57 protein-coding genes and 1 pseudogene (1 of these 58 cut by a window edge) are annotated in these 57671 nt (G+C 37.7%); 16 read left to right on the top strand and 42 right to left on the bottom strand.

What is annotated here, in order from left to right:
* Window positions 1-76: 76 nt before the first annotated feature.
* From C4S29_RS09700 to C4S29_RS09690, 3 genes are all read left to right on the top strand, one after another.
* Window positions 77-808 carry a T9SS type A sorting domain-containing protein gene (locus C4S29_RS09700; protein ID WP_103913883.1) on the top strand — a complete coding sequence of 244 codons (732 nt, stop codon included), beginning with the start codon at window positions 77-79 and terminating at the stop codon, window positions 806-808.
* Between the two features lie 165 nt (window positions 809-973).
* Entirely contained in the window at window positions 974-1486 is a 513-nt protein-coding gene (locus C4S29_RS09695; RefSeq protein ID WP_103913882.1) for a YceI family protein, read from the top strand.
* Window positions 1487-1565: 79 nt separating this feature from the next.
* Entirely contained in the window at window positions 1566-2138 is a 573-nt protein-coding gene (locus tag C4S29_RS09690; protein WP_103913881.1) for an acyl carrier protein phosphodiesterase, read from the top strand.
* Between the two features lie 383 nt (window positions 2139-2521).
* On the opposite strand, the gene C4S29_RS09685 is transcribed toward C4S29_RS09690, so the two are convergent.
* The 4 genes from C4S29_RS09685 to C4S29_RS09670 form a co-directional block, all read right to left on the bottom strand.
* Window positions 2522-3373, bottom strand: coding sequence for an alpha/beta hydrolase family protein (locus C4S29_RS09685; RefSeq protein ID WP_103913880.1), 852 nt, complete (start codon window positions 3371-3373; stop codon window positions 2522-2524).
* A gap of 148 nt (window positions 3374-3521) precedes the next feature.
* Window positions 3522-4415, bottom strand: a complete 894-nt coding sequence (locus C4S29_RS09680) for a PfkB family carbohydrate kinase (protein ID WP_103913945.1) — start codon at window positions 4413-4415, stop codon at window positions 3522-3524.
* A 45-nt stretch (window positions 4416-4460) separates the two neighbouring features.
* Window positions 4461-5096, bottom strand: a complete 636-nt coding sequence (locus tag C4S29_RS09675; protein ID WP_103913879.1) for a DUF4241 domain-containing protein — start codon at window positions 5094-5096, stop codon at window positions 4461-4463.
* 215 nt (window positions 5097-5311) lie between these two features.
* The gene (locus tag C4S29_RS09670; protein ID WP_103913878.1) at window positions 5312-7930 is read right to left on the bottom strand and encodes a valine--tRNA ligase; all 2619 of its coding nucleotides are present in this window, start codon (window positions 7928-7930) and stop codon (window positions 5312-5314) included.
* A 116-nt stretch (window positions 7931-8046) separates the two neighbouring features.
* Between C4S29_RS09670 and C4S29_RS09665 the strand changes: the two genes are divergently transcribed.
* From C4S29_RS09665 to C4S29_RS09635, 7 genes are all read left to right on the top strand, one after another.
* Window positions 8047-8511 carry a DUF1573 domain-containing protein gene (locus C4S29_RS09665; protein WP_103913877.1) on the top strand — a complete coding sequence of 155 codons (465 nt, stop codon included), beginning with the start codon at window positions 8047-8049 and terminating at the stop codon, window positions 8509-8511.
* Between the two features lie 328 nt (window positions 8512-8839).
* Window positions 8840-9685 carry an RteC domain-containing protein gene (locus C4S29_RS09660; protein WP_034871388.1) on the top strand — a complete coding sequence of 282 codons (846 nt, stop codon included), beginning with the start codon at window positions 8840-8842 and terminating at the stop codon, window positions 9683-9685.
* 251 nt (window positions 9686-9936) lie between these two features.
* Window positions 9937-10290 carry a helix-turn-helix domain-containing protein gene (locus C4S29_RS09655; RefSeq protein WP_034871389.1) on the top strand — a complete coding sequence of 118 codons (354 nt, stop codon included), beginning with the start codon at window positions 9937-9939 and terminating at the stop codon, window positions 10288-10290.
* Window positions 10291-10314: 24 nt separating this feature from the next.
* Window positions 10315-10623, top strand: coding sequence for a helix-turn-helix domain-containing protein (locus C4S29_RS09650; protein ID WP_034871390.1), 309 nt, complete (start codon window positions 10315-10317; stop codon window positions 10621-10623).
* An 84-nt stretch (window positions 10624-10707) separates the two neighbouring features.
* Window positions 10708-12174 (top strand): DUF3945 domain-containing protein, encoded by a 1467-nt coding sequence (locus tag C4S29_RS09645; protein ID WP_041516060.1) that lies wholly within the window; start codon window positions 10708-10710, stop codon window positions 12172-12174.
* A 3-nt stretch (window positions 12175-12177) separates the two neighbouring features.
* Window positions 12178-14262: a type IA DNA topoisomerase gene (locus C4S29_RS09640; RefSeq protein ID WP_103913876.1), complete on the top strand. Its 2085-nt coding sequence runs from the start codon at window positions 12178-12180 to the stop codon at window positions 14260-14262.
* Window positions 14262-15140: an ORF6N domain-containing protein gene (locus C4S29_RS09635; protein ID WP_103913875.1), complete on the top strand. Its 879-nt coding sequence runs from the start codon at window positions 14262-14264 to the stop codon at window positions 15138-15140. The genes C4S29_RS09640 and C4S29_RS09635 overlap by 1 nt, the downstream gene beginning before the upstream one ends.
* A 72-nt stretch (window positions 15141-15212) precedes the next feature.
* On the opposite strand, the gene arsB is transcribed toward C4S29_RS09635, so the two are convergent.
* The 5 genes from arsB to C4S29_RS09610 all read right to left on the bottom strand — a co-directional run bounded on the left by arsB (window position 15213) and on the right by C4S29_RS09610 (window position 18350).
* Window positions 15213-16241: an ACR3 family arsenite efflux transporter gene (gene arsB, locus C4S29_RS09630; protein WP_103913874.1), complete on the bottom strand. Its 1029-nt coding sequence runs from the start codon at window positions 16239-16241 to the stop codon at window positions 15213-15215.
* 7 nt (window positions 16242-16248) lie between these two features.
* Complete coding sequence (gene gcvH, locus C4S29_RS09625; RefSeq protein WP_078798968.1) at window positions 16249-16626, bottom strand: glycine cleavage system protein GcvH; 378 nt, start codon at window positions 16624-16626, stop codon at window positions 16249-16251.
* A gap of 17 nt (window positions 16627-16643) precedes the next feature.
* Window positions 16644-17417, bottom strand: a complete 774-nt coding sequence (locus C4S29_RS09620; protein WP_103913873.1) for a metallophosphoesterase family protein — start codon at window positions 17415-17417, stop codon at window positions 16644-16646.
* A 56-nt stretch (window positions 17418-17473) separates the two neighbouring features.
* Complete coding sequence (locus tag C4S29_RS09615; protein ID WP_103913872.1) at window positions 17474-17947, bottom strand: DUF6428 family protein; 474 nt, start codon at window positions 17945-17947, stop codon at window positions 17474-17476.
* Window positions 17948-18017: 70 nt separating this feature from the next.
* Complete coding sequence (locus tag C4S29_RS09610; RefSeq protein ID WP_103913871.1) at window positions 18018-18350, bottom strand: ArsR/SmtB family transcription factor; 333 nt, start codon at window positions 18348-18350, stop codon at window positions 18018-18020.
* Window positions 18351-18569: 219 nt separating this feature from the next.
* Between C4S29_RS09610 and C4S29_RS09605 the strand changes: the two genes are divergently transcribed.
* Both C4S29_RS09605 and C4S29_RS09600 read left to right on the top strand, forming a co-directional pair.
* The gene (locus C4S29_RS09605; protein ID WP_103913870.1) at window positions 18570-19007 is read left to right on the top strand and encodes a DUF1896 domain-containing protein; all 438 of its coding nucleotides are present in this window, start codon (window positions 18570-18572) and stop codon (window positions 19005-19007) included.
* A complete protein-coding gene (locus tag C4S29_RS09600) occupies window positions 18994-24423 on the top strand; it encodes an N-6 DNA methylase (RefSeq protein ID WP_103913869.1) in 5430 nt (1809 codons plus the stop codon). The genes C4S29_RS09605 and C4S29_RS09600 overlap by 14 nt, the downstream gene beginning before the upstream one ends.
* 8 nt (window positions 24424-24431) lie before the next feature.
* On the opposite strand, the gene C4S29_RS09595 is transcribed toward C4S29_RS09600, so the two are convergent.
* The 32 genes and pseudogenes from C4S29_RS09595 to mobA all read right to left on the bottom strand — a co-directional run bounded on the left by C4S29_RS09595 (window position 24432) and on the right by mobA (window position 53728).
* On the bottom strand, window positions 24432-25262 hold the full coding sequence (locus C4S29_RS09595) for an RteC domain-containing protein (RefSeq protein ID WP_041516054.1): 831 nt from the start codon (window positions 25260-25262) through the stop codon (window positions 24432-24434).
* Window positions 25263-25351: 89 nt separating this feature from the next.
* On the bottom strand, window positions 25352-26740 hold the full coding sequence (locus C4S29_RS09590) for a bifunctional metallophosphatase/5'-nucleotidase (protein ID WP_041516053.1): 1389 nt from the start codon (window positions 26738-26740) through the stop codon (window positions 25352-25354).
* A gap of 33 nt (window positions 26741-26773) precedes the next feature.
* Window positions 26774-27229, bottom strand: coding sequence for a DsrE family protein (locus C4S29_RS09585; protein WP_041516145.1), 456 nt, complete (start codon window positions 27227-27229; stop codon window positions 26774-26776).
* A 10-nt stretch (window positions 27230-27239) separates the two neighbouring features.
* The gene (locus C4S29_RS09580) at window positions 27240-27866 is read right to left on the bottom strand and encodes a TlpA family protein disulfide reductase (protein WP_041516052.1); all 627 of its coding nucleotides are present in this window, start codon (window positions 27864-27866) and stop codon (window positions 27240-27242) included.
* A gap of 18 nt (window positions 27867-27884) precedes the next feature.
* On the bottom strand, window positions 27885-28463 hold the full coding sequence (locus C4S29_RS09575; RefSeq protein WP_041516051.1) for a TlpA family protein disulfide reductase: 579 nt from the start codon (window positions 28461-28463) through the stop codon (window positions 27885-27887).
* A 24-nt stretch (window positions 28464-28487) separates the two neighbouring features.
* Window positions 28488-30167 (bottom strand): protein-disulfide reductase DsbD family protein, encoded by a 1680-nt coding sequence (locus C4S29_RS09570; RefSeq protein ID WP_041516050.1) that lies wholly within the window; start codon window positions 30165-30167, stop codon window positions 28488-28490.
* A gap of 10 nt (window positions 30168-30177) precedes the next feature.
* Entirely contained in the window at window positions 30178-30624 is a 447-nt protein-coding gene (locus C4S29_RS09565) for a protein-disulfide reductase DsbD N-terminal domain-containing protein (RefSeq protein ID WP_041516049.1), read from the bottom strand.
* Window positions 30625-30635: 11 nt separating this feature from the next.
* Window positions 30636-31202, bottom strand: a complete 567-nt coding sequence (locus tag C4S29_RS09560; RefSeq protein ID WP_041516048.1) for a TlpA family protein disulfide reductase — start codon at window positions 31200-31202, stop codon at window positions 30636-30638.
* Between the two features lie 4 nt (window positions 31203-31206).
* Window positions 31207-32316: an efflux RND transporter periplasmic adaptor subunit gene (locus C4S29_RS09555; RefSeq protein ID WP_103913868.1), complete on the bottom strand. Its 1110-nt coding sequence runs from the start codon at window positions 32314-32316 to the stop codon at window positions 31207-31209.
* A gap of 20 nt (window positions 32317-32336) precedes the next feature.
* Window positions 32337-35513, bottom strand: a complete 3177-nt coding sequence (locus C4S29_RS09550) for an efflux RND transporter permease subunit (protein WP_103913867.1) — start codon at window positions 35511-35513, stop codon at window positions 32337-32339.
* A gap of 10 nt (window positions 35514-35523) precedes the next feature.
* Window positions 35524-36906, bottom strand: coding sequence for a TolC family protein (locus C4S29_RS09545; RefSeq protein WP_041516046.1), 1383 nt, complete (start codon window positions 36904-36906; stop codon window positions 35524-35526).
* 112 nt (window positions 36907-37018) lie between these two features.
* The gene (locus C4S29_RS09540) at window positions 37019-37438 is read right to left on the bottom strand and encodes a hypothetical protein (RefSeq protein ID WP_041516045.1); all 420 of its coding nucleotides are present in this window, start codon (window positions 37436-37438) and stop codon (window positions 37019-37021) included.
* A 108-nt stretch (window positions 37439-37546) separates the two neighbouring features.
* Window positions 37547-39022, bottom strand: coding sequence for an MBL fold metallo-hydrolase (locus tag C4S29_RS09535; protein ID WP_041516143.1), 1476 nt, complete (start codon window positions 39020-39022; stop codon window positions 37547-37549).
* A gap of 70 nt (window positions 39023-39092) precedes the next feature.
* Window positions 39093-39839 (bottom strand): DUF2490 domain-containing protein, encoded by a 747-nt coding sequence (locus tag C4S29_RS09530; RefSeq protein ID WP_103913866.1) that lies wholly within the window; start codon window positions 39837-39839, stop codon window positions 39093-39095.
* Window positions 39840-39848: 9 nt separating this feature from the next.
* Complete coding sequence (locus C4S29_RS09525) at window positions 39849-40346, bottom strand: DUF6691 family protein (protein WP_103913865.1); 498 nt, start codon at window positions 40344-40346, stop codon at window positions 39849-39851.
* Between the two features lie 12 nt (window positions 40347-40358).
* A pseudogene (locus tag C4S29_RS09520) lies at window positions 40359-40921 on the bottom strand (YeeE/YedE family protein).
* A gap of 180 nt (window positions 40922-41101) precedes the next feature.
* Window positions 41102-41746, bottom strand: a complete 645-nt coding sequence (locus C4S29_RS09515; RefSeq protein WP_394338666.1) for a class I SAM-dependent methyltransferase — start codon at window positions 41744-41746, stop codon at window positions 41102-41104.
* Between the two features lie 13 nt (window positions 41747-41759).
* Window positions 41760-41963: a hypothetical protein gene (locus C4S29_RS09510; protein WP_233740530.1), complete on the bottom strand. Its 204-nt coding sequence runs from the start codon at window positions 41961-41963 to the stop codon at window positions 41760-41762.
* 32 nt (window positions 41964-41995) lie between these two features.
* Entirely contained in the window at window positions 41996-42253 is a 258-nt protein-coding gene (locus C4S29_RS09505; RefSeq protein WP_084607907.1) for a heavy-metal-associated domain-containing protein, read from the bottom strand.
* A complete protein-coding gene (locus C4S29_RS09500) occupies window positions 42250-42447 on the bottom strand; it encodes a YgaP family membrane protein (protein WP_449404603.1) in 198 nt (65 codons plus the stop codon). The genes C4S29_RS09505 and C4S29_RS09500 overlap by 4 nt, the downstream gene beginning before the upstream one ends.
* 16 nt (window positions 42448-42463) lie before the next feature.
* On the bottom strand, window positions 42464-43093 hold the full coding sequence (locus C4S29_RS09495) for a methyltransferase (RefSeq protein WP_041516040.1): 630 nt from the start codon (window positions 43091-43093) through the stop codon (window positions 42464-42466).
* On the bottom strand, window positions 43086-43400 hold the full coding sequence (locus C4S29_RS09490; protein WP_041516039.1) for a rhodanese-like domain-containing protein: 315 nt from the start codon (window positions 43398-43400) through the stop codon (window positions 43086-43088). Before C4S29_RS09490 ends, C4S29_RS09495 begins: the two co-directional genes overlap by 8 nt.
* An 11-nt stretch (window positions 43401-43411) precedes the next feature.
* Entirely contained in the window at window positions 43412-44098 is a 687-nt protein-coding gene (locus C4S29_RS09485; RefSeq protein ID WP_233740529.1) for a rhodanese-like domain-containing protein, read from the bottom strand.
* Window positions 44073-44597 (bottom strand): PLP-dependent transferase, encoded by a 525-nt coding sequence (locus C4S29_RS09480; protein ID WP_103913864.1) that lies wholly within the window; start codon window positions 44595-44597, stop codon window positions 44073-44075. The genes C4S29_RS09485 and C4S29_RS09480 overlap by 26 nt, the downstream gene beginning before the upstream one ends.
* A 23-nt stretch (window positions 44598-44620) precedes the next feature.
* Window positions 44621-46156 (bottom strand): MBL fold metallo-hydrolase, encoded by a 1536-nt coding sequence (locus C4S29_RS09475; protein WP_103913863.1) that lies wholly within the window; start codon window positions 46154-46156, stop codon window positions 44621-44623.
* Window positions 46157-46187: 31 nt separating this feature from the next.
* Window positions 46188-47432: an MFS transporter gene (locus tag C4S29_RS09470; RefSeq protein WP_103913862.1), complete on the bottom strand. Its 1245-nt coding sequence runs from the start codon at window positions 47430-47432 to the stop codon at window positions 46188-46190.
* Between the two features lie 13 nt (window positions 47433-47445).
* Window positions 47446-47733 (bottom strand): DsrE/DsrF/TusD sulfur relay family protein, encoded by a 288-nt coding sequence (locus C4S29_RS09465; protein WP_262496763.1) that lies wholly within the window; start codon window positions 47731-47733, stop codon window positions 47446-47448.
* A gap of 104 nt (window positions 47734-47837) precedes the next feature.
* Window positions 47838-48941 carry an MBL fold metallo-hydrolase gene (locus C4S29_RS09460; protein WP_103913861.1) on the bottom strand — a complete coding sequence of 368 codons (1104 nt, stop codon included), beginning with the start codon at window positions 48939-48941 and terminating at the stop codon, window positions 47838-47840.
* A 180-nt stretch (window positions 48942-49121) separates the two neighbouring features.
* A complete protein-coding gene (locus C4S29_RS09455; RefSeq protein ID WP_103913860.1) occupies window positions 49122-49796 on the bottom strand; it encodes an ArsR/SmtB family transcription factor in 675 nt (224 codons plus the stop codon).
* A 102-nt stretch (window positions 49797-49898) separates the two neighbouring features.
* The gene (mobC, locus tag C4S29_RS09450) at window positions 49899-51896 is read right to left on the bottom strand and encodes a conjugal transfer protein MobC (protein WP_103913943.1); all 1998 of its coding nucleotides are present in this window, start codon (window positions 51894-51896) and stop codon (window positions 49899-49901) included.
* 105 nt (window positions 51897-52001) lie between these two features.
* A complete protein-coding gene (gene mobB, locus C4S29_RS09445; RefSeq protein WP_103913859.1) occupies window positions 52002-53288 on the bottom strand; it encodes a conjugal transfer protein MobB in 1287 nt (428 codons plus the stop codon).
* Between the two features lie 8 nt (window positions 53289-53296).
* Entirely contained in the window at window positions 53297-53728 is a 432-nt protein-coding gene (gene mobA, locus C4S29_RS09440) for a conjugal transfer protein MobA (RefSeq protein WP_103913858.1), read from the bottom strand.
* A 698-nt stretch (window positions 53729-54426) separates the two neighbouring features.
* On the opposite strand from mobA, the gene C4S29_RS09435 reads away from it, so the two are divergent.
* From C4S29_RS09435 to C4S29_RS09420, 4 genes are all read left to right on the top strand, one after another.
* Window positions 54427-55194, top strand: coding sequence for a ParA family protein (locus tag C4S29_RS09435; protein WP_034736763.1), 768 nt, complete (start codon window positions 54427-54429; stop codon window positions 55192-55194).
* Between the two features lie 11 nt (window positions 55195-55205).
* Complete coding sequence (locus C4S29_RS09430; RefSeq protein ID WP_041516031.1) at window positions 55206-55610, top strand: DUF3408 domain-containing protein; 405 nt, start codon at window positions 55206-55208, stop codon at window positions 55608-55610.
* 131 nt (window positions 55611-55741) lie between these two features.
* A complete protein-coding gene (locus C4S29_RS09425; RefSeq protein WP_449404600.1) occupies window positions 55742-56248 on the top strand; it encodes a conjugal transfer protein TraD in 507 nt (168 codons plus the stop codon).
* Between the two features lie 30 nt (window positions 56249-56278).
* Window positions 56279-57112 carry a hypothetical protein gene (locus tag C4S29_RS09420; RefSeq protein ID WP_041516030.1) on the top strand — a complete coding sequence of 278 codons (834 nt, stop codon included), beginning with the start codon at window positions 56279-56281 and terminating at the stop codon, window positions 57110-57112.
* A 270-nt stretch (window positions 57113-57382) separates the two neighbouring features.
* Here C4S29_RS09420 and merA read toward each other — a convergent pair whose 3' ends face one another.
* Window positions 57383-57671 carry the end of a mercury(II) reductase gene (merA, locus tag C4S29_RS09415; RefSeq protein ID WP_103913857.1) on the bottom strand. Its footprint extends 1364 nt past the window's final position, so 289 of the gene's 1653 nt are visible here — the last part of the coding sequence; its start codon lies beyond the right edge, outside the window — the gene reads right to left on this strand; the stop codon is at window positions 57383-57385.

Raw genomic sequence — 57671 nt, 5'->3', positions numbered from 1 at the left:
CATATATTTTTATAAAAAATAAATTATTATATCTAAAATAAATTTTTAAATTTGAAAAACATTTAAACGAAAAAAAATGAAAAAATTATTATCAGTTTTACTTTCAGTTTATGGCTTGATGCTTTTCTCACAAATTGAAGTAACGCCCTATCCAAGAACCATCAATGATGTTGTAACAATCACTTACGGCCCAGATCCAGTAACAGGCTGGTCAGAATTAGACCCGCAAAGTGAAAACCCACTTTATCTTTATCTAGGAATAGATACCAATAACAGCACCACCGTTTGGGAATACCACGACCAATGGAATAATTGCGACCCAAGTAATTTAATTAAAATGTATTATAACGCATCAACCAATAAATACGAAGCAAGCATAAATTTTAAAACCCATAATTTTGATGGTGCAGGAGGCATTCTACCAGACGGAACCGAAGTTTCTAATGGGTATTTTATTATTAGAAAAGGGCAAACCTATGAATGTGCGCCCGATCCGGGTAGTGCTTCAACTTGGCAAACTGCTGATCAAAATTTCGCATTTACACCCGCAAAAGTTATTTTAGCAAGTAAAGAAGTAAATCTTGCTCCGAAAATAGCAGAAATTATTGATGGAAATTTATACCTCAAAAAATCTGGTGTTTATGACATTAAGGTATATGATGTTTCTGGAAAATTGTTAAATTCTAAAAGCAAGAAAAAATTAAGTGCAAACGAAAAAATGAGTTTAAATATTTCCCAAAAAGGTACTTATTTCTGTGTTGTAGAAGATGCAAACGGTAACAAACAATCTGTAAAATTCATTAAATAAAACCATTTTATAGAGTTTTTAAAAGAGAAAATATATTTTATTTTCTCTTTTTTTTGTTTAACGAAATTTTTAGCCGAAGAATCTATTTCTTAACTTACATCAAGATTTCTTAAACTGATATTCCCATAAATTTGCACCATAATTAATCATAAAATAGATAATATTATGGCTACAACATGGAAATTAGACCCAGCGCACAGTGAACTTACTTTTAAAGTAAAACACATGATGATTTCAAATTTAAAGGGTAACTTTCAAACATTTGATGCAGAAATCCAAGCAGAAGACGAATCTTTTAAAAATGCGAAAACCACCGCTACAATCCAAACAGATTCAATTTTCACAAACAATACAGACAGAGACAAGCACTTGAAAAGCGCTGATTTTTTTAACACAGAAGCAAACCCGACGATTACTTTTGAAAGTGATGCTTTGAATGACGAAATCACGGGTAATTTAACCATGAACGGTGTTACAAAACCCGTAAAATTGGTCGTAGATTTTGGCGGAATCAATATAGATCCGTGGGGAAATACCAAAGCCGGTTTTTCGGTGGAGGGAAAAATTAATAGAAAAGATTTTGGCTTAAACTGGAATTCTGCCTTGGAAACTGGCGGTGTTTTGGTAAGCGATGAGGTGAAAATTTCTGGCGAATTTCAGTTTGTGAAACAAGCTTAAAAATACCTTTTAAAAAAAAAAATTCTATGATTTTCCTTTAAATCATAGAATTTTTTTATTTTTAGTTACATTTACTCCCATGAATTATTTGGCGCATTCTTACCTCTCATTTTCAGACCAGCAAATTGTAGGGCAATTTTTAGAAGATTATGTGAAAAATAATGCGCGGGGAAATTTACCAAAACAAATCCAGCAAGGCATAATTTTACATCGCGAAATAGATACTTTCACAGATTCTCACCCCATAATTTCAGAAGCCAAACAGATTTATCAACCGTTAGTTCGGCTTTATTCAGGTGCTTTTATAGATGTAAGTTTTGATTATTTTTTGGCCAATCATTTAGCAGAAAAGGAGTTGAAAAGCCATACAGATAAAGTATATTTAGCTTTGCGGAAACACCAATTTTTTTTTCCTGAAAGTTTTGAAAGCCGTTTAAATGGTATGCAAAAAGATAATTGGCTCTACAATTATAGATTTGAATGGGGTATAAAATACAGTTTCCAAAATGTTTTAAACAAAGCAAAATATTTAGAAAAAGATATTCCAATTTTCGAAGTTTTTCTCAAAAACAAAGCATTTTTACAAGAAAAATTTAATCTTTTTTTTCCTGATTTATTAGCGCATATCACCAAGACCAACTCTCAATTTTAAATTGATTAAATAAACCTGTTGTGCATTTAGTCAAGCTGCATAATTAACCGTAAATCAAGTTAAACGCAAAGGCACAAGAACTTAGTTATTATGAAAATAGTTCAAAGGCGTAAGAAAATCAAAGATTTTCATCTTTTAACGAAGTTAAAACTTTGCGTCTTATAAACGTAAAACTTTGAAAATGATTTATTTGTGCCTTTGCGTTTAATATTTTTCTATATGCACAACATGTTAAATAAGTTAATTTTTATAAAAGGAATCTTTGCAATTCCGTGAAATCCACGCGATAAATTCTAAAGAATATTAAATTTCAAAAGCATTAAAATCTGCCAAATCAGCAAAATCTGTGAGCGTAAGTTTTTCAGAAATGTCAAAAAAAATGCTCAATCCGCGCGAGAAAATTCGTCAGAAATCACCGTCCACAACGGTTCATTATAAGAACGAAAAAAATTAATATGCCCAACCTCAACTTTCGGCGAATCTGAAGTTTTTAAGATTTTATAAGTAGGTTTCAGATTTGGAAAGGTTTCATTAAGTAAACTTTTCACTCCTTTTTCAGTAAGCCAAGCATCATCTTCGGCGCGCAAAACCAAAACTTTTTGGTGTAAATCACTCGAAAAATTAAAACCCATTTTTTCTAAAAGTGCATTGGTCGATTTTTTATTTAAAATAAGTGTACGCCAATCTTTCGCTACATTTTTTGGTAAACTTTCACCCAAACCAAATCTATGAGCTGGAAAATATCCGAAAAGTTTTGTTGAAAGTGGTTGTATAATGCCAAAGCCGAGATAGCCTAAAATTTTGATTTTTAATTTTAAATGGCCCACAAAGGCTTTTTGTGTACTGATAAAAACAAAACTTTTAAACAATTTAGAATCTTCATTCATACCCAAAATCAACGCGCCAACAGAGTGTCCGATTAAATATTTTTCAAAATCTGGATAGTTGTTTTTTATAAAATCCGTCAAGGTGGTAAAATCTTCCTTGCCCCAAGTTCGCATAGAACTATTGTGGTTTTTCAGATTTTTTGGTTTAGAAAGGCCGATTCCAGAATAATCGTAAGTGAAAACCGTAAAACCTTTTTTTGAAAAAAACTGAGCAATTTTAAAATAGATTTGTTGTTTTACGCCTGTTGCAGAATTAATTAAAATGAGTTTTCCGTTTGAAATTTTGGGTTCAAAAAGAGTTGCGACAATCGGTTGGCTCAAATTGTTTTTTAATTTTAATTCTTTCATTTAAAGTATAACATTTATGAAAAAATTTGAATATTCCATTAAAATTAAATCGATTTCGGAAGTAAATAAAAATTTACAATTTTCTATATTTATTTTTGTGCTCTTCGTGATAAAAAGTAAAAATCTTTTTGTGCTTTGTAGTTAAAGACTAAACCAAAACATTTTTTAAGAATGGCAATCCACTTTGTGAGCCTCTATTTTCTGCGACTTTAAGAGAAACATCATTTCCAAATTTCACACAATCTTTAATCTGATTTTTATGGCAATATGCAATGGCAAATCCACTTGTGAAAGCATCACCCATTCCCATTTTGTGGGCTGTTTGCGCTGGATCATTTCTATAATAACTCATTTCTGACCCATTAAAATAGATGGTAGAATTGGTATCGTCTCGCACAAATAATTTGTTGGGCAGGCTTTTCATAATTTGCTCTCTACTTTCTGGGCCGAAAATAGCGCCTAAATCGCAGGTTTTTGCAATAATAAATTCCGATTGATCAATTATATTTTGTGGAAGTTTTTGTCCTGGCGCGGCGTAAATGGCAATTTTTACTTTTAATTTTTCGCATTTTTTATACAAATATTCAATAGTTTCCAAGGGAATTTCTAATTGCGTAAGAACCAAATCTGCTTCCGAAATTACTTTTTCAGCGGCATCAATATCTTTTGGAGATAGCAAATTATTTGCTGCTGGAACTACAGTGATTGCGTTTTTTCCTTCAGAAGCGATGACAAATGCTGTGCCTGTGGAACTTGCAGGTTTTTCAACTAGAAATCCATAATTAATATTTTCTTCACGAAAATTTCGGCAAATTTGTTGTCCGTGGGGATCTGCGCCAATTGCACCAATAAAATAAACGCTTGCGCCCAATCTAGAAGTTGCAACGGCTTGGTTGGCGCCCTTTCCACCGAAAAAACTTTGCGATCGGTCTGCTAGAATTGTTTGGTTTGCTTGTGGCATTCGGGAAGTATTAAGAACCAAATCGATTGAACAACTGCCTACTACCACAATTTTTGGCGAATAATCTGCGTTAAATTTCATGTTTTGAATATTCATATTAAAAAATAAAAATTCTTTTTGCTAAAATTAAGCCATTTCTATAAATTCTGAAATAATTTTTACGGGTTTATTTTGCAAGTCGAATGCGATATAAGTTCCATAAAATCCTTCACCATAGCCCGTTTCAAAAGCAATCATATTTTCTGCTTCATCTTCATCAGGTTTTATAATAGAGAATTGGTTGGTAGCACCGCTTAAATCGATAAAAAATGGATGAAAAAATTCTTCATAAATGCCCATAAAATCTGCACCTTTTCTGTGGTAAAGTCGGGTTTCTAAATGGTTTAAACTCTCCTGCGTTTTTACGTCCATAAAACAGCCCATTCCGCTTTTTACGGGATATCCAAAGATTTCGCCGTCTGCTAATTCTTTAATGTTTTGATTTTCACAAAGCGCTAATTCCCAGTTTTTTATCGCTTTATCTGAAAAGGTAATTTCAACGTAAGCCACGCAGTTACTTTCTTTTTCTTTATGAATTAAAATTGGAAAATCGCCTTTTGGAAACTGGGTTAGAAATGGTGCTTTATCATTGGTGATTAGCGGATCGCACGCAATTATTTCTCCAGAACTAATGTGCAATTCTCCTGCTTCATAAGTATCTATTAAGATATTATCTGCTAAATTTTTACTGAATAATTTTGCTAAATTTTCTAAATGCTTCATTTTTTCTGTTATATTTTCAATAATTACGGCTTTGTCCTTTTTGGATATGAAGCAAAAATAATCTCTGTGCCTCCGAGTTTAAAAATTGTATTTAATATTACAAATACCCGATTTTATTTTAAAGTTAAAGTCATTTTGAGGAAGTAAAAAAACTAAAGTGATCTAATTAAATACCAATATTTACTTCTTCTCATGTGACTTATTTGTTAAAAACCCTAAAGCGTTTTCAGTTTTTCCTCTAATAATTTGATTTTATCCAACGTGTCTTTCTTCTTATTTTGTTCGTTTTCTAAAACTTGTTTTGGCGCACCTGCAACAAATTTTTCGTTGGATAATTTCTTTTCCACTGAAATTAAAAAACCTTGTAAATATTTTAGTTCTTCTTCAGTTTTCTTTTTTTCTTCTTCTAAATCAAGGTTTTCACTTAAAGGAATTGAGATTTCTGTACTTCCAACTAAAAAGGTAAAAGATGGTTTTTCTGTTTTTTGCTTAAAATAAACAGCATCAAAATTTCCTAATTTTTTAATAATATCTTCATTTTTGAAAGCATCTGCATTGGTAAAAATTTCTACTGTTTCGCGAGGCGAAATGCCTTTAGATTGGCGGTAATTTCTAATCCCCGAAATTATTTCTTTCGTGAAATCAAAGTTTTTCACCAATTCTTCGTTAAAATTTTCTGCTTTTTTCTGCTGTGAAATAACTAAGGCTTCATCAATATTTCTATTTCCCATTTGCTGCCAAAGTTCTTCAGACAAAAATGGCATAAATGGATGCACCAATTTCATTAACTCTTCGAAGAAATAGATGGTTTTTTGATAAACTTCCCTAGAAATTGGATCGCCGTAATTGGGTTTGATAATTTCTAAATACCAAGAGCAAAAATCGTCCCAAATTAACTTATGAATTAAATGCAAAGCATCAGAAATCCTGAATTTTTCAAATTGATCTGCAACTTCAATAAGCGTTTTATTAATTTGATTTTCAAACCAATCAATCGCCTGTGAATCTGCTGAATTTGGTTTAATTTCTTCAGATTTTTCCCAATTTTGAACCAATCGGAAAGCATTCCAAATTTTGGTGGCAAAATTTCGTCCTTGAAGCATTAAATCTTCATCAAAAAGCAAATCATTTCCCGCCGCTGAACTCAATAAAATTCCTACACGAACGCCATCTGCGCCATAATTTTCAATCAGTTTTATGGGATCAGGTGAATTTCCCAATGATTTTGACATTTTTCTACGCTGCTTATCGCGCACAATTCCAGTGAAATAAACATTTTTAAATGGAATTTCTTGTTTAAATTCTAAACCTGCCATGATCATTCTTGCCACCCAAAAAAAGATAATATCAGGCGCGGTTACTAAATCTGTTGTGGGATAATAATAATTTATTTCTTCGTTTTCGGGATTATTTAAACCATCAAAAACTGAAATTGGCCAAAGCCACGAAGAAAACCAAGTATCAAGCGCGTCTTGTTCCTGTTTTAGGTTGTCGGTTGTCAGTTGTCGGTTGTCGGTTTTTTCTTTTGCTAAAATTAAGGCTTCGTCAATATTTTCCGCCACTACGAAATCGTTTTCGCCCTCACCGAAATAATACGCAGGAATTTGCTGTCCCCACCAAAGTTGCCGCGAAATATTCCAATCGCGAATGTTCTCTAGCCAATGTTTGTAGGTGTTTTTGAATTTTTCTGGGAAGAATTTTATCTCGTCGTTCATCACAACATCCAACGCAGGTTTTGCAATGTCGTCCATTTTCAGAAACCATTGCACCGACAATTTTGGTTCGATGATTTCGCCTGTTCTTTCGGAAGTTCCCACTTTATTTACGTAATCTTCGGCTTTTAAAAGAAGATCATTTTCCTCCAGTTCTTTTGCGATTTTTTTTCTGACAATAAATCTGTTTTCTCCCGCATATTTTGGTGCGAATGAATTCAAATTTCCATCATCATCCAAAGAATCTATGATTTCTAAATTGTGTTTTTTACCGATTTCATAATCGTTAATATCGTGCGCTGGTGTAATTTTTAAAGCGCCAGTTCCAAATTCAATATCCACATAATCATCTTCTATCACAGGAACCACACGATTTACTAAGGGAACGATGACGTTTTTTCCTTTTAAATGAAAATATTTTTCATCATTTGGATTCACGCAAACAGCGGTATCGCCAAAAATGGTTTCTGGTCGGGTAGTGGCGACGGTTAAAAACTCGTCAGAATTTTCAACTCTGTATTTTAAATAATATAATTTGCCGTTTTGTTCTTTAAAAATTACTTCTTCATCAGAAATATTGGTTTTGGCTTTCGGATCCCAATTTACCATTCTGTATCCGCGATAAATTAAACCTTTATTAAATAAATCAACAAAAGATTTTACGACTTGTTTAGAAAGATTTTCTTCTAATGTGAATTTTGTGCGCTCCCAATCGCAAGAGCAACCGAGTTTTTTTAATTGTTCTAAAATTGTTCCGCCATATTCGTCGGTCCATTTCCAGGCGTGTTTTAGAAATTCTTCCCGTGTTAAATTATCTTTTTTTATGCCTTCAGATTCTAATTTTGCCACTACTTTTGCTTCAGTAGCAATAGAAGCATGATCCGTCCCCGGAACCCAACAGGCATTATAACCTTGCATTCTGGCGCGTCTAACCAAAACATCTTGAATGGTATTATTCAGCATGTGCCCCATGTGAAGAATTCCGGTAACGTTTGGTGGAGGAATAACGATGGTATAAGGTGGTCTTTCGTCTGGCGTGGAGTGAAAATAATTATTTTCTAGCCAGTATTTGTACCATTTGTTTTCGGTTTCGGTCGGATTGTATTTCTCTGAAATTTGCATAGTTCTTAATTCTAAAACGTAATGTTTGCAAAAATAAGATAATCAAAAAACATTTCTTGTATTTATTAATTATTATTTAACTTTGCCTATTATTAATTAAAAATAATTTTAGAAAAATGAAAAATATTTTAGCAGGTTTGTTCTTAACAGCAACATTTGCAGTTACTTCTGCACAGACGATTTCTTTTAATGAAACGACTCACGATTATGGAACTATTGCAAAAGGTTCTGATGGGCATACCTTTTTTACAGTTACAAATACAGGCGACAAGCCTTTAATTATTTCTAAAGTACAACCTTCTTGTGGTTGCACAACGCCAGAATGGAGCCAAGATCCAATTATGCCAGGAAAATCGGCGAAAATAAAAGTAGGATATAACACACAATTGGTAAATCCTTTTGAAAAATTAATTGAAGTTTACTCAAACGATCCAAAAAATGGTAGAAGTGTGCTTTATATAAAAGGTATTGTTACTGGTGATGCGGCTCCTGCACCACAAGTTGCTGCACAAACAGCGCAAATGGCACCTGCTAAAAATGAAGTTTCGACTATGAGACCTCAAAAACCAGCAAAAAATTAATTTTTTTTATTTAAAAAGATTAATATAGCCAAAATTGGCTAATAAAGAGCAGTTTACAAAAGTTGAAAACCTTATCGGTAACGATTTAGTAATGGTGCACACTGCGCTTACTTTCATTGAATTACCTTGTAAATCATCTTTGCAAATTTAATAAATAAAAGGGTAAAGTCTATAAGGCTTTACCCTTTTTGCACACAATATTCAAAAAAATCTTTCCCAATATGGGGGAACCTGTGGTGTTGGTTTCAATATTATTTCCAAATTTTGGCATACCAAGAACTAGATGAGTTCTGAATAAAATTCTGTAAACTTTAAAAACATCTATGCTATGGAAATTATATTGAGTAAAATATTATCAGAAATTCGGCATAAGGAGGACAAAATTTCTTCTCAAATGATAAGGTCATCTGATGAAGCATATCAAATGACTTTGTTTCTAAATGAAATGTTGTGTGCTATTAAAACTGAAGTATTGCAAGTTGGATTTTTAAATGAAGATCAAGAGGTTGATTTCTTTAAGAATGTTAAACCGCAAATCCTTGGAAAACTTATTTATTACAATAAAGTATTTCGGATAGAAACTACCTGTCCCGTGAGTAATGGTAAAATACATCAAAGTTATTATGAAAATGTTTTAAAAAATCTCAAGTTAGAATATAAAGAAAGTATTTGCAATGAAGATTTCTACAGATATTACCGTGCTGGCAGAACCGACCGTGATCACACTTATTTCAGGCTCGGAAAGATTAACTATCACGATGGATTAAAGAGTGGCGTATTTGAAATTGACCTTAGCTTCTCCACATATTACGACAACAAAATAGCACATATTATTGCCAATGAACTACTTTATACTTACACTCTTACTAAAATAAATCCTGAAGAAAATCCCGATACAATATTACAAAATTTAGATACAAACAAGGATATTTCGTGGACCAATTCTCAAAATGCACTTATCGAACTGATATATGCTCTGTATGCTTCAAATTCCATTGCATACGGAAAAATAGGCATCCGAAAATTAGCTTTGATTTTTCAAGTGCTATTCCGAACTCCCTTAAATGATATTCATCATTCTTTCCACCGAATGAAAACAAGAGCAGGTTCAAGAACTGCATTTTTAGACCAACTCAAAATATCCCTCGAAGAATATATGGATAAAGACCTTTAGCTATATCAAAAATAACCGTTTGAAAGCAGTACCAAAACGTACTGCTTTTTTCTTTGCCCATATCTGCCAATTGGCAAATGCTCTCAAAACTTCATTACAAAATATCCAAAATCCCATAAAAACCTTGTTAAACAAGGGTTTTCCCTAATTGTAAAAATTTTAAAAAAACAGACAAACCAATTGGCAAGGCTTGGCAGACAAACACTGCCACCTTTCACAATTTTGCATAGTGAACTTTAAAAAGCTATGCAATGAAAATAATAACCATCGAAGAAGACGTGTGGATACAGCTAAATAGCCGTATCAATGCCATTGCCGACTATTTGAAAAGACAGGAAGATAAAAGCTATGATGACCTGTGGCTCAATAACCACGAGGTATGCCAATACCTGCATATCAGCGAAAAAACCTTATGGCGTATGAGAACCAAAGGCGAGATTAGTTATTCAAAAATCTACGGTCAATATTTCTACACCATGGGATCCATAAAAGATATGCTTAATGCCAACGCCATACAGAGTAGTGAGGAATTTGTACAGGAGCTTATGGCAAAAGGTAAAAGCTATATAGAAAAAGGCAGAAAGCTAAAGACAGATAAAAAATAGGTATGAACCCTTAAAAATATCATTATGAATATTGACAGAATGGAATTTTTGGCGTGGATGGAACGCTTAATGGGACGTCTTGATATGCTGGGCGATAATATAGATGATTTACAGAAGAAACGTAATAGCATAGATGGCGAGGAACTGCTCGATAACCAGGATTTACTTCAGATGCTGAAAATCAGCAACCGTTCCCTGCAACGGTATCGCTCCATCGGCAAACTGCCCTATTATACTATTAGTGGAAAGCTTTATTACAAATTGTCTGATGTTCATCAATTCATCAGAGATAGCTTTAACCCACCCACAATTAAGATGAACGTCAATAAGTGACAAACACTGCCTTTGAGTGCCAAGTAATGCAATTCAGTGAAGGCTTCCTTTACATTCGGCATTGAATTTTAAAATTTTCAGACTATGAGTGAAGAAACAACAAATAAGCAGGAAATGCCCGAACAGTTATCGGACATATTGCTGGTGCTGGATAAAGAAAAAATGAAAATCCAAGCCGTAAAGAGTATAGACGAAAACGGGAAAATGGAAACTGTTGATCCCACGAAGAAAAACCAAAACCAGTTTATGCGTGTGGACAAAAGTGGTGATTTCTTTTCGAACTTCTTCTCCAATTTTTTCAGCCAGCTAAAGAACCCTACCAATTTTTCATTCTTTAAAGTGCCTGCACCTGTCGCTGTTGAAAAAGCACAGGAAATGCAAAAGCAGGTTGACAAGCCAACTCCTGAAGGCGAAAAAATAATGAAAGATCACGAAGTAAAAATAGAACAGCAATCGGATAAAAAACAAGTAAATCAAAATAATATGGCAACAACAGAAACAACACAGCAAGCAAGCGAATACCGCTACAAACCGGAGCAGATTGATTGGGATACTATGACCAATCTCGGATTAAGCAAGGAATACCTTGAAAAGAGAAACCTACTTGAACCTTTATTGAAAGGTTACAAAACGAATGAACTCTTACCGATTGGTGTCAACCTCGGTGGTACAATTCTTCGTACAGATGCCCGCTTGTCTTTACAGCAAGCCGAAGACGGAAAAGTTGTGGTAGGAATACACGGCATCAAAAAAGAACCCAATTTGCATTTTGAATTTTTCGGGCACAAGTTTACGGATGAAGACAAAAAGAACCTGCTCGAAACTGGTAATATGGGGCGTGTGGTAGATTTGAAAAATTCCAAAACTGGCGAACTGATGCCTTCCATTATCAGTATAGACAGACTAACGAATGATGTAATTGCATTGAGGACGGATTTTATAAAAGTTCCAGATGAAATTAAAGGCGTGAAATTGGACGATGCCCAGAAACAAACCTTAATGGAGGGTAAACCGCTAAAGTTAGAGGGTATGATTTCTACCAAAGGAACAGAATTTTCGGCAACAGTACAATTCAATGCAGACAAGCGATATGTGGAGTTTCTGTTTGACCGCAACAATTCTAACAGGCAAACCCAAAGCAATGGACAAACTCAAAACAATCAGCAAAACCAATCTCAGGAAGCTCCAAAAACATTCAGAGGTAAAGAATTGACCGATGATCAACATAAGGATTTTAAAGCCGGTCAAACCATCTACATTGATGGATTGAAAGATAAAAAAGGGCAACCATATCAAGGTTATATCACTTTCAATAAAGAAAATGGAAAAACCAATTTTGAATTTCCAAATCAATACAAGGAAAGAGTAAAACCAACCGAAGCCCATAAAACGCAAACTGCTGTCAATTCGGAGGGCAAGACCAATGAAGCGACCAAAAATATCAAAGAGCCTTTGAAGTCTGGTCAACAAACACCGAAAAACAAACAACAGCAGGAACAACAGGAAAAGCCCAAAGCTCCAGCAAAAACCAGAGGCAAAAAAATATCTTAAAGTATGAAAACAATCATTGCAGAAAAACCAAGCGTAGCAAGGGAAATAGCCGGACTTTTGGGAGCATCTGATAAAAAGGAGGGCTACCTTACAGGCAACGGCTATTTTGTTACCTGGGCATTCGGACATTTAATAGGGTTGGGAATGCCCGAAGATTATGGAATTTCGGGATTTGATAAAACAGCGTTACCAATTTTACCCAATTCTTTTTTATTAACTGTTCGCAAAGTAAAAAAAGATAAAGGCTATACAGCCGATACAGGAGCGTTAAAGCAACTAAAAATTATTGAACAGCTTTTCAATAAAAGCGAGAGCATTATTGTGGCTACCGATGCAGGCCGTGAAGGCGAATTGATATTTCGTTACATCTACGAATACCTGAAATGCAACAAACCGTTTGAACGGCTTTGGATAAGTTCGTTGACCGAAAAAGCCATCAAGCAAGGATTTGAAAACCTAAAACAAGGAAAAGAATTTGACGGATTATACCAAGCAGCACAAGGCAGAAGCCGAGCTGATTGGTTGGTAGGCATTAATGCAACACAAGCATTGAGCATTGCCGCAGGAAATGGTATCTATTCCCTCGGAAGAGTGCAAACGCCTACCTTGGCTTTGATATGCAAACGTTATTTGGAAAACAAGAATTTCAAGGTTAAGAATTATTGGCAGATACAGCTATCGCATAATAAAGAGTTGATAGATTTTAAAAGTATTTCCAAAACAAAATGGGAAGACCAAAAACTTGCCGTTGATACGCTGAAAGCCATTCAACGAAACGAAACTACAACAATTACATCAGTAGAAACCAAAAGCGTTACGGAACAACTGCCTTTGCTATTCGATCTTACCGGATTGCAGAAAGAAGCCAATAAAAAACTGAATTTGTCTGCTGACGAAACCCTAAATATTGCTCAAAGCCTCTATGAAAAGAAGTTTATCACTTATCCACGTACCGGAAGCAAATATATTCCTGAGGATATGTGGGCAGAAATCCCCAATCTTGTAAGGGCTTTACAGGACAGAGAAAGCTGCAAACAAGCGATTACAAAAATGAAATGGGGTCGCTTCAATAAACGTATTGTGAACGATTTGCGTGTTACCGATCACCACGGTTTGTTGATTACAGATAAAATTCCTTCAGCACTGAATGCAAAGGAAAATTCCGTTTATGATATGATTGCCTTTCGATTGCTCGAAGCCCTTTCACAAGCCTGCATCAAGGAGATAACCGATGTTGCTTTACAGTCATTGCATTATGATTTTACCGCAAAAGGCTGTAAGATAATTGAACCTGGTTGGCGTTCCATCAAAGGGAATTTCTCCGATGATGATATTGAGCCTGTACAGGATTTACCTGAACTAAATAAGGGCGATGAACTCAAAATAAAAGAAGCTTCCGTTCTCGAAAAGAAAACCAAACCACCTGTACTTTATACCGAAGCAGGACTTTTATCAGCTATGGAAAGTGCTGGAAGAGAAATAGAAAATGAAGAAGAACGGAAAGCGTTGCAAAACATCGGTATCGGCACTCCCGCTACAAGGGCCTCCATCATCGAAACCCTGTTTACTCGAAATTATATCCAACGAGATAAGAAATCTTTAATACCAACTGAGAAAGGATTACAGGTTTACGAATTAGTCAAAAATCGCAAAATTGCAGACGTGGCAATGACAGCCGAATGGGAACTCACATTGCAGAAAATCGAAAACAACGAAGCAGATGCAAGGGTGTTTCAAAAGGAAATGGAAAATTACGCCTCATCTATTACCAATGAGCTGTTGCAGACTTCCATTGCCCAAAACAACTTGCCAAAACTCATTTGCCCGAAATGCAAAAGCCAGCAACTCATTATCCGTGATAAAATCGTGAAGTGTACTGATGAGGCTTGTAATTGGGTTCAGTTCCGTAATGTGTGTGGCGTACAAATCGGCATAGCCGATATTGAAAGCCTTATCAATAAAAAGAAAACTTCACTCATCAAAGGAATGAAAAGCAAGGCAGGTAAGAAATTCGATGCTTATATCGTGTTGAATGAGGATTGCAAAACCTCTTTTGAGTTTACCAAAAATAAAAGCTACAAAAAGTAATGGAAAATAAGCCTATTAGCATAATGGAAATCAAAAACCTGATTTATTCCATACGTGGAAAGCAAGTGATGTTGGATAGCGACCTCGCTTCCTTATACCAAGTGGAAACAAAGAACCTCAACAAAGCCGTAAAAAGAAATATTGAAAGGTTTCCTGCTTCTTTCTGCTTTCAACTGACCGAAGAGGACGTTGAAAACTTGAGGTTCCAAATTGGAACCTCAAGTTTGAGCTACGGCGGAAGACGTTATCTGCCCTATGTTTTTACCGAACAAGGGGTCGCAATGGCTTCTGCCATACTCCGTTCAGATATAGCGGTTAAAGTCAGTGTTGAAATTATGGAAGCCTTTGTAGAAATGCGGAGAATGCTTACCAGCAATGCCTCTCTTTTTCATCGTTTAGATAACATTGAACTGAAACAATTAGAAGCCGACCAAAAATTTGAAGAGATTTTTAAGGCTTTGGAAAGCGATAAGCTCCACAGTGAAAAAGGAATTTTCTACAATGGGCAGGTTTTTGATGCCTATGTCTTTGTATCAGACATTGTTCGTAATGCCAAAAACTCCATTATCCTGCTGGATAATTATGTAGATGATACGGTACTAACCTTATTGGGCAAACGTGACGATGCTGTAACTGCAACTATCTATACCAAAAATATCAGCAACCAGCTAAGGCTGGATGTACAACGGTACAATAGCCAATACCCTCCGATTGAGATTGAGATTTTTTCCGATGCTCACGACCGCTTTTTAATTATTGACGATACGGAACTCTACCATATCGGAGCATCACTCAAAGACCTGGGCAAGAAATGGTTTGCCTTTTCGAGAATGGATATTGAAGTCGGCAGAATGCTCAAAATCTTAAACCAACAATAAACCCTCTAATTCAGAGGGTTTTCTTTAGTTTTTTGATGCTTCAAAATGCTCTTGTACGTTCTTAAATTAACTTTAGTAATATTTTTTCTTTAGCCATAAACTTGCCCTTACCAATAATATGAGTACTGGAACTTCCACCAGTGGGCCGATAACGCCCACAAATGCCTGTGGCGAATGAATACCAAAAATTGCTATTGCTACGGCTATTGCCAATTCAAAATTGTTTCCTGTGGCTGTGAATGCGATGGATGCGTTTTTGTCGTAAGGAACTTTAAGGGATTTATTGATAAAGAAGCTCACAAAAAACATCAGTACAAAATAGATGATTAGCGGTATGGCTACTTTTATTACATCCATTGGCAACTCTAATATTTTATCGCCTTTCAGACTGAACATTAATACTATCGTAAACAGTAAAGCATATAATGTAATGGGCGATATTCGGGGTACAAATTTCCGGTTATACCATTCTATACCTTTTGATTTTACAAGGAAGTAACGGCTTAAAAAACCTGCCAAGAATGGAATGCCTAAATATATCAATACGCTTTCGGTAACATCTTTCATTGATACGCTTACATTGAAATTGGCTAACCCTAATTTTTCAGGTAATACATTGATGAATAACCAAACCAAGAAGCTATAAGAAAGTATCTGAAAGATGCTGTTTAATGCAACTAACATAGCTGTATATTCTCTGTTAGCTTTAGCTAAATCACTCCACACGATAACCATTGCAATACACCTTGCTAAACCGATAAGAATTAAGCCTGTCATATAATCGGGTTCGTTTCGTAAAAACAAAACTGCTAAACCGAACATCAGTACCGTGCCGATAATCCAATTCAGCAATAAGGATATACCGATTACTTTTTTATCCTTAAATGCCATAGGTAACAATGAATAATCAACCTTTGCCAATGGCGGGTACATCATCAATATTAAACCTATTGCCAACGGAATGTTTGTAGTGCCTACGGATAGGGCATTTGTAATTTTTGAAATACCGGGAAAGATATATCCCAAACCTATACCTACTGCCATTGCAAGGAATATCCATAAGGTAAGGTATCTGTCTAAGAATTTTAATTTTGGTTGCATTGCGTGGCTAATTTGTAAGTTCTTTATATTGGTTTGATGTCAATAATTTTTCTAATTCTGCAATATCTTTTATTTCAATTTTTATCAGCCAACCATTTCCAAAAGGTTCTGAATTGATTAGTGTTGGTTCTTTTAATAAGCGTTGGTTCGTTTCAATGATTTTACCCGATACAGGCATAAATAAATCACTGACCGTTTTAACCGCTTCAACAGAGCCGAATACTTCATCCTGCTGAAAACTATATCCAACATTGGGTAAATCTGCATATACGATTTCGCCCAATTCGCTTTGTGCAAATTCTGTAATGCCTATTGTACCTGTGTTGTCGTGTACGCTTATCCACGTATGTTCTTTTGAATACTTTCTATCGGTTGGAAATTCCATTTTTATAAATTTTTAGATTAGTAGCCTCTCCTTAAATTTTCTGCGTATTCGTTTGGTAAAATGCTTTCCTCTACTGCTTTTGCTGCTCTTTCAATATCATAATCAAAGCGTATAAATTCCACACTGATACTGTCTTTATCCAATACAGAACTTTGCTCGTTGATAGTAAGTATTACATAACCGCCTCTTACATCGCTGTCTTTCGGCTTTCCTACCGAACCTATATTGATGGCGTGTCTGAAATGGTTTTGTCCGTCAATTCCCGAATTTAAAATACGGTGGTATGGCTTATGCGTATGCCCGAAACACATAATGTCTGCGTCTGCCTGTTCCATAATTCTAAGCATACTTTTTTCTTCCCTGTCTTCAAATAAGTATTCGTTTATCTTTCTTGGGCTACCGTGTACCAATAGTAAATTGAGCTTGTCCTCGTTCAACTGAAATTCTACTTTGATATGTGCCGGAAGTGTACGCAAATAGGCTCTTTCTTCATCTTTCATAATAGAGTTGGTAAAGGAAATAGATACGCTGCCATTGCCTTTTTCACTATCGGTTTTATAAGCACATCCGCAATCATTGCTCATACGCCCGATGCCAAAATCATAATTCCCTGCAATGGTTGGTATTTTCCTTTTACGGATTTCGTTCACTACTTCATTAGCCCAAATATTATAGCCTACCAAATCGCCTAAGCAATAAATACTGTCGGGATTTCTTTTTTCCATATCCTCAAAGAATGCTTCTAATGCAGGTAGATTGGCGTGAATGTCACTGAATAATGCAATGTTCATTTTTATTGATTTTTATTGATTTTTATTGTTTAAATTTTGTCTTATTAATTTTAGTATTAACAACAACCTCCTCCTGGTGTACAAGCGTGAGAATTGTTTACAGATAATTCAGCCAAATTTTTCTTTTGTTTTTCTGAAGGAATACCGCAGGCATCTTGAGCCAAACAAGCTGTTGTTTTACTTTTCAGTACGAATGTTTTTCCGTTGAAATCCAAATCATATTTACCGATAGTATCACTTTGATATTCTACTTCTATTTCGGCATCTTCCATACCTAATTTTTCTTCGGATAGTTTGATGATGTTTAATAGTTTGGTTGGCTTCAATCTATGTTCGTAATCGTCAGCATTCCATAATTGGAAATTGACAACTTTTTCATTTCTAATCGTTCCACCACAATCAATGAAGTGTTTTGTAACAACACCTATTTCTGTAACGTGGAAGTGTTCCGGTACAAATGTTCCGTTCTCTAATTGAAATTCAACATTCTCTAATGCTGGTAAGATTTCTTTGATTTTTGATAGTTTCATATTAACTGAATTTTAAGTAGTACAATAAATGTTATATTGCAATATAACGATGTTAAATATTAAAAAAATGCTATGAGCAGCACTTGGTTACTTTTACCTCCTGATTGAAAAACGCATTAAATTCCTCTTGAATTTCATTCCATACTTTTTCATCAATACAATAGCAAACAGATTTTCCCTCAATGGTTCCCTGAACGATACCGATGTTTTTTAATTCCTTTAGATGTTGTGAAATGGTTGCCTGTGCCAACCCTAATTCCTCAACCAAATCGTTACAGATGCAGACATCTTGATTGATGATATATTGAAGTATAGCAATCCTTGCAGGATGTGCCAAAACTTTAAATCGAGAAGCCAGCTTATTCTGTTGGTCTGTAAATATTTCTGATTTGGTAAGTCCCATTAGTTTACATTTTTACATCGCAATATTACGATAATAAATTTAAACACAAAAGTAGTTTATGAAAAAATATTCAAATCTTAATTCTTTTCAAGTTTCTATTTCAATTTACTAAGTGGTAAAACCCTACCTCTCAAAGCCAAACCCTGCCACTTCTGCAAAGGGGCTTATCTACTGCTATAATTTTAGGCTTCAAGCAAAATTCTAAACAAAAATTATAGTATGGATACACAGCAAAAAGACTTATCGTATTTCAGGTTACGACTGCAAGAATTATTAAACACCAGCTTCCCCGAAAAGGCAAACGACCAAAAATTTATTGAGCAACGTTCTTCGTGGGCTGCCAATGCCTACGAGGGTGCTTTTAGTTCGGGAAACGCCATTGAGCAATGCAACGAAATAGCCAATTACATTCTTTTTGAGGGCTTGCACTTCTCCAAATTCGATACGGTTTTTCAAGTCGTATGCAATGAGTTCGATACCCTAATGGCAGACGAGGAACTGCGACCGTTCGCCCTTAAAATGTTTCCCATTTGTGAGCCTGTTTTCTCCGGCTATGAACTAACCGATGACTTCGCATACGGTTATGAGTTTGACCTGCTCTATACCGAAATAACCGGAACCATCGCAATATGGATAGAGGAAAATGGGCTTCAGTAAAAAGCAACATCTCCAACAGAACATTGATGCCCTGCGAATTGCTTTTAAACTGGAAAAGGAGAAACGGCAAGCCACTGTAGGCGAAAGACTGTCAATGATGCGTTATAGCGGATTTGGCGGTCTTAAATTCGTGTTGAACCCCATAGCAAACGAAATAGACATCAACAATTGGAGAAAGACAGAACACGACCTTTTCCCGATTACGCAGGAACTCCACCAACTGCTCAAAGAAAATTCAGAAGACGAAAAGCAATACCACAGGTATGTGGACAGTATGAAGAGCTCTGTACTGACGGCTTTTTATACACCGCCACAGGTCATAGATACTATTTCCACAACCTTGCGTGATAGCGGTCTGAACATTGATAAATTTCTCGACCCCTCCGCAGGTATCGGCTCATTCGTACAATCCTTTTCGGAAAATCAAAAAGCCAGTGTTACCGCCTATGAAAAGGATTTGCTCACAGGCAAGATTTTAAAGCAGCTTTATCCCGAAAGCAATATCCGTGTAAGTGGCTTTGAGGAAATTCCCGAAAAGGAACAAAACAGCTATGATGTAATCGCCAGCAACATACCGTTTGGAGATACTTCCGTTTTCGACCTTTCCTATTCCCGCAACAAAGACAGCGCAAAAGTACAGGCAGCCCGAAGCATACACAATTACTTCTTTCTGAAAGGTGCAGATATGCTCCGTGATGGTGGCATATTGGCTTATGTTACTTCGCAGGGCATCCCCAATAGCCCCAAGAACGAACCCATACGCAGGGCGTTAATGCAGGATAATAATCTCATTTCAGTTATTCGCCTGCCCAACAACTTGTTTACAGATTATGCAGGTACAGAAGTTGGCAGTGATTTGATTATCCTGCAAAAGAATACGGCAAAACAAAGCCTGACCGAAGCCGAGGAACTGTTTTGCCAAAGCAGGCAAACAGAATACAATACTCCGGGCAATTCGCTCTTTCAGGACAGCACAAGAATTGTGCATACCGACCGTAAATTAGATACCGACCCTTACGGACAACCTGCACTCATCTATACTCATAAAGACGGCGTTAATGGAATTGCCAAAGACCTCAAACAAATGCTTTCCGAAGATTTTGGAAAGTACCTGAATTTGAGTTTATATAAAGGCGAACGAAACGATGAGCCTGTAATACAAATTCCGATTGAACCAACGGTTATACCTCCGGTTATCGAACCTGTAACCATTCAACCGGAAATACAATCTTTATCTGTTCCTATAATCAATCGGGAAAGTCCGCAGGAATTAAAGCAACTAAGCATCTTCGACTTGTTTGAAAATGTGGACGAGCCTGTAATGGTTGCTGCTCCACCCAAAAGAACGACACAAGTTAAAAGGCAAAGCACCAACAAAAGAAGAGGTGCAATAGGTCGCCTACCTGACCTGTTCAGCAGTGCGATGCAGCAACCTTATACGCCCCCTGTTACTAATAGAGCCACCAATGGAAATACATCTACCAATGGTAAAAAACAGGAAGCTATCGGCGACCTGTTTTCACAAATAAACGGGAATGGCCAAGATGCTCAACCAGCCGTTCCCGACACCATTCCCGAACCTGCTCCTTATGGTGGCAAACTGCATCCGTTCCATCGTAACGATTGCCTTGTTGTAGATAATGGTTGGGTCGGTCATCTCCAAGATGTAGATACATCAGACGGTACGGCAGTTTTCCACCCTTTAGCTTTACCGACCTTACAGAAAGCAAGAGCCGAAGCGTACATTGCTGTACGTGATGTTTACCAAGAGCTTTACAATAAAGAGGCAAAGTTTCAGACCGAACACAAGGAAGAACGGGAAACCCTTAACCGCCTTTACGATGCCTTTGTCAAAAGGTACGGAAATCTCAACAGTGCAGATAATATCAAGCTCATCAAAACGGATAGCTCCGGCAAGGAAATCCCTTATTTGGAGCGTGTCGTTGGTGGCGTAACCCATAAGGCGGATATATTCAGCCGTCCTGTAAGTTTCTCCACCTTAACCATAGCAACGGACAATCCCGAAGAAGCGTTAGCAGCTTCGCTGAACAAATACGGAAGCGTGCATTTGGACTATATGTCCGAAATCAGCTGTATGACCGATGATGCTTTGAAAGAAGCCTTACACGGTCGCATTTACTACAATCCTTTGCAAAAGGAATATGAAATATCCGAACGCTGGATTGCGGGCAATGTAGTAGAGAAAGCCCAAGAGGTACAGAACTACATTGAAAACAATCCCAATGATACCGAAGCCAAAACAAGCCTTACCGTTTTGGAAGAAGCCCGACCAAGACGAATTGAGTTTGAGGAACTCGATTTTAATTTGGGCGAACGCTGGATACCCACAGGCATTTACGCCCGTTTTGCTTCACACCTGTTCGATGCAGATGTACTCGTTCATTATTCCGAAAGCTCCGATGACTTTTCCGTAAAGTGCCATCAGAGGAATATGCACATTTGGGAGAAATACGCCGTCAAAGCCGAAAGCCGGACGTTTGACGGGATTGCCCTGCTCAAACACGCCCTTGTCAATACCACGCCTGATATTACCAAAAAAGTGATGGTTGGCGACCAAGAGGTCAAGGTACGGGATATGGAAGCCATACAAATGGCGAACACCAAGATTGACGAAATCCGTACCGCCTTTACTGAATGGCTCCACGCCCAAAATGATGAGTTTAAAAACAGGCTGACCGACCAATACAACGATACTTTTAACTGCTTTGTCCGACCAAACTATGACGGAACGCATCAGGACTTTCCGGGATTAGACCGTAAGGCATTGGGCATTGAAGACCTGTATTCAAGCCAAAAGGACACGGTTTGGATGATAAAGCTGAACAACGGTGCTATCTGCGACCACGAAGTAGGTGCAGGAAAAACGTTGGTTATGTGTACGGCAGCACAGGAAATGAAGCGTTTGGGACTGGCACACAAACCGATGATTATCGGGCTGAAAAGCAATGTTCACGAAATTGCCGAAGCGTACCGCACTGCTTACCCACACGCTAAAATCCTGTTTCCGGGTAAAGAGGATTTTACACCTCAAAAACGCCTACGGATTTTCGGGGATATTAAAAATAACGATTGGGATTGTGTAATCCTCACTCACGACCAATTCGGAATGATACCCCAAAGCCCCGAAATTCAAAAAGAAATACTCCAAATAGAATTAGACAGCGTAGAGCGTAACCTTGATGCCCTGCAATCGCAAGGCAAGGAAGTTACCAGAGGGATGCTTGCCGGAGTAATCAAGCGGAAAGAAAATCTCGAAGTAAAACTCAAAACCCTGCAACACGATATTGAGAACCGCAAAGATGACGTGGTGGACTTTAAGATGATGGGCATTGACCATTTGTTCGTAGATGAAAGTCATCAATTCAAAAACCTAATGTTCAATACACGGCATACAAGGGTTGCCGGATTGGGCAATGTGGATGGCAGCCAAAAGGCATTGAACCTGCTCTTTGCTATCCGTACCATTCAGGAACGCACCAATGCAGATATGGGAGCAACCTTTCTTTCAGGGACTACCATCAGCAACTCACTGACGGAACTGTACCTGCTGTTCAAATACCTGCGACCACGAGCAATGGAAAAACAGGGTATCCATTCCTTTGATGCGTGGGCAGCCATCTATGCAAGGAAAACGACCGATTATGAATTTTCGGTTGCTAACAACATTGTCGCAAAAGAACGTTTCCGCTACTTTATCAAAGTGCCGGAGCTGGCGCAATTCTACTCGGAAATCACAGATTACCGGACGGCAAAAGATATAGGCATTGACCGCCCTAACAAGAATGAGGTATTATATAACATACCACCTACACCCGATCAGGAAGTGTTTATTCAAAAACTAATGGAATTTGCCAAATCGGGAAATGCTTCTTTATTAGGAAGAGCTCCTTTATCTCCATCTGAAGAAAAGGCAAAAATGCTCATCGCTACTGATTATGCCCGTAAGATGTCTTTGGATATGCGGATGGTAAGCGGTGCGTATGATGACCACCCCGACAATAAGGCTTCGCATTGTGCGGACAACATTGCTAAATATTACAACCAATATAATGCACAAAAAGGAACGCAGTTTGTTTTCTCCGATTTGGGAACCTACAAGCCAGGCGAATGGAATGTGTATTCCGAAATCAAACGCAAGCTTGTGGAAGACCACGGTATCCCTGCGAACGAAGTACGTTTTATTCAGGAAGCAAAAAATGACAAGCAACGCAAAGAGCTTATCAAAGGAATGAATGAAGGTAAAATCCGCATACTTTTCGGTTCTACAAGTATGTTGGGCACAGGAGTTAACGCACAAAAAAGAGCCGTTGCTGTTCACCATTTGGATACACCGTGGCGACCAAGTGACCTTGCCCAAAGGGACGGCAGAGCTGTTCGCAAAGGCAATGAAATTGCCAAGTTCTTCGCAGGTAATAAAGTAGATGTAATCATTTATGCCGTAGAAAAATCATTGGACAGCTATAAGTTTAACCTACTATACAATAAACAACTATTCATAGACCAATTGAAAAACAACAATCTCGGCAAACGAACCATTGACGAGGGCAGTATGGACGAAAAATCGGGAATGAATTTTTCGGAATATGTGGCTATCCTATCAGGAAATACCGACCTGTTGGATAAAGCTAAATTAGAAAAACAGATTGCGGGGTTAGAAAGCGAAAAACAGGCGTTCAACCGTTCAAAGTATAGTGCGAAGTACAAATTGGAAGACTATACGGCTGAACTTGATAAAGCCCAATCCCGCTTTGACCGTATGAGCCTTGATTGGAATAATCTACAAGGGCGTATTCAAAAACGTTCGGATGGTACAATTGCAAATCCTGTACAGTTGGACGGTTTACCGCCCAATGCGGATATAAAACAAATCGGTGCAAAGCTTAACCAGCTTGCGGACAAAGCCCGCACCGGAGGTCAGTATGAAGAAATAGGAAGCCTGTACGGATTTACCTTGTATGTCAAAACCGAAATGTCCGAAAAGGAGGGCGTGGATATACGGGTAAACCGCTTTTTAGTGCAGGGAGAGGGCAATATCAAATATACCTACAACAACGGTTTAATTGCTAAAGATGAGAAGCTGGCGGCTATGAACTTTCTTAATGCACTGGAGAAATTGCCGGGCTATATCGAGCAGGAGCAAAAGAAAATTGCGGAAATACAGAAGGATTTACCTGTTCTTCAGAACGTGGTAAACGGTATGTGGTCTAAAGAGAGTCGATTGAGCGAACTCAAAACGGAACTGGCTGCCGTTGAACGGAAGATACAGTTGTCTATCACTCCGGAACCTAAAGAAGAACCAGCAGAACAAACCGAAAAACAGAAGCAAACTATAAAAATTTCAAAAGAGAATGAACAAACAAAAGCTATTACAATTCATCTATCAAGAGGAATTTAATAAGAAAGTTATTTTACTTCATCCTCCTCATCCATTTTTTTGATCAAAGTATCACGCATACTATCAAGAAATTTTGTCCTGTTCACTTTTCGTGATTTAAGCTCCATAAATGTATGATAGAAATCCCCCAAATCAATATTAAAGGTACATTCGAATGTTTTAGCAATCAGTTTTAAATCGGCATTACCATTATCAAATACTCCTTGTGAATATAGGCCGTAAACCAATTCGGTTAAAGCAGTTTTACTTCCAGTCCAATTTAATGAAGAATAATCAAATACTTTTTTCTGATTTTTATTATTCAGTTGGTCTTCGAGATATACTTGTATCAAATCATTGGCAATTATTTTAGCTACTTTATAGTCGTGTGAAGTTGTAAAATTGTGATCAGTTTCAAAATAGTAAGTATCTATGCTTAATCTCACATCATAACCACCTCTTACAAAATACCTCTCATCAAGATAGATGCTATTGGTTCTATAATACTTATAAAATTCGAGGTTGTTATCAAAAAATCTTTTTAGTTTTGCTAATTCATTGTCAATATACTTCTTTATTGTTTTCCCATTTCCATAAGGCTTTTTGGTTTCTATCTTATAAATAGCATTGTAATAAATTAATTTGGACAGAATAACAGGTTTCAACTTTTTAAAGAAGTAGATTTCTTCTTGTTTATTTTTAAAACCTCGTTTTAATACAAATTCTTTTAACTTTGATAAGCAATCTACTATAAGCACAATAACTTCCTGTGGCAGTAAGATTGGGTCATCTACTTCCAATGTCAACTCCTTGATTTTTTCTTCGAGTTTCTGTACGCATTCATTATAGTATTTTTCCATAGATTTTAGTTTAAGATTAAAATCGTAATGGGTAAGAACCCCGATATAATTTTAGCTATGTGGTTTTCATTGCAAAAAGATTTATGGTGTTAGGAATTTGTTTTTAAATAATCAACAAGAGCTTGTACCGCAGTTACTTTTAAATGTGTTCTGTTGGTTCCATATTTTTCTGACACACCTTGTTCAGTGATATAGGCAACCTTATATGTTTTTTGTTTTTTTAAATGTTCGTTCTCGTAGTAGATTTCCTCAATACGATAGCCATACGGATTTTCAATGTGGAATTTGATCTGTAATCCTAAATATCGTTTACAGTAACCGCCCATTTGTTTCATAGGATTAGCTGAAAAAGTACGTTCAAAGTTTTCTTCCAACATATCAATGATCTCTTGTCCCGTCATATCAACGGTAGAAATGATTGGGTTCATAGGAACCATACTGTACAAATCCCACATCGTAATATTTCCTTTATCAATAGGCGCACCGTAACGCCATCCGTTAGAAAATGCTATGTTTACACCAGCAGCCTTGCTAATTGCTTTTAATAACAGATTATCCATAGATGATGAGAAAGCATCATACCGATGTAATATGGTATTCGTTCTCCCAACAACATCTTCTTGCAAGTTTCTGTATGAAGCCATAATGTCATTTACAATATGTTCTACTGGTTTATGGCTCGCAACATCTTCGTTCACTTCTATAAGCTTGTATTGATAATTTATAATTTTATTATCTACGATGGAAAGTTTAAGATGTCCCACAAAAGAGCCGTGGCAACCACACTGTATTATTATGGTATCTTTTACTTTTACAGGTTCATATATTCTGTTGTGGGTGTGCGCACTTAAACATATATCAATTCCTGTTGTACTTTTAAGTAATTCAATATCCTGCGGGTAGCCATTGTGCGAAAGTAATATGACCAAACTTGCTCCCAATCCCTTTACTTCTTTTACATAACCGTTTATTTCATCCATTCCGTCAGTTACATAAATTCCTTGTTTGAACTTAGCGGGCATCGTCTTATCGATAATATTGGCACAAATACCGATTACAGCAATTTTTTGATTACCTACCTCAATAAATGAATACGGTTTCAGCAGTAGGGTACCGTCATCCTTATAAACATTGACACCTAATACGGGATAATTAAGTAGTTTATCTAATGCTAAAAGATGTTCCGGCCTATAGGCAAAATCCCAATGTCCCACCATTGCACTAAAACTAAGTTTGTTTAAAATTGGAATTAGTACTTCGCCTCTGGAAGCCACTACGGGTAAGGTTCCGTGAAAGGTATCGCCTCCGTCAAAAAACAAGGTGTGTTCATTCTCTTTTCTTATCTTCTCGAAAACAGAGGCGATTTTTGCATAGCCTCCTGCTGTTTTAATAAATTCCCCGTCCTTACCATAAAATAGTTCTGGGTGTGGTTCAAGATAACCGTGTACATCATTTATAAATCCTATTGATAATTCCATTATATATAATTTAAAGTTTTAAAGCATTTTTGATTATGGATGAACAATTGCCCAGCCTTCGTATTGCCTTAATATAATTTCTCCATTACCGCTAGGGACGTAGTTCACAAAATCAAACAATTCGTTCTTGTCAATTTTTCGTTCTTCCATTGTTTTAGAACACTGGACAAATAAAACGCCCTTATCTTTGAGTGCAACCAATAATTTTTGGTAGCTGTTAGCTTTTTTATACATTTCCACACCGTCAGAAAACGCAAGGACTTCTATCTGTAATTTACCTTTCAACCGTGGGTCACTTAGTACATTATTGATGTTGCGAAGGATCCCCTTTATTTTTTTATCCTCTGCTTCGTTCAAGATATAAAGCGCATTGTAATGTTTTTTGTATGCTTTCGCGGGCTCAAAAGTGGTATCTGGTTTTTGTTGCGCAAAAATGCTAATAGACATAAAACATAGTACGGCTATTAGCAAAGCTTGTAGTTTTTTCATTTTATTGTTTTTATTGTTCATTTATTAATTCTTCTATTTCCTTTACAAATTTTTCAGATGCGTAATTGGCAAATCCGGTATGATGAAGCCTGACTTTACCTTTCTTATCCAATACTACGGTTGTTGGTAATGAACCGGAAAACACTTCCGTTGGAACATTACCGCTGGACTGATACATTGGAACTGAAAAATTTTCTTTTTCCAGATATGCCCTTCCCGCAGCCGGGTCATTGTCCTCGTTGAGGGTTAGAAAGAAAATGCCAGGGTTATCCTTAAATTGGGTATACAGAGTTTCAATAGATGGAAATTCAGCCCGACAGGGTGGACACCAAGATGCCCAAAAATTGATAAACACTACTTTTCCTCTTAATGATGAGGTATTTTGTATGCTCCCTTTTCCGTCCGTAAAAGTAAAATCAGTATTTGTAAGGCTTACTGTATCCGCATCCTTTTTGTCTATACTCGCGTTAAAAATTCCTGTTGACATTAGTTGGCGCAGCACAAATGATTTTGCATCGGGGCTGATAAGCAATATCCCGACGGCAATTACCATAAATATGGTAAATGCATTTTTCTTAATGTACTGTAGCTTTTTCTGTGGTGGTTTCTTATTAGAAACTTCTTTATTGTTAGTCATAATTCATTCTTTTATCAATTAGTTACTATCTACAAGTTCATTCACAACTTTGATGATCTCGGGACTTGTATAATCCCTACCACCTTCGATACGGGCAATCATATCTCCGCTTTTGTCTAGTATGACCGTAGTTGGAATTGAACTGCCTAAATATTCAGAAGGTATATTGCTGGCTGGAACATATACAGGCAAATCATACTTATTCTTCTCCATAAATGCAGTGGATTTTTCCATCTTGTTGTCTACATCTACCATCAGGAATACGATGTCGTTATTGCCTTTGTACTTTGCTTTTAGTTCGTTAATGGTAGGCATTTCCTGAATGCAGGGCGGACACCAAGTTGCCCAAAAGTTGATAAATACTACCTTACCTTTTAATGAACTTAACGATACGGTTTTTCCATCTTTATCAGTAAAGGAAAGGCTGGCAGTTGTTGAGACCTGTGCTTCCGTTGTCCCAACTCCTGTCGTCGTCGAATGCTCGCTCTCTACCTTATTTTCTTTCTTCTTATCCGTATTCCCGCAAGCAGCCAGCGATATAGCTGTGATTATGAAAAGACCAGAACGAATTGCCAAATTTTTAAATTGCATTTTCATACTAAATGATTTTAATTACTTATTCTATAAATTTTTACTCTTGTATTTGTTAATTGCAGATTGAATAAAACCGTAATAGCTTTTCTGATTGTAATCTGCTCCAGTAGGTTTGATCAGTATTTCCTCGTTAGATGGGTCTAAAAGTACATAGTGAGGTTGCGAATTGGAGTTAAACTTACTCGCCTGAAAATCGCTCCATTTATTTCCTATGGTACGTATATTTTTGCCACTAAATGATGATACAAATTGTTCTGCCTGTGGTAATTCTGTTTTATCGTCCACATAAAGTTGGATGATGATAAGTTCTTCGTTCAATAGCTTGTGTACGTCTTTATCAGACCACACGGATGCTTCCATCTTACGGCAATTAACACAGGCATGCCCTGTGAAATCGAGCATGACAGGTTTGCCCACTTTCTTTCCATATTCTATTCCCTCCTCATAGTCAAAAAAGACATTAAGGTTTAAGGGTGCGTGGAATATATCCGAATATTTGCGGGCTTTGCTATCGACGACATTATTTGTCTCTGTCCTACCAAATGAAGAAGTATACAGGTCAAAATCTTGTGTTGTCTGTGGTGGTAAAAATGCCGAAATGGATTTTAAAGGTGCTCCCCACAATCCAGGAACCATATACAGGGTAAACGATAGTACAAGTATTGACAGTACCATTCTCGGCAGGCTCAATGTATCCATTGGACTATCATTCGGAAACCGAATTTTTCCTAATAAATAGAAACCTAAATATCCGAAGATTATAATCCAAAGTGCTAAAAAGACTTCTCTGTCGAACCAATTCCAATGATATGCCAGATCCACATTGCTCAAAAACTTCAAAGCAAGAGCTAATTCTAAAAATCCGAGTGTGATTTTTACGCTATTCAGCCAACCTCCCGAAGATGGAAGGCTTTTTAAAAGGCTTGGGAACATTGCAAAAAGCGTGAACGGTATTGCTAATGCCAATGCAAAGCCGAGCATCCCAATGGCGGGACCTAAAAGTTCCCCCATTGTTGCAGCCTGTACCAGCAACGTTCCGATAATTGGACCAGTACAGGAAAAGGACACTACGGCTAATGTTGCTGCCATAAAGAAAAGCCCTAGCAAACCTCCTCGATCAGCTTTACGGTCTAACTTGTTCGCTAGCGAGGCAGGCAATGTAAGCTCAAATGCACCGAAAAAGGAAAAGGCAAATACAACTAAAAGAGCGAAGAAAGCAAAATTAAAAATCCCGTTTGTAGATAGACTGTTGAGTGCATCCGCACCGAAAATTAGCGTAATGAAAATACCCAATAGAACGTAAATGAGTATGATAGACAATCCATATATCATTGCTTGGATTACCGCCCTGCGTTTCGTATGACCGCTTTTGGTAAAGAAACTTACCGTTAAGGGCAGCATCGGAAAAATGCAGGGCATCAACAATGCTGCAAAGCCGCCGATAAAACCCGCAATAAAGATTGCCCAAAGGGAACTTTTATCGGTTGTAGCTTCATTCTTTTGCAATGTTACCCCGTTTTCATTAGTTAGCAAAGTTTCTGGCTCTTTGGATGTTGCAATACTTTCCTTCTGAACGGGCTGCTGCTCGGTTATTTCTGTAAACTCCACATCATCATGCGATACGAGGCTGTCTGTCTGCGCATTTGCAGTAACAGCCACCAAACCAAAGATGAATAGTACCGTTAATATTTTTGATATTAATCTCATATTAAATTCTTTATTTTATGGGAATGCTGAACGCCACTTCTTCAGGCGGTAAGCATTGCTTATCGTTACAAACCATATAGGTAAGCGTACCTTTTACCGTAGGCGCATTGCTTGTTAATTTTACCTTTTGCTGGAAAACCACTAATTTTTCATAATAACCCACTTCCATATCAAAAGTCGTGTCGTGTTTGACAATTGGTTTAGCCGCCTGAACCTTTCCGCTTAACTGATAAGCTTTTGACGAATGGAAAGAAAAACTTGTAGGCTGTGGACCGTTTTTAGGAACCGTTTGCGAATAGATATGCCAGCCATCGTTTATTGTTGCCTTAAAGAACAATACAGCTTCTTTATCACTAACGCGTTTAGAAGCATACGACCACTTCACAGGCTTTAGTATTTGTCCGAAAGAGGCGGCACTTGCGAATAAAAATGCCACAAAAAATATTATCTTTTTCATTGTTTTACTAATTATTTTTCTTTTAATAGTTTAGTCACTAGGTCAACCACTTCCTTTGACGAATAGTCAGCTCCGCCAACATGCCTTGCGATGATATTGTTTTGCTTATCTACGATAATAGTAGTAGGGATAGAGCCTGAAAATAACTCACGGGGTATTTCGCCATCGGGAACATAAACTGGCAAATCAAATTTTTTGCTTTTCATCCACTCTTTTGATTTTTCTATTTTTCCGTCCACATCTACCATTAGAAATACGACATCTTTATTGTCCTTAAAAATCTTACGCAGTTCATTAATCGATGGCATTTCGTGAATGCAAGGCGGACACCAAGTAGCCCAAAGATTAATGAAAACGACCTTTCCTTTTAAGGATTTTAACGAAATGGTTTTACCGTTTTCGTCCTTAAACTTTAAATCTGGCGTTTCTTGAGAATTGGTTACTAATTTCTGTTCGATATTTATTTGTTGATTTGCGCTCACAGTTGCATTAATGCCATTTCGATTTATTGATGCGTATGCCCATCCCGTAATTGCTATTAATGGAAGTATGGCTATTTTTTTGATATTCATTTTCATAATACTATTTTTTTATTTTCCCTTCTTTGATTTCTTCAGATGGTTTGATAATGATTTTGTCGGCCAGAGAAAGATTACCAAAAACCTCTGTAATTGTATCTAAACGGATACCTTCCTTTACAGCAATCCGTTTTACTTCGTTGTTATTCAATGTTAGTACATACGTTCCAGATTGGGTGTTTAGAACACTCTTGCTTTGTACCCAGTTAGACACGTTTTTACGTTTTAATTTCAACTTGACCTGCGCATAATCACCTCCCTGCAATTCGCCCGATGTATTATTTACGTCAAACTCAAGTGTTAGCGAGCGATCATGTTGGTCGAGCAATCCAGATGTTCGAGATAGTTTGGCATCAAACGTCTTACCTGGCTGCGAGCTTACGGTAAAAGAAGCAGACATACCGTCATAAACAGATGATGCGTGTTTTTCCGGTAGGGATAAGGTAAGGCGGAGTTTATTACTCTGTGCCATCATAAACAAAGGTGTATTACCTCCTGTTCCGGCTAATGCCCCAACAGAAACATTCCTTTGGGTTATTATGCCATCAAACGGTGCTGTAAGGCGAAGGTACTTTTGTAACTGTGAAGAATGTGCCGTTCCCGCTTTAGAAGCATCAAAAGCAGACTTGGCACTTTCCATCGCACTTTTAGCTCTGTCAAGTTCGATATCCGCAACCGCTCCCGTTGTTTTGGAAGCCGTTACCAATCTGTCATAAGCCTGTTTTGCATACAGGTAATCACTATAAACCTTTTGCTCTGTAGATTTATCAGAAAGATACTGTTGTTGCATTTCAGGAGCTTCGAGTACGGCTAAAAGCTGACCTTTGCGAACTCGATCGCCTCGGTCAACATACATTTGTTTTACAAATCCTGTAACCTTTGCATAGACCGCTACCTGCTCGAAAGGTTTGAGTTCTGCTGGAACGGCTATTTCGTACTCGGGATTGATGACCTGTAGAGGAGCCGTTTTATAGTTTACAGGTTTTGCCTGCTTATTTTGCGTTTGTCCTTTTTCGTGCTCTTTTTGTGAACAAGCGGATAGCAACAATACCATTGATATGGTAAATGCCAGTATGGTTGTTGATTTTTTATTGATTGAAATGCTGTGATACATTGTTTTTGTTTTTAAGTTTATTATATCGTTTGTTTATCGGACTGTTCTGCATAATACCTACTATCTTCATCATCAGGGTCTAACGAAGGACTGATTATTGAAGTCCTCGACATTAGGGAAGAAAAGAAATGCGGAACTAATAACAAGATGGTTACAGTGGAAGCAATCAGCCCCCCGATAACAGCTCTTCCCAAGGGTGCTACTTGTTCGGCTCCATCGCCTAAGCCCATTGCCATTGGTAACATTCCGGCAAGCATCGCCGCTGCTGTCATCAACACTGGTCTTAACCTCGACGAAGCAGCGAGCCTTGCTGCATTAGCAGGCTTAAGTGCCAGTTTTTTTCGATAATGTTCGGCTTGATTAACCAATAATACTGCATTAGAAACCGATACACCAAGCGACATAATAATACCCATATAGGATTGCAGGTTAAGCGTACTACCTGTGAGGAATAGAATGATAAGACTACCGGCAATCACGGCAGGTAATACCGATAGAATAATAAGCGGTACTTTGAACGATTGATAAAAAGCCGACAACATAAGGAATATAGCTATAATTGCCACACCTAAACCTGCCAAAAGACTACCCAAAGTATCATCTAAAAGCTGTAGTGTACCTTCTGTCCAAACAATAGTTCCACGAGGTGGCTCTCCAGCATTTTTGATAGCTTGTTTAACTGCTCGTGAAGCTGTACCTAAATCTTTTCCGTAAAGGTTAGCCACAATGGTAACGTAACGGTTAGGCCCCTTTCTGTTTACTTGTGCAGGAGAAGTAACCCTTCGTATGGTTGCTACATCTTCAAGTACCGGGCGAAGACTTCCAGCTTTCAAGGGAAGTGACCGAAGTCTTTCTTCCGACATAATGCCCTCTGGAATTTGTACTTGTGTTTGAAAAACCAGTCCTGATTTAGGATCAATCCATAGGTTCTTATCCGTAAAGCGTGTAGATGATGTAGCCGTAACAAGGCTACGTGTAATATCCTGCATCGTCAGTCCAAATTGTCCAGCAAGGTCACGGTTTACGTCAATTTCCATTGTTGGATAGGCAATAGGTTCGGCAATACGCACATCCCTCAGATATGGAACTTTTTTTAAATTGGCTTCAATTTTTGATGCATGGGCAAAAGCACCTTTTATCTGATTGGCTCCAACTTTAACTTCAATAGGCGTCATCGCTCCTTGACCCATAATCTTTTCGGTCAGTTCCATTGGTTCGAAATTAAAAGCGACTTCGGGGTACTTCTCTATAATCTTTTTACGGACTTTCTCTTTGAATTCTTCCATTGATCCATCATACACTTCTTTATTGACAGATATTTGCAGTATAGCTTCGTGAGAAGAATTACTGAAAAGGAATATCGGATTTATCGGAGACCCTGCGGGGTGCATACCTACAAATGCAGAGGTAATATTTAAACCGTTGTCAGGCAGTTCTGCTTTGATATCTCCTGTAATATCTTTAACAATCTGTTCTGTTTTTTCTATTCTGCTTCCCTGTGGAGCCTGTATGCGTATCTGAAAATCTCCATTATTGGAAACTGGCATTACATCAGTGCCAACAACTGTTAATAAAACGCCAGCAATTACACTCGCTACCAGCACATACACAACAAAAAGTGGGATAGCCTTGGTTGACCATTTACGCATCCTGTAAGAATAGTTTACCCGGAATTTTTCAAAAAAAGCTCGCTTTCTTGGAGTATTGGCTGCTGTGTTGTGCTTGTTCTTCATCATCCAGTTGGCCAGTATCGGTACAAAGGTCTGTGAAGCCAAAAAGGATGCAATCATTGCAAAGGCAACCGCCATCGACAGAGGCATAAACATATCTCTAGGAATGCCTGTCATAATGAAAGCAGGGGTCAATACAGCAAGAATACATAGTAAGATCAATAATTTCGGTATAGAAATTTCGATTAAAGCATCTATAATTGCCCGTTGCTTGGGTTTACCCATTTCCATATGTTGGTGGATATTCTCTATGGTTACTGTGGCTTCATCAACGAGAATACCGATGGAAAGAGCAAGACCACTCAATGTCATGATATTTATGGTTTGCCCTAAGAGATATAAAACAGTAACTGCTGTAAGAATGGCAATTGGAATAGTCAATACCACAATGATAGCTCCACGTGTGTCTCCCAAGAACAATAGTATGACCAATCCCGTGAAAACAGCTCCTAAAATACCTTCGTGTATAAGGTTGGAAAGGGAACGTTCGATATAATTTGATTGGTCAAATTCATAACTGACTTTTACATCTTCAGGTAATTGGTCTTTCAGCATCGGAATGGCAGCTTTTAGGTTCTCCACGGCATCCAATGTGGAGGCATCTGCTTTTTTGATAATAGGCAGGTAAACAGAACGTTTTCCGTTTATCAAAGCGTAGCCTACTGTTTGATCTGCTCCGTCCTCCACACGGGCTACATCGCCAACATATATAGTACGGTTGTCGCTTGTTTTTACAGGGGTCTTCAATAGTTCTGCAGGTCCTTTAGCGATAGAGTTTATAGGAGCCATCAAGTTTTCATCTCCTATGCGAATACTTCCAGCAGGAGATGGAAGACTATTTTTAGTGATGGCAACGGTAATATCTTCGGGGCTTAATCCATTGGCTTGCATTGCGTCAGGATCGATATTGATCACAATGGAACGTACATTTCCGCCAAAAGGAGCGGGAGAAGTAATGCCTGGGATTTGTACGAACATTGGTCTGATTTTGGTCAATGCCAATGTCTGTATTTCATTTACGGAACGCTGGTCGCTTTCAAAAACAAGGTTACCTACTGGAAGCGAACTACCGTCAAATCTTACTACCATAGGTGGAACTGCTCCGGGCGGTAGGAAACCCATTGCCCTTGAGACCGATGTTGATACCTCTCCAGCAGCTTGTGCCATATCCGTTCCGGGATAAAAGGTCAGCTTCATCAGGGTTAGCCCCTGTACGCTTTTAAAATCAATGTTTTTTACTCCACTCACAAAAAGAAGTACCTTTTGGAACTCGTTAGCCATAAACCCGTCCATATAAGCTGGGGACAGTCCACCGTAAGGCATAGCAACATACATCGCAGGCAATTCCACTTCGGGAAAAATGTCTACGTTTATTTTTTTTACGGTATTATAGGAAAAGAAAGCTATTGCTAGTACGACAACCATAATCGCAATTGGTTTTCTTAACGCAAATCTTATAATGTTCATATACGATTATTTAAAGGTTGTTGAATAAAAAGTCGAAATCTGCAGTTAGCTCCGCTTCATAAGCTAGCAATCCCCAATATTCACGTGAAGCCTCGATATGTACATTCTCTGCCTGTTCAAGCAAAATGCGTATCTGTAAAAGTTCGCTTAGCGTAATTAAACCGCTTTTGTACCTTGCGAGGTACATATTGTACGCATCTTGCGACTGCTGTACGGCCAGCTTCGTTTTCTGAAGCTGTTGGTATTGCTGAACAATTTTTGCCTGCGAAGCAGATAAATCTGCTTGCATTGCCAGCTGGTACTGTGATTGAAGTAGCTTCGTACTTTCGGCTTCTTTAAACAGTTGTTCGCCTTTCATCCGGTTAGTATGCAGATTAGTCAAATTCCAGGTAATGCCGACACCTGCCAAAAAATTATTGGTGGTATTGCTGAACCCGTCTTTCCATGCTCCCGATACGTTTCCGTTAGGGCTGATGCCAGTGCCCCGATAAGCATAACCACCCAGCAAGTTGATCGAAGGCAGAGAAGCTCTTTTTTGTGCCTCACCACTTAAAGTATAATACTCCGACTGCTTGTCTAGCGCATCTAATATGGGGTGCGAAGGATTAATGGTATTTAATTTATTTAAACCATTTTCTGTGGGATTACCGAAACGGTCGATTGATGCTGTGAAATCTATGGTATCATTGGCATACAACTCCAATAGTTTAATATAAGAAGCATTTTTAAAGCCATACCATTTGTCATGCTCGCCCATTGCCTGCACATACGATGATGAAGCAAGCAAGCTGTCTGCCGCAGGTCTTAGGCCTGATGCTGACAATCCCGAAGTTATTTTCCGGATGTCGTCAAGACGTTCGGCATTCTTTTGGGTCCATTGCAGCTTAGCATTATTGTAAAGAAGAATGATGTACCTTTCAGATAATGTCTTTTTTAGGTTGAGCAGGTAAGCATCTTTATCGCTGACCGATTTGTTATATAAAGCACCCGCAGCCTCGTTCTGCTTACGGAGCTTTCCGAAAGAGAACATTTCAAAATTCACAATAGCGGAGCCAAAGGTATTGGCTGCGGTAGAACTACCATCTAATGGTACTGGGCCATTTACGTTAAAAAAACCAGGCTGTGGGAAAAAACCACCTGCACTACCTTCGTAAGTTCCATAAGTATTTTGTGCCTGTGCGTTAATTTGGGGAAGCATATTGCCCTTAACTGCCCGTTGGTTGAATTTTGCGGCATCAATCTCCGATGTTTTTGCACTAATACCCGGATAATTTTCTTCAACTTTAGGCCACAAACTGCCTAAGGTGTGTTCCTTGTGTTGCTGCGCATATAGCGGAAAAGCAACAACAACGGCTAGCCACAACAAAGTGACCGCCATAATATGTTTTATCATATTGATGTACGATTTTTAAAAGCCGTCATGACGACTTCAGTTTATTTTTTAAAAAGGGAAAAAATAGAAATACATCCTAAATGAGACATTGCGTTCAAATTAGGAAAAGAAACTAAAGGGAGAAATGAATGAGAAGTTTTCGGTATTCTAAAAAGATAGAGATAGAATTACGAATTTTTCCACTACCACCATAAAGTGGGTGTTTAGTTTCTTTTCTTTCTTGGCGGATACCAAAAAAGAAAATAGTAGTAACTGCAAGAAGAATTACTGGTAATAAATCGTGAGGACTATACGATGATTTATGATCAATTTGGCTATCGACAAAATCAATCTGTGAACATTTTTCAAATGTATTTACAGATAAATTATGGTTGCCTTTAGGTATACCTTGTTCAGTTTTTGGAGGGAAACCAGCAAGTGTTTTAATACTAGCCTTAACTGAGCAAGATGAAAGAAACATCACAAGAAATGCAGCGAATACAAAAAGGTATCGCTGAAAACTTTTTAGACTATGTGATATTTTATTATCCATCAATATGCTAAAATACTTTAATTAAACTAACAATCCAAACGAAAGCCTGTGTTTTAATATTTTTTAACATCCACTACTATTTTAATTTGACGCTTTAGATAGTTTAAATTACCTGGTTAATTCATTCTTTTGTTCTGTCCACTCGTTAATACCACCTAAATAAATACTTAGGTTTTTAATTCCGTTTCTTCTCAATATAGAGTATGCCATTGCAGCTCGCACTCCGCTTTGGCAATGAACAATGACAGGCTTATCTTTACTGATTTTTTGAATATTTTTTTCTAATGAAGTAAGAACAATATTTTCTACACCTTTGATATGTCCGTTGTCGTATTCGCTTTCGGTTCGCACATCTATGATTTGAACATCTTTCTTGTTCAAGTGCTTTTTCAGTTCCTCAATGTTAACGAGATCGGATTTTTCCAGTGCCACATTCATCTTATTTAAGCTGATCACAAACCCGTAGATGTTGTCCATCCCGATACGCATCATCTTACGTGTCAGATCCTCCATGTGGTTTTCATCAGTTATCAATACAATTTGATGTTGATAATCTATCAAAGAACCTACCCAAGTGGAAAATGATTTTCCGTTTTCTATATGCAGGCTTCCCGGAATGTGAGCTTTGGCAATCTCGTTTTTATTGCGGGTATCAATAATCAGTAATTTGTTATCTATTGCTTTTTGAAAAGAGGTCGGGTTAAGTGTTGGATGAATAGGAACCTGTATCAGCAACGGTCGATCTACTTTATTCAAGTGCTTCATCATAGCAAAATATTTTGGTGGTGTTGGCTGCCCGTTCAAGATGTAGTGCACAAACCCCTTTTCATCATTTTTAAATTGGAATGCTTTGCTGTTCTGCTTTTCTTCCCTTAGTGTAGAATGAGGAATGGTACTTAGGCTCTTACCGCAGAATGATCCAGCCCCGTGTCCAGCCCATATCTCCAAATCATCAGGCAATTTTGAAAACTTCTGTATGGAAGCATAAAGCTGTTTTGCGCCAAGCTCCTGTGAGCCTTCTTGCCCAGCTGCTTTTTCCAGTAGGTCAGGACGACCAACATCGCCCACGAAAATAAAATCTCCCGTAATGGCTCTTTGTGGTGTTACAGGAACTTTCGTATCTCTTACCAAAAAAGTGATGCTTTCAGGTGTATGTCCGGGTGTGTGCATTACGCTAATTTCTACCTGTCCAATGAAGATTATACTGCCTTCCTTCAATCCCGTATGTGGAAATTGATATTGCCAATCTGTTCCTCCCTCATCAGATAGTAACAACTCTGCACCTGTGGCAGCAGCCAATTCACGGGAGCCACTTAAAAAATCTGCATGGATGTGCGTTTCAGTTGCTTTAATTATTTTGAGATTGTTAATTTTGGCAATTTCCAAATAGGTATCTATGTCGCGTTTGGGGTCAATAACAATAGCTTCTTTGGTATTCAGATCACCGATGACAAAACTTGCCTGTGCAAGTGTTTCATCATATACCCGCTCAAAAAAATAGCTTTGGGCTTGTAATTTATTTCCGTGAAAGAACAAGATTATAAATACAACCATAATAGTCGTAAACTTTCCTTTGATTAGCATAATCAACATTATTTAGAAATTCTTAACTCGCAAAGTTAGGCTATCTGTTTTCATTACACTGTAACTTTTGTTACATTGGTGGAATTGATGTTTTGTTATTCTTCTTTTTTAGTTGATAGGTAAAATTGAGATAGAGATTATTTTCATGCAGTTTTGTTGTACTATTCAAAGGTAAGCGAGTAATGTGCATATAACCAATGTCAAATTTTACATTTGGTACAAGTTTGTATTCGATATTCAGCCCTAAACGATCGTGATCAAAGAAATGATGGTATGTTGTGCCAGAAAGATTAAAAAGCAATTCGTCAAAAACACCAATCTTTAGTCTTCCAGTAAAGTCGTAGCGAAAGCCAAAACGGTTTCGAAGCCGGATGATGTCTGCTTGATTGTTGTCAAATATTCGATATTCGGCAGCTGACCTATCTACTATATAAAATTTTTTCAGTATCTCGTGTTGTAATTCAACTGCCGCCGAAAAACGAATTTCACTGCTTGGTATAGTAGTTTCGTCTAAATGTTTTTGAATAATCTTGTAGTTCTTAAAATAAGCTAAGGGAGATAAGGAAAATTTCACATCTTGACTGTGTTGATAATGTAACCAATTCCTGAAAGCAAACATCAAGTTTTCACCTAACATATTCTCGTTTTCAAAGCCGTTTTGTCTCCTGTGCTGAAGCTCGTTATCTATTTTAAATTTTTCGCCGACTGGAATGCTCAAAGTACCGCGAAACCAAGTGTTGTAATGTTCTTGTGCCTGTAAAGTTTGGACAATAAATATCCATATCGCTGTTACCAGCAATCTTTTAAACCAATACATAAACGTTAATTAATGAGGTAGCTTATCTCTAAAATAACCATACACCCATGTGCCAACAATCGCAAAGAATAAAGTTATAATCATCACAGTCACTCCAGTTCCAATTTGTGCGAAAATAGGTCCAGGACACGCACCTGTAATAGCCCAGCCTAAACCAAAAATAAGTCCACCAATGATCTGACCTTTATTAAATTTCTTATCATGAAACTCTATTTTTTCGCCATAAATGGTTTTTATATTAAGTTTTTTAATCATAAAAACCGAAATTGCACCAACTATAACAGCACTACCAATAACACCGTACATATGAAAAGATTGAAAACGAAACATTTCTTGTATGCGGTACCAACTGATTATTTCGGCTTTTATAAATACTATTCCGAATAATAAACCTACTATTAAGTATTTGATATTGTGGTACCATTTGTGCTCTAAATGGCTTTCATTTATGCATACTGTGTCTAATGAGCGGGTTTCGAAATCTTTGTTTTTATCTATATTTTTCATTTGTATTATAATTTAAAGAGAGAGAATTATTGGAAGTATAATGTTTGCCATAATTAATCCGCCAATAAAAAAGCAGCAAGTAGCAATTAGCGATGGCAATTGCAGATTTGATAATCCAGAAATTGCATGTCCACTTGTGTAGCCACCTGCATAACGAGAACCAAAACCTATCATAAAACCACCGACAACCATCATTAAAAATCCTTTTATTGTAAAGAGATTTTCCCAAGAAAAAATTTCTTGTGGCAACATTCCGTTGATATTTGTTATACCGTAGCTTGCTAATTCAGTTCTCAAATTCTCATTAATGATTATAGGGTTTGGATTGGCTAAAAAACTAAAAGCGATTACACCTCCAATTAGTATTCCAACTACAAAAAATATATTCCAAATTTCTTTTTTCCATCATATTTAAAAAAAGAAATATTAGCTGGCAGACAAGCTGCACAAGCATGACGTAAATTGGCACTAATGCCAAAATTTTTATTTCCTAAAATTAATAATGCTGGTACTGTAAGCCCCACTAACGGACCGGCTATGTACCAAGGCCAAGGTTGTTTCAAAAATTCTAACATTTATTTTTATATATTTTCGTTAATTAATCTTTCCAATTCTTTTAGAGGTACTATGCCCGACTGACGCCAAAGCTGTTTACCATTTTTAAATAATAATAAGTGGTACACTTCGTACTTTATGTGTTGTTGCTGCTTGAGGTTAATTGTCAACATCAATATTAATAATGCTTGCATCATCTCCTACATATTCCTTTTGAAGCTGCAGAATAAAAAATCTTGAGTTGTATCGAAAGGTGTCGTATGGCTTTCTGAAATGCAAAGGATTTTGTCGAAGCCATTTTCAAGTGTTTTGGTTAAACTTTGTTCAGAATATTGTTCGATTTCAAGACCACTGCATTTTGTTGGTCCGCTTTCGGAAAAAGTTCCAATCATCATGAAGCCAGTTACAGACATCCTTGCTATGTACAAATATTTTTCAATTTGTTCTGTTGTTGTTAGGAAGTGAAATGCTGCTCTATCATGCCAAATATCATATTGTCTATTGGGTTGAAATTCTGTAATATCACTAACTATCCAATTTACTTTTTTAGCTTTGTCTCCTAAGCGATTTTTAGCTTTTTCAAGTGCTTTTGCTGATATATCAAGAACACTAATGTTCTCATACCCCTGATTAAGTAAATGGTCAACTAATTTGCTGTCGCCACCTCCTATATCAATAATTTTTGCCTGTTTCCCCAATCTGAACGAAGAAATAAAATCAAGAGATGTTTTAGGCATTTCCTGTGTCCAGCTTACCTGGTTAGGGTTTTTAGTTTCGTAAACGTTTTCCCAATGCTGTTTTTTGTTATTTGTATCCATAATCACTAAATCTTTAATTTCCAACATTAAATTTGTTTAACTAACATACTTCTTCATAGGCTGTATTCTCCAATTTTTTGTTGTTTTTTGATATAGATGTATTGCAAGCCGAAACACCATAACATCCTATATTAAGTATAGGCATTAAAGAAAATAATCCACCCATTACCACAAACCACCATTCTTTTGACTGAATACCCTGTGCTATCACGAAAATGCCTAATGCCAATCGCAATACACGCATAAAATTCCAAGTTCTTAGATAGTTTTTCATAATCAATTTATTTTTCCAATAGCACAGCTCACATACGATTTTGCTTTTTTTAATAGGTCATTATTTCCTTTTTCGGGATAACCCATTTTTGAAAGAGCATTTATAAGAAATATTTTTTCAACCGTAGCATCAATAGTTACGGTTTCGGTGTCTTTGTCAATACTTACATTTTCAACACCATTTATTTTCATTAAAGCGGTTTTTATGCTGTTCATACAGCCACCACATTTAATGTTTTCTACTGCTATATTGTGTATCATCTTATTTTCTTTCTAAAAGTGCTAATGCCAAATGGCAAATACAAGGGGCAAAAACTAATGAATGATGTAAGCACAAATACTACTGCTAATATGCCTAATATGATTGCCAATGTTCCTGAAATGACATTTGTAAAGTACAAAACACCTATAACTACAGCAACTAGTATTCTGATTACTTTATCGACTGTTCCCATGTTCTTTTTCATTTCTCTATTTTTTTATGAGGTTAATAAACACTTCCGAGTTGGCTCTTGAAGGAATGCTGTTATAACATTCATCCATTGTTTTGATGAAATAATGCGGTTCAAAAACAGGTTTGTATTCGCAAGGGCAACCTCCAAAAGGTGGAAACGGTTGGTTAAATTGTTTGTCGAATAGCACACCTATTATTTTACCGTTTCCGTTGAGTATTGAAGCTGTTTTTTTTGAATATTCAATTCTTCTAGCAGGTGGAATGGCACAAAAAAATGTTTGCTCAATGATCAAATCGTAACTACCCTGATGATTGAAAAAGTCTTCGCACAAAACGTTTATCTGTGTTTTGTCAGCAAACTTTTCTTTTAACGCTTCAACTGCTTTTGGTGCAATATCTATTAGTGTAATGTTCGTAAATCCATTCGCTATCAAAAATTCTGCTTCATAGGCATTGCCACAACCCGGAATAAGAATAGCTGCATTTTTATCATGGTATTGTGTCATATACTCCGTAATAGCAGGCGAAGCCTGTCCCATATCCCATCCTGTTTCATTTTTCTGCCACCGTTCATTCCAATAGTTTTGGTCAAGTGGGTTTTCGCATTGTGTTACGCAACAGGCTATATTATTTTCTTCTTTACTCATTTATCAACTGATTTACATTTTCCCAAGTGCCACCGTTTATAACATTCTGAAAACCGCTCTGCTCCAAAATACTTTTTGCCTGTCCGCTTCTATTTCCACTTCTGCAAAAAACAACGATATTTTTCTTGCCCTTGAATTTTGGTAATTCCATTGGTACTTTATCCAATGGAATATTTACCGCTCCTTTTGCACTGCCTGCCGAAAACTCGTCAGGTGTGCGAACATCTACTAAAAACGCACCGTCTTTTATAGCTTCTGATAATTGACTGTTATCTGTTTTGCCAAATATTGCTGAAAAAAGTCCCATAGTTTTAAATTTTAAGCTTTTGTACAAGATGCTTCATTACATCCAATTGTTTTACCATTTTCTGCTAACCACTCTTTCATTCCTCCAGAAAAGTTTTTCACGTTTTTAAAGCCGTTTTTGGCAAGGATCGAATAGGCAATGGCTGATCGGTCACCTGCCTGACAATGTATAACCACCTGTTTGTCTTTGCTGATTTTACCCAAGTTGTCCTGTAATGTTCCAACAAAAACGTTTTCTGCACCTTCAACGTGTCCTGCTTCATATTCCGATGCACCACGAACATCTACTATCTGCACATTATCCTTTCCTATCTGGGTTTTAAATTCTTCCAAAGAAATGACATCTGAAGTATGGGGCTCAATTCCTGTAGCATTTACATCTGAAATATATCCGAAAATGTTGTCCAAGCCGATACGCATCAATTTACGGGTCAAATCTTCCATCTGACTGTCTTCGGCTACCAAAATAAACTGCTCTTGATAATTCAATAACCAACCGCACCAAGTAGCGAAAGAATTATTACCCTGAATGTTTAGCGTATTAGGAATAAAACCTTTGGCAAATTCTACTTTATTACGGGTATCTATTACCTTAATACCTTTTTCATAGGCAGAAATAAACTGCTCTTTGGTTAGCTCTGGATGTTTCGGAACATCTATAAGCAACGGGCGATCAACTTTGTTTAAGTGCTTCATCATCGCAAAGTATTTCAATGGTCGGATTGGTCGGGGTTTCAAAAAACACCATTTCAACGCCTGTCTGTAACAGTTCCTCCAATTTCTTCAATTCAGACCCTAAAAGGAAATGTACAGGAATGTTCAGACTGCGTAGCTGAACATTCAATAATTCAAGGGTACCGCCGTAGGCATCGCCTATACAAATAACCCCTCTTCTTCCTAATGCGAGGAATAAGGCTGCTTCTGCTGCCATTCCTGAGCTAAAAACCAAAGAAGCCTCTGTATCTTCTAACTCTGCCAATTTAGCTTCCAGTGAAGTGATAGACGGATTAAGGCCGTATCGTGTGTACAGGCTTCCTGCTTTATGCCCGTCCACAACATCCAACAAATCTTTAGTCGTATCGAAAGTAAAGGTTGTAGAGTTATATATTGGCGTATGTGGCGAACCGTGCTCGTTTGCTATTTCACCACTGTGTACGCATTTAGTAGATAGTCCTGTTTTTTTGTTACTTGGTTTCATAATTTTATCTTTTTTATTAAGTCTTATTTTTTATCAGCTTCTATCAATCCGTCCAAATCCCCTGTATAGGTTTTTACGTTTTCAAAACCGTATTTTTTCAGAATGGAATAGCCCATTGCCGCTCGTACACCGCTTTTGCAATGCACAATGATCTCTTTGTCTTTACTTATTTTGTTGAGACTGTTTTCCAAGTCTGCCAATACGATATTTTCTGCCGTTGCAATATGACCGGATTTGTATTCGTCCTTACTTCGTACGTCAATGATCTGAGCATTTTTGTTATTGAAGTATGGTTTAAAATCACTTTTAGACAGAACGTTCGTTTGCTTTAAAGCAATTCCCAATGATTGCGGATTGCTGACATACCCGTACATATTGTCCATCCCGATACGCATCAGTTTTCGGGTTAAATCCTCAATTTCGCTTTCGTCTGCAATCAAAACGTACTGCGTTTGGTAATTCAACAGCCATCCCATAAAGGTTGAAAATGATTTGTTGCCCTCAATATGCAGGCTTTTTGGAATATGACCTTTTGCAACTATTCCTAATTTACGAGCATCAACAATAGCTAGACCATTTTTCTGTGCTGTCAGGAAATCATGTGCACTTAATTTGTGGCGTTTTGGAACCTCAACCAACAAGGGACGGGGCATCCTGTTCCATTGCTTCATTGTAGCAAAATAATTTGGCGGTTCTGGCTGCCCGTCAAGGATGTATTTTACAAACCCTTTTTCATCATTTATAAATTGAAAGGCTTTGCTTGTCGATTTCTCGTGTTTTAAGGTAGATTGTGGTACATCACTTAGCGATTTACCGCAGAACGAGCCTGCTCCGTGACCTGGCCATATCTCTAAATCATCGGGAAGGGTTGCAAAACGTTGCATGGAAGCGAATAACTGTTTTGCTCCAATATCCTGTGAGCCTGTCTGTCCGGCTACTTTTTCCAATAAATCGGGACGACCCACATCACCTACAAAAATAAAGTCGCCTGTAAATGCTTTTTGAGGTAGGCTGGAAACGGACAGATCGGTCAGTAAGTAGGTCAAACTTTCGGGCGTATGCCCCGGCGTGTGCATGGCCTGCAATATAATACTACCCATTATGATTTTGTCGCTATCTTTTATTGCCTTGTGCGGAATTTCATATTTCCAATTAGGGTCGGTTTCGCCCGATAGTACCAATTCTGCTCCTGTAGCATATGCCAACTCAGGAGCACCGCTTAAATAGTCAGCGTGGATATGAGTTTCTGTTACCCGAGTAATTTTCAGATTATTTTCTTCGGCAATTTTTAGATAGGTATCGATGTCACGTTTCGGGTCAATGACAATAACCTCATTGCTTTGCCTATTGCCCACGACATAACTGGTCTGTGCCAGCGTGGAGTCAAATACCCGCAGGAAAAAAAGAGTACCTGCCGAATAGTTTTCAATGCTATTTTTATGCTCTGTTTCCTTTTGTGGCGGGTCTAAGCTGACCAGCGGAGAAGCAATCAATGGCGAAGTAAGACAAGCCGCACCAAATAAAGCCCCTGTTTTTAAAAAATTTCTTCTGCTTTCCATTATATCTTTAGTTTTTAGATAGTTAAACTTGTTATTTTTCCAATGTTTCTTTCATCCGTACCCAAACAACAATACCTGAAATGAATGTTATGATACCTGCAATATGGACTGCCCACATGAGTCCAAAGAAGTTTCCTACGATACCAGCCATCAGCGCACCTATGGCGTACCCCATATCCCTCCAAAATCGGTAAACACCAAGAGAAGATGCCCTCCAATTTGGGTGTGCAGCATCACTTATAGCGGCTAACAATGCTGGATAAACCATTGCAGTACCTAAACCTAAAAGAACTGAACCGACCAAACCTGCGGTCAATGGATCCAAGATCTCCATACCAATAACGATATGACCCAATACCTGTATGAACATCCCCCAAACAATGAGCGGTTTTCTTCCCCATTTATCGGCTAAAGGTCCGGTCACGATTTGCCCAACACCCCATACCACCGGATAGACGGCTTTTATCCACCCGACACCCTCCAGACCGACACCCAACGACATAAAGAGCAAGGGAAATACACCCCAAGACATCCCGTCATTGAGATTATTGATCAGTCCTGCCTGTGAAATAGAAAATAGATTTTTGCTTTTGAACGATGTTTGTTTAAATACCCACCACAAATTCGGCTTGTGGGCTTCTTCGCCCGAGGTAGTTGCCTGAATTTGGGCAGCCTCTAATTCTGCGTGTTTCCGCGTGTCTTTTACCAAGAAAATGGACAGTAATATCCCTACAATGGTATAAGCAATCCCGATATAGAATGGCTCGGGTCTTAATCCGTAGTGCGAAGCCAAGTAACCTGTTAATAAAGCCGTCAGCCCAACTGCGCCATAACCTGCAGCTTCGTTTAGCCCCATTGCCAAGCCTCTGCTTTTCTTTCCCACCAAGTCAATCTTCATATTAACAGTCATTGACCAAGCTAATCCCTGGCTAACGCCAAGCAACACATTGGCAAACAAAATCCAATTCCAAGATGGTGCAAAAGCCAATAAGAATGGAACAGGAAGACCGACAAGCCAGCCCCAAATCAATACTTTCTTTCGGGTGTACTTGTCTGCCAAGACACCGGAAATCAAATTGGTAAACGCTTTGACTATGCCAAATGCGATTATGAAGGAAAAGACAACAATATCTGATTGTATGTTAAATTCTTCAGTCCCAACTAATGGCACTACGGTTCTTTCCAAACCGACCATACCGCCGACCATCATATTGACGAGGACAAGTAAGGTAAATTGTTGCCAGTTTTCTTTTAATCCTAATTGTATATTCTTCACTTAAAATCCTGTTTTAAAAGGTCAGGGTTTGGTCTGCCGTTGCAATCCAATTGCCCAATTCCTCCATATTACTCATTTCTGTTCCCTCGATAATTTGCTCGGCGGTCAGCCCTCTTGCATCCGAACAGCTTCCACATAGTTTTACTTTAGTTCCTTTGTTCAGGGAGAGTTTCATCATACGCTCTATATTATAGTAGCCGTTAGGGGTTTTCTGTCCAGCAATAGCGCAACTGACGGCATCCGCCATTAAGAAGATATTTACCTGAATGTCTGAATAGCTTTTATTCATTTGGTTGGCGATGCGTAAGCCATTATATGCTTTTTATGTTCCGTATGGCGCATCATTGATGATGATTAAAATAGTCTTGCTCATTGTACTTGCTTTTTGGTTAGAAAAAATATAGGTTATGAAACCGCACACCTGTTTGCTCCAGCTTCCAAATCCGCAGGATTAATGCCCTCGTAGCTTCCGCTTCTGTTAAGCGTGGCAATCTGAATGTAATTTGGAGGTGTAGCCGGAATGCGTTTTATCGTTTGTTCTACAAACTCTGCTTGCGACAATTTTAGTAGCTCAATCTTTCCAAACAAATTGGAAACGGTATCTGTAATCAGTTCTTTGTCAAAAGCAACTGCATTGGAAGTATGTGCTGGTAATACTGCTGTACTTCCGTTCAATGCTTTTATTTTCTCCAAAGAAGCAAACAGTTGATTGGCTTTTTGTACAGCTTGTTTTTGGTCTGCTTTAAGGTCAGGTCTTCCTACGCCATTGGTAAATAGCGTATCGCCCGTTAAAAGATATTTTTCGTTGATAAGGTATGAGATACTTTCGGGAGTATGTCCAGGAGTATGAATAGCTTTCAATTCACTTTCACCAAACAGGATTGATTGTCCGTCTTTGAATGGTGTAAAAGGGTATTCAACATCTGCACCCTCTGTAAACAATTGTGTTGCTTCTGTTGCTTTAACCAATTCGATAGTACGTGAAATGTAATCAGCGTGAATATGGGTGTCCATTACATATTTGATTGTCCAACCGTATTTTTTTGCTAATTCTAAATAGACGCTTGGGTCTAAGGACGCATCCACAATAATAGCTTCATTATCGGATCCGATAATGTATGAGATACAACCTTTGGCTACACGCCTTACCTGTACAATCGTTACATTTTCATCTTTTATTTCTGCTGTGTTCCACGCATAGTTCCAAGCTTTCATACCTCCTTGTAAGGACGAAGCATTATAACCTTTTCCGTTCAGTATTTCGGCAGCGATAAGGCTCGTTTTTCCTCCGGCACATACGGTTACAATGGGAGTGTCTTTGTCAAACGCAGTATCATCAAAGACCGTTTTATCGCCATTCACAAGACCGTTATACACGTTCTTATGAACACTGCTGGCAATTTGCCATTCTTCTCTTTGTTCCTGTGGTCTTATGTCCAATACGACCACTTCTTTGCCGTCCTGAAACATTTTTTGTAGTTCTGCTACTGTTATTTCCTGTGTACTCATAACTGATGTCTTTTATTAAGGCAAAGATAAAGAAAAAAATAACTATTCAATAGAATTATTGAATAGTTATTTTTTGAATAAGTTCTCTTGTTTAAATAACCTTGGTTGAAATGCATAAAAACGAAAAGGGTATCCCAATTTAATTGAGATACCCTGTCACAAATTATCTTATTCGTGTCTTTACGAAACTTCAGTCTTTTCTATAGGATAACCTTTTAACGCCCATTCTGGAAAACCCTCATCTAAGCGAATTGCATTATAGCCATTTTTCGTAAGCATTGCAACAGCTTCATCTGCATAGACACAAAAGGGACCTCTGCAATATGCCACAAGCATTTTTCTTTTGGGAAAATTCTTTAATGAATTGCCCAACTTCTCTATTGGTGTTGATAATGCCTTGTGGATATGCCCCCTTTTATATTCTTCTTCAGGTCGTACATCCAATAGTATCACTTCATCATTTTCAAGCATTGTTGCCAAGGTATCGACATCGATAGCCTGCATATCTCCGCCTTGACCACTACGGAAATCACTGATGACCTTTTCAACCTCGGCATTAAAAGTCATACCCAACTCCCGAAGAGATACCATCGTGCTATACATACTTTCGCTTGCAAGTGAATAGTTGATAAAATTACCGTTACGGTTTATCTTGACAAGCTTTGCATTTTTAAGGTTCTGCAAGTGCTGTGATGTATTTGCTATAGAAAGCCCTGTATTTTTTGCTATTTGTTCAACACTAAATTGCCCTTGCGCCAATAGGTCTATTATTTCTAACCTATGTGGGTTAGCCATCGCTTTAACGATTTTAGATAATTCCGTATATACCTTGTCTTTAAATTCTCGTTTGTTCATTTTTATCAATTATCTAATGAGGTAATCATCATTAACTTTCCTGTTGCAAAGGTATAAAAATCTATTCAACAAAATAATAGAATAGATGCGTTATTATTACTATCACTCTTGTATCAGATGCTGTAAGTTCGGGTCGTTCTTGATACGCTCCAATTCCAATGCTATAATCTGTACAATATCTTGTTTTATCTGACGGTAATTGCTTTCAATTTCCTGTTTCATTTTGTCTTCTCCGTGTTCATCAACAAAGGATAAGATTTCCGGTATCTTCTGATATACCTTAGTTTCTGTGGCAACTTTTTCATTGTCCACGACAATTTCAGCGTGAAATATTTTTTGCTCAATACGTTCATCAAAATTGTCCGAAACTGAACCCACAAACATTCCTTGTGTAAGTGTTGAGATTTTAGAAGCCGGAATAAGGCTGTCTAACTGTGTGGAAATAGAGGTAGATTTATCATTCCTGTTAATCGTCATGCTTTGGCGTTTCTGCAATACTTTTCCGAAGCGTTCCGAAAGGCTTTTTGCCGTTTCACCAACTACCTGTCCACTGAAAATATTACCAACGGTATTTTGTATAACCTTAGCTTCTTTATCTCCGTAATCACGGATAAGCTGGGAAAAATCTTGAAAACCTAAGCACACGGCTACCTTATTACTTCTCGCCGTTGCAATCAAATTATCCAATCCCCTGAAGTAAATAGTGGGTAGCTCATCAATGATAACAGAACTCTTCAATTGTCCTTTTTTGTTGATGAGCTTTACAATTCTTGAATTGTACAATCCCAACGCTGCTGAATAAATATTTTGACGGTCGGGATTATTACCAACACATAAAATTTTTGGCTCTTTTGGATTGTTGATGTCTAAAGAAAAATCATCGCCAGTCATTACCCAGTACAACTGCGGGCTAATCATTCTTGACAACGGAATTTTTGCAGATGCGATTTGTCCCTGTAATTGGTCTTGTGCTCCGCCTTGCCACGCATCCATAAAAGGCGATAAGTAATTTTCCAAATCAGGATATGAAGTTAAAATCGTGAATACGTCCGAATACTTTTTGTTCAGTAATTCAATAGCGTGTGGAAAGGTACAATACTTACCGTTTTCATAGATTTTCAGATACCAAATAATAGCAGCCAAAAGAATGATTGGGCTTTCCACGAAGAAATCCCCTTGCTTCTGTATCCAGCTTCGGTTGAGGTTAAGCATTATGGTATAAGCCGCTTCATAAGCATCCGAAATGTCCGTCATAAAGTCGGGGTTCAAAGGATTACAACGGTGGCTCTTGCGTGGGTCGTCAAAATTTATCACATAAAATTTCGGCTGAACTTTGTATTTATCCCGATGCTTCAATAAGTGGTTGTATGCAATGGTAGATAGGTCGTCAAACTTGAAATCGTAGATGTACATTGAGAAGCCTTTCTCAATCTGCTGCTTGATGTAATTGTTTACGATTGCATAAGATTTTCCTGAACCCGGAGTACCCAACACAATCGAGGCTCGAAAAGGATTGACTATGTTAATCCAGCCATTGTTCCACTTTCCTTTGTAATAAAACTTCGTGGGGAGATTGACAGAATATTCGTTTTCCATTAAACGAGTTTCCTGCTGAAAACTTTCGTTCTCGTTGTTGAATACATCGTCCATCAGGTTGTTGCGGAGCAAACGGCTCATCCAAACTCCGGCTACCATTAAAGCAACATAACCTAAACCTGTAGAAAGAATATATAGAAATGTGGCAGTAAGTAAAGGTAACTTCAATAATGGAAAGTTCAGAAAAAATAGGACAAAGCCAATTGCCAAAGCCACATAGATTTTAGACCAGGTTATCTTCTCATTTTTTACGCCTTTAGTTCCCAGGCAGTTTAAAGCCAGCAATACCAACGCAAATACTTTGGTGTATAAATTTTGCGAAAACAAACCCGCAGTTCTGTCGAAATTCCCTAAAATTTTGTTGATTATTTCTAATGTCCATCCACGTTCTTTAAAGAAACCGTAACAGAACCAGTAAAGATGCATCAGTACCAAAAGAATACTTACTGCCCTCATAAAAGCCATTATCTTGGCAAGCCCTCTTAAATCGTCTTCTCCCTGCATCATTTTAAGATTTAATGTTCGGGCGTGAATTTAAAGGCTGTTGCTATCGGCTCTTAAAATGTGGAAGTTATTGGCGGTATTTGGCGGTATTTGGCTAAATGTTTATTACTGACTTCTTTTGCGTTTACGCTTCTTCTTCATTTTATTAGCAAAATCTTGTTCCTCATAATCTTCGCCCTGTGCTTCGGGAAGCAAACCGCCTAATGCTTCAATCAAACCGTCTTCGTGTTTTTCAGTAGTATTCAGGAAGTCGAACAAGTGATGAGGTTCTTCCGCAGAAAGATCTGCATCATTTGGTCTTGATATTTTCGATTGTAATTCAACTGGTTCTTTTATCCCAGATTTGATATTATTATTCCAATAATCATTAAAGGTATTGGCAGAAAGTTCCTTGCCCAAACGTGAACCGTTCCAAACCGTTTTAGAATTGTGGTCTATAAAAGTTATACCATAAATTCGACCTGTGTCATTCCTACGAACCACAACGTTAATGCCCTGTTCGCTCAACTGATTTTTAAAAGCCTGTTCGTTATTTGTAGATTGCAGAGCAAAGGTAACGGCAGCTTTAATGGTTGGTTTTGTCGGTTGGTTTTTTAAAGCCTCTTTGCTTTTTGCAAAATGCAATTCTAAAGCAGGAAGTCCAGCACTTTTTCCGAATAAGGAAGCCTTGAATGGATGCCCGGCTCTTTCGCCTTTCTCATTTAACGGGATGTACAACAAACCCTGTTGCATTTTCCCTAGCAATTCGCCCTCCACTTTTTCGGCGGTAATATTGAACAGGGAAAGCAAAGCATTATATTCACCCAAAGTTTGGTACTGGTAGTAGTTAGGCAGGTGGCGGACAACCGAAGCGATTTGGCTTTTTACATCTCCAGCTTTGTAATCTACCGGATGGAAAATCTTGTCTTTCTGTTTATGTTCTTTATCAGCTGCGGTTATCAATCCATATTTCCTTTCCAGTTCACGGCAAATATTCATAGACCGCATTTTCTCGAATTTATCTGAAATCTTTTTGCCCACTTCATCTACGCAAACCGATACGATATGAATATGACTGCGATCAATATCGGTATGCTTAAATACTACAAATGGTTGTTCACCGTAACCCATTTCACGCATATATTCTTCCGCCATTTCCCTAAACTTATCATCATTTACTTCATCCTTGGGATCAGGATTGAGTGAAATATGTAGGGTATGTTTCTCGGTATTGCGGTTGACTACTAGATAAGGTTCAAAAGATTGAGCCAATTGCGCAACAGAATAATGACCGTTGGCAGTTTCAATCATCTTGTTTGCAAACAAAATCTGTCCGTTTTCATTCTCCACTTTGAGCTGATTGTACGCCAATGCTCCGTATAAATTTCCGCTTCTTCCGATTTTTGCTATCATTTTTACTGCTATTTTTTCAAATGTTTTGCTTCAAATTCTTCAGTTATCTGAATGATTTTTTGGCATAACATCGCCATTTCAGCAGTTTGTTTTTCTAATTTATAGAGGAATGCTGCGGCTTTTTTCTCGGAAAAATTCTTGTACAAAAGCTTCACTATTTGGTTGTAATTGACACCCACAGAACGAAACTGACTATGAAACGAGGTTAATCTCATATAAAAATCAACTGTTCCTTTATCAATTTTAACCGATTTCATTTCCTTGCCAAACAACAGGAAAATGATAAACTTTGCTTTGTTAGGCATTCCCGATGCTTCAAAAAGCGATAAAAGTTTGGCATTTTCTTCATCAGTAAGACGAAAGACGTGGCGGTGGATACTTGGGTCGGTTTTTGCCTTCCGTCCGCCTTTATTTTGTTTTCTGTTATTATTCTCATTCATCACTAATCCATTTTAAATTCACACAAAACCTCGACTTCGGAGTGGTTTTTTAAGCTCCCGGCAGGGCAAGTTGTTTTGAGGCACTAACTCGGTTTCGAGTGCCTCAAAACACAACTTGCCGTGTTCTGTCGAACACAAAAATCCGCCCTGCGGGACGGATTAAATGTAACAGGGAAAAACGGCTCGATGCCGTTCCTGTTGCCCTCCGATTTGTCAAAAGAATTTTGCATAAATCCATTAATAAAAATCATTGTACAAAGTAAAGCCCTGTTTACGAAAGCATTGTACTGTATAGCAGTGCCAAACACTGCCTTTGAACGCCAAACACTGCCACACCGCAATCAGCGGGCAAATCAATCGCTTTATTTGCCGTATAATTTTAGTGCAGGTAGTAAAAAATGTATCTAAACAAAGAAGAAAATCAGGTTTGCAAACAAGCGGTTTGGAATAAAAGCATAGGGTTTTAAAAGCATAAAACAATAAAAGTGTAAAAGCATAAAAGCGGTAAAGCAATTTACTAGCTACAAGGTTTACCAGTTGCTAAAAATGATTACCCACCAAGCGGTAATGAAAGCAAATAACAATCAAGAAAATTTCCAAAAAGGGAATACAGGCATACGGGAAATAGGTGCTATTTAAATACACCAATATTCAAACCTGTCAAACAAATAAAATGTGTAACAATAAATCTTTAAATAATGGAAACAGAAAAGAAAACTTTAAAAATCAGTTTTTCAACGCCTAAAGGCGGTGTTGGAAAATCTACTATGACTGCACTACTTTCAAGTGTATTGCATTATCGTTTAGGATTTAATGTCCTTGTAATGGATTGTGATTTTCCACAACACAGCTTAGCCAATATGAGAGAAAGGGATTTGAAAACTATTATGCAGAATGATTACCATAAAAGATCTGCAATGAAATTGTATCAAAGCATCAATAAAAAGGCATATCCGATTATCAGTTGTAAAGCGGAGGATGCCTTGTCAAAGGCTTTGGAATACGTAAATCAATCTACAATAGAGCCTGATATAACTTTTTTTGACCTTCCCGGCACAGCTAATACAAAAGGTGTGCTTACTACCTTAAGAACAATGGATTTTATTTTTTCTCCAATCAGTGCTGACCGTCTGGTTATGGAAAGTACGTTGAGCTTTACTAAAGCATTCCTTGGCTTACCCGAAACTGCTGAGAGTAATGAGGATCAGAAAATGTGGATGTTTTGGAACCAGGTAGATGGCCGGGAAAAGACAGGAATATACGAGGCTTATCAAAGTGTCATTAACGAGCTTGATTTATCTGTAATGACCTCAAAAATCATGGATAGTAAACGTTTCAGGAAAGAAACGGATGATACCTTGAACAGTGTATTCCGGTCAAGTTTGCTACCTGCCGAACCACAGCTTATGAAAGTAACTAGAATGGATTTGTTTGTTGAGGAGTTTTTAAAAATTGTTAACCTCTAAAATAGTTAAGTATGTCAACAGATAAGAGAAGAAAAGACTTCGATAAACCTGTTGTTGATGAAGAATTAATCATGAATATCATGAGTGGTAATCAGTCTTTTACTGTACCCGAAGCCAATCAACAACAGGAAATACAGAAGGAAACAAAACCAAAAGAAAAAGCCCGCAATAGTTCCTCAAAGAAGGTGGATTATGAGGAGACATTTCTGGTCAATCGGTTTCCTTCAGGTCGAAACGGAAAGGTCGTTTACATACGTCCCGAATACCACGAAAGGTTAATCCGCATTGTGCAATTAACAAGAGAAGAAAAGACTACACTCTATTCTTATATCGACAACATCCTTGAACACCACTTTAGGGAGTTTGGGGATGATATTACTGATTATTTCAACGAACGTTTTAAACCCATTTTATAGTTATGGAAATAGTAATTGTGATATGCCTGCTGATTGTGATTGCCCTGCTTGTGCAGGACAAGATTGTAATCAAAAAAAGTTCAGAAAGAAAACCGATACAGGAAAAAAGCAACCCTAAACTGCCCGATATTATGGGGCAACCTAGACCTAAGAGAAGCCTTTCGGTGCCAAACAATGCCACCGAAAGCCAAGTTGAAAAACCAGAAATAAATCCTGATAATTTTGACATAGAATACGACGAAAATGAAAACGTCGGCATTCAAATTCCGCAGGAAGAGCTGGACGAAGTTTTCAGTAATATGCCTGATTTTGGGGAAGAGGAGGAAGAATGGAATAGGTACGAATTATCCGATGGCGATAACGGTTTCGCCCAAGGGGTTACCTTTGAAGAACTAAGCTCCGTGGGGATACTGCTTCAAAAAGAAAAACTGGAGCAATCTCAAAAGGAAACAGCGATAGCTATAGTTCAGAAAATACAGGGAACCGAATTATTCAGCCTTTTGGAAAATTCTATGGAAGGCACTTCTCGTAAAATAGCAGAGCTATTGGATAGTAGCCTTTCTTCTGAAACGGAAACCAGTTCTTCCACTTTGCGGAAAAATGATTTGGAAAATTTCGACATTGGGGAGTTTGTATAGACTTCCCTTTGTCTTTTAAAACAACGAAGTATGGAAAGAGAATTGCCCAGTATAAATATCGAGGGAACAGATTTCTTGATCGATATAAATAAGGTCGAGTTAAGGGAAAAAAACAATCCAGTCAATACCATTTCAATTTACGTAATGAGCGATGTAGAAGATGGCTACGCTTTTAACTATAGTCTACAGGAGAAGAACATTCCGAACCTTATAAGTAACGGAGAAGACACTTCAGTAAAGATACCGGAACTCGTTGTGCTTGATCCAGCAGGAATGGCAGAAAAGTATAAGCTAACACCCCAAGAATTAGAAAATAAAACAGACTTCGACTTGATGGTGGATCAGACGGCATTCAATGACAGAACCCAAAAGGGAATGCTTCCTACAATCAATATTGAAGGTCATACCTTCTATGTTGATATCCGAATGGGTATGCTTCGTCCTAAAGATGATTTTTTGTCAAAAGGAATCGTCTTTGATGAAATAGATCATTACTTCTCCGAGGAAGCGAATGCTTACATCATTCCCTACAATCCCAAAATACATGAATTCCAAGAATTAGACTACGACAGCATTCTGGAATTACCAAAAGACCTTATCGCAGTTCAATTCCCTTTCCAAAGAGAACTTGACCCTATCGGATGGAATCGAAACGGAGGTTGGAATATCAAAGAAGATTTAAAACGTATAGGTTTAAAATCTCATTTTGAAGCAAAGACAATTCCCTGGAAGGAAACATTTCTACCACAAATAATAACAGAAAACCTGAAGGTGCTGAAAGAAAAAATGACCAAGAAAAAACTCCAAAACAAACCTGTTTTCTCTTCAAAAAAAGAGCAAGGAAACAAAGGACGAAAAATGTAGCCTTATAAAAAAGGATTAGAAAGAAGCCCGTCAGACAGCATTTTGTTCTGACGTGCTTTATGCCAAATTATTGATGAAATTACCACTCACTGCACAGCAATGTCCAGAAAACCTGTAAAGCGTGGGAGAATGGAGAAAGTAGCAACCTATCCATCTTCGCTGGCAGATTGCTTGAAATTATTATCTTAATTGGACTAAAGTATTTGGATATGTTATTAAATACGCAAATATTATAGGGTTAAACCTTTTTTAATAGCACACTTACAAACATCAACTCGCACAGCAACTCAATTTCGATACGTCTTTTCCGAAAGTTATTGCTGCTAATTTTATGCCTTCTCCCAAAGTCAAATAAGGGTAGAAACTGTCTGCTAAGTCTTTCACTGTTATTCTGTATTTGATTGCCATACTTAATTGTTGGATGAGTTCTCCACCTTCGGGTGCGACTACTCTTGCGCCTATAAGTTTGTCAGTTTCCGAGTTACGAATGAGTTTGATGAAACCCCTTGTGTCGTTGGCTGCTATGGCTCTCGGTACGTCTTTCAATTCCAATTTTGAC

Source organism: Halpernia humi, from assembly GCF_900108025.1.
Taxonomy (GTDB): Bacteria; Bacteroidota; Bacteroidia; order Flavobacteriales; family Weeksellaceae; genus Halpernia; species Halpernia humi.
The sequence above is the reverse complement of the archived record's forward strand: the minus strand, read 5'-3'. Positions and strand labels throughout refer to the sequence as shown.

Excerpts from the sequence above, each read along its gene's own strand:
- C4S29_RS09505 (WP_084607907.1), bottom strand. The coding sequence starts at position 42,253 with ATGATACACAATATAGCAGTAGAAAACATTAAATGTGGTGGCTGTATG.
- C4S29_RS09570 (WP_041516050.1), bottom strand. The coding sequence starts at position 30,167 with ATGAGATTAATATCAAAAATATTAACGGTACTATTCATCTTTGGTTTG.
- C4S29_RS09460 (WP_103913861.1), bottom strand. The coding sequence starts at position 48,941 with ATGAGTACACAGGAAATAACAGTAGCAGAACTACAAAAAATGTTTCAG.
- C4S29_RS09535 (WP_041516143.1), bottom strand. The coding sequence starts at position 39,022 with ATGCTAATCAAAGGAAAGTTTACGACTATTATGGTTGTATTTATAATC.
- C4S29_RS09580 (WP_041516052.1), bottom strand. The coding sequence starts at position 27,866 with ATGACTAACAATAAAGAAGTTTCTAATAAGAAACCACCACAGAAAAAG.
- C4S29_RS09430 (WP_041516031.1), top strand. The coding sequence starts at position 55,206 with ATGTCAACAGATAAGAGAAGAAAAGACTTCGATAAACCTGTTGTTGAT.
- C4S29_RS09700 (WP_103913883.1), top strand. The coding sequence starts at position 77 with ATGAAAAAATTATTATCAGTTTTACTTTCAGTTTATGGCTTGATGCTT.
- C4S29_RS09540 (WP_041516045.1), bottom strand. The coding sequence starts at position 37,438 with ATGGATAATAAAATATCACATAGTCTAAAAAGTTTTCAGCGATACCTT.
- C4S29_RS09655 (WP_034871389.1), top strand. The coding sequence starts at position 9,937 with ATGAAAATAATAACCATCGAAGAAGACGTGTGGATACAGCTAAATAGC.
- C4S29_RS09530 (WP_103913866.1), bottom strand. The coding sequence starts at position 39,839 with ATGTATTGGTTTAAAAGATTGCTGGTAACAGCGATATGGATATTTATT.
- C4S29_RS09490 (WP_041516039.1), bottom strand. The coding sequence starts at position 43,400 with ATGGGACTTTTTTCAGCAATATTTGGCAAAACAGATAACAGTCAATTA.
- C4S29_RS09420 (WP_041516030.1), top strand. The coding sequence starts at position 56,279 with ATGGAAAGAGAATTGCCCAGTATAAATATCGAGGGAACAGATTTCTTG.
- C4S29_RS09695 (WP_103913882.1), top strand. The coding sequence starts at position 974 with ATGGCTACAACATGGAAATTAGACCCAGCGCACAGTGAACTTACTTTT.
- C4S29_RS09615 (WP_103913872.1), bottom strand. The coding sequence starts at position 17,947 with ATGAAACTATCAAAAATCAAAGAAATCTTACCAGCATTAGAGAATGTT.
- C4S29_RS09565 (WP_041516049.1), bottom strand. The coding sequence starts at position 30,624 with ATGAAAAAGATAATATTTTTTGTGGCATTTTTATTCGCAAGTGCCGCC.
- C4S29_RS09675 (WP_103913879.1), bottom strand. The coding sequence starts at position 5,096 with ATGAAGCATTTAGAAAATTTAGCAAAATTATTCAGTAAAAATTTAGCA.
- C4S29_RS09555 (WP_103913868.1), bottom strand. The coding sequence starts at position 32,316 with ATGTATCACAGCATTTCAATCAATAAAAAATCAACAACCATACTGGCA.
- C4S29_RS09685 (WP_103913880.1), bottom strand. The coding sequence starts at position 3,373 with ATGAAAGAATTAAAATTAAAAAACAATTTGAGCCAACCGATTGTCGCA.
- C4S29_RS09635 (WP_103913875.1), top strand. The coding sequence starts at position 14,262 with ATGGAAAATAAGCCTATTAGCATAATGGAAATCAAAAACCTGATTTAT.
- C4S29_RS09500 (WP_449404603.1), bottom strand. The coding sequence starts at position 42,447 with ATGGGAACAGTCGATAAAGTAATCAGAATACTAGTTGCTGTAGTTATA.
- mobC (WP_103913943.1), bottom strand. The coding sequence starts at position 51,896 with ATGCAGGGAGAAGACGATTTAAGAGGGCTTGCCAAGATAATGGCTTTT.
- mobB (WP_103913859.1), bottom strand. The coding sequence starts at position 53,288 with ATGATAGCAAAAATCGGAAGAAGCGGAAATTTATACGGAGCATTGGCG.
- C4S29_RS09550 (WP_103913867.1), bottom strand. The coding sequence starts at position 35,513 with ATGAACATTATAAGATTTGCGTTAAGAAAACCAATTGCGATTATGGTT.
- C4S29_RS09435 (WP_034736763.1), top strand. The coding sequence starts at position 54,427 with ATGGAAACAGAAAAGAAAACTTTAAAAATCAGTTTTTCAACGCCTAAA.
- C4S29_RS09425 (WP_449404600.1), top strand. The coding sequence starts at position 55,742 with ATGGGGCAACCTAGACCTAAGAGAAGCCTTTCGGTGCCAAACAATGCC.
- C4S29_RS09455 (WP_103913860.1), bottom strand. The coding sequence starts at position 49,796 with ATGAACAAACGAGAATTTAAAGACAAGGTATATACGGAATTATCTAAA.
- mobA (WP_103913858.1), bottom strand. The coding sequence starts at position 53,728 with ATGAATGAGAATAATAACAGAAAACAAAATAAAGGCGGACGGAAGGCA.
- C4S29_RS09605 (WP_103913870.1), top strand. The coding sequence starts at position 18,570 with ATGGATACACAGCAAAAAGACTTATCGTATTTCAGGTTACGACTGCAA.
- gcvH (WP_078798968.1), bottom strand. The coding sequence starts at position 16,626 with ATGGAATTTCCAACCGATAGAAAGTATTCAAAAGAACATACGTGGATA.
- C4S29_RS09485 (WP_233740529.1), bottom strand. The coding sequence starts at position 44,098 with ATGATGAAGCACTTAAACAAAGTTGATCGCCCGTTGCTTATAGATGTT.
- C4S29_RS09670 (WP_103913878.1), bottom strand. The coding sequence starts at position 7,930 with ATGCAAATTTCAGAGAAATACAATCCGACCGAAACCGAAAACAAATGG.
- C4S29_RS09525 (WP_103913865.1), bottom strand. The coding sequence starts at position 40,346 with ATGAAAAATATAGATAAAAACAAAGATTTCGAAACCCGCTCATTAGAC.
- C4S29_RS09620 (WP_103913873.1), bottom strand. The coding sequence starts at position 17,417 with ATGAACATTGCATTATTCAGTGACATTCACGCCAATCTACCTGCATTA.
- C4S29_RS09480 (WP_103913864.1), bottom strand. The coding sequence starts at position 44,597 with ATGAAACCAAGTAACAAAAAAACAGGACTATCTACTAAATGCGTACAC.
- C4S29_RS09560 (WP_041516048.1), bottom strand. The coding sequence starts at position 31,202 with ATGAAAATGAATATCAAAAAAATAGCCATACTTCCATTAATAGCAATT.
- C4S29_RS09650 (WP_034871390.1), top strand. The coding sequence starts at position 10,315 with ATGAATATTGACAGAATGGAATTTTTGGCGTGGATGGAACGCTTAATG.
- C4S29_RS09590 (WP_041516053.1), bottom strand. The coding sequence starts at position 26,740 with ATGGAATTATCAATAGGATTTATAAATGATGTACACGGTTATCTTGAA.
- C4S29_RS09545 (WP_041516046.1), bottom strand. The coding sequence starts at position 36,906 with ATGATAAAACATATTATGGCGGTCACTTTGTTGTGGCTAGCCGTTGTT.
- C4S29_RS09690 (WP_103913881.1), top strand. The coding sequence starts at position 1,566 with ATGAATTATTTGGCGCATTCTTACCTCTCATTTTCAGACCAGCAAATT.
- C4S29_RS09575 (WP_041516051.1), bottom strand. The coding sequence starts at position 28,463 with ATGAAAATGCAATTTAAAAATTTGGCAATTCGTTCTGGTCTTTTCATA.
- C4S29_RS09585 (WP_041516145.1), bottom strand. The coding sequence starts at position 27,229 with ATGAAAAAACTACAAGCTTTGCTAATAGCCGTACTATGTTTTATGTCT.
- C4S29_RS09495 (WP_041516040.1), bottom strand. The coding sequence starts at position 43,093 with ATGAGTAAAGAAGAAAATAATATAGCCTGTTGCGTAACACAATGCGAA.
- C4S29_RS09645 (WP_041516060.1), top strand. The coding sequence starts at position 10,708 with ATGAGTGAAGAAACAACAAATAAGCAGGAAATGCCCGAACAGTTATCG.
- C4S29_RS09640 (WP_103913876.1), top strand. The coding sequence starts at position 12,178 with ATGAAAACAATCATTGCAGAAAAACCAAGCGTAGCAAGGGAAATAGCC.
- C4S29_RS09600 (WP_103913869.1), top strand. The coding sequence starts at position 18,994 with ATGGGCTTCAGTAAAAAGCAACATCTCCAACAGAACATTGATGCCCTG.
- C4S29_RS09665 (WP_103913877.1), top strand. The coding sequence starts at position 8,047 with ATGAAAAATATTTTAGCAGGTTTGTTCTTAACAGCAACATTTGCAGTT.
- C4S29_RS09475 (WP_103913863.1), bottom strand. The coding sequence starts at position 46,156 with ATGGAAAGCAGAAGAAATTTTTTAAAAACAGGGGCTTTATTTGGTGCG.
- C4S29_RS09680 (WP_103913945.1), bottom strand. The coding sequence starts at position 4,415 with ATGAAATTTAACGCAGATTATTCGCCAAAAATTGTGGTAGTAGGCAGT.
- C4S29_RS09610 (WP_103913871.1), bottom strand. The coding sequence starts at position 18,350 with ATGGGACTTACCAAATCAGAAATATTTACAGACCAACAGAATAAGCTG.
- arsB (WP_103913874.1), bottom strand. The coding sequence starts at position 16,241 with ATGCAACCAAAATTAAAATTCTTAGACAGATACCTTACCTTATGGATA.
- C4S29_RS09510 (WP_233740530.1), bottom strand. The coding sequence starts at position 41,963 with ATGCGTGTATTGCGATTGGCATTAGGCATTTTCGTGATAGCACAGGGT.
- C4S29_RS09515 (WP_394338666.1), bottom strand. The coding sequence starts at position 41,746 with ATGTTGGAAATTAAAGATTTAGTGATTATGGATACAAATAACAAAAAA.
- C4S29_RS09595 (WP_041516054.1), bottom strand. The coding sequence starts at position 25,262 with ATGGAAAAATACTATAATGAATGCGTACAGAAACTCGAAGAAAAAATC.
- C4S29_RS09660 (WP_034871388.1), top strand. The coding sequence starts at position 8,840 with ATGGAAATTATATTGAGTAAAATATTATCAGAAATTCGGCATAAGGAG.